Raw genomic sequence first — 43,773 nt, forward strand, 5'->3', positions numbered from 1 at the left:
ACGCGAAACCGTTCGTCTGGACCGCGACCCCCAGCGAGATCCTGGCCAAGGTCCGCTGGGTCCACACCGAGGTCCGCAAACTCCTCACCAACAACGACAAGTAAACGATCTCAATTACGCGACACTACGTCCTTCGCGGACTCATGCTCTGCGGACTGTGCGGACGCAAGATGCAGAGCCACCAGGCACATGAGGCCGCTTACTATCGGTGCCGGTACCCCAACGAGTACGCCCTCGCCAACCACGTCCAGCACCCCCGCAACGTCTATGTCGCGGAACGAGACATCGTCCCCGCCCTCGACAACTGGCTCCTCAAGGCGTTCGCCCCGCACCGGCTGACCGATACGCTCCGCCGGCTCCACGCCGCCCAACCCGAGGCCGGACCCGGCGCCGGCGTCGCGCCGGAGATCGCCGCCGTGAACAAGATCATCGCTGCGTGCGACGCCAAACTCGTCCAGTACCGGGCCATCGCGGACGCCGGAGGCGATCCCGCCACCGTCGCCGCCTGGATGGCCGAGGTCAACGCCCAACGCGCAGCCGCCCTCGCCCGACGCGACAAAGCAGCACGAGAACCGGCTCCCCGTCGCCTCGCCGAGGACGACATCCGACGCCTCGTCGGCAGCTTCGAGGACATCCGCAACACCCTGCGAGACGCCGACAGTAAAGACAAAAGCAATGTCTACCGCGAGCTACGGCTCGCCCTCACCTACGACCCCGGTAAAAACAAAATCAGCGTCGAGGCGAAGCCCGACGCTGATTACTGTGGGGTAACTGTACGTGTCCGAGGGGGGACTTGAACCCCCACGCCCTATACGGGCACTAGCACCTCAAGCTAGCGCGTCTGCCATTCCGCCACCCGGACTTGCTCCGCAACCCTACCTGATCGACCGGTTGATGATCTCACCCGGTCGGCGCCTGCAGGGCCGCACGGGGGACTACTGTACACGGCTCCCTGGGATCGCGCACGGCGGCCACCGCCGGGCGCGTGGCATGCCGTCGGGGCGGCGCGGCAGGCGCCGCCGGACTCACGCGGACGTGGCGACCGGGGCCGTCCGGCGGATACCGACTCCCGGGCGGGAAGCCCGTCGCCGGATGTCCGTCGGACGGGTCGTCGCCGCCGGAGAACCGTGCAGGGGGCGGATGTTAATAGGTGGTTGACTGACCGTTCTGTTATTCCTACGGGCGTGCCGCGACATATCCGTGACCGCCGCTACGGAGGACGGTTCTTCCGGGTCGCCGGCGCGCTCAACGTGCCCGGTCGCCGCAGGGGCATCCGCTGCTGGTCCAGGCCGGCTCGTCGGAGGACGGCAAGGAACTCGCCGCCCGCTACGCCGAAGCGGTCTTCACCGCCCAGCAGACCCTGGTCGAGGCGCAGGCGTTCTACACCGACCTGAAGGCCCGGACCGCGGCGGTCGGCCGGGACCCGGACGGGATCAAGATCCTGCCCGGGGTCGTGCCGGTGCTCGGCGCGACCGAGGCGCAGGCCCGGGCGCTCGAGGACGAGCTGGAACGGCTGATCAGACCGGAGTACGCCCTCCGTCAGCTCGCCACCACCCTCGGCGTGCCGCCGGACGTCCTGCAGCTCGATCGGGAACTGCCGGCGGAGCTGCCCGACGAGGACCAGATCGAGGTGGCGAAGAGCCGGCGCACCCTGATCGTCGACCTGGCCCGCCGGGAGCGGCTGACCGTCCGTCAGCTGATGGGCCGGCTCGGTGGCGGGCGCGGACACCGTACCTTCGCCGGCACCCCGGAACCGGTGGCCGACGCCATCGAGGAGTGGTGGAACCTGGGTGCCGCCGACGGGTTCAACATCATGCCGCCGGTGCTGCCCTCCGGGTTGGTCGCGTTCGTCGACCACGTGGTGCCGATTCTGCAGCCCCGCGGCCTGTTCTGCACCGAATACACCGGTACGACCCTGCGCGACCACTACGGCCTGCCCCGGCCGGCCAACCAGTCCAGGTCCACCGCCGCCGTGCCGGCCGTCCACTAGGGAGACGACATGACCGACCTCCGACCGTTCGGTCGTACCGGGGTCCTGCTCAGTCCGCTGACCCTGGGTGCGATGAACTTCGGCCGGCGGGGCAACCCGGACCACGAGGACTGTCTCCGGATCATCCACCGCGCCCTCGACGAGGGCGTCACCGCGATCGACACCGCCGACGTCTACTCCCAGGGCGAGTCGGAGGAGATCGTCGGCAAGGCCCTCGACGGCGGCCGGCGCGACGAGGTGTTCCTGGCCACCAAGTTCCATGGCCAGATCGGGGACAGCCCGCATCACCGGGGCAACTCGCGCCGCTGGATCGTCCGGGAGGTGGAGCAGAGCCTGCGCCGGCTGCGCACTGACTGGATCGACCTCTACCAGGTGCACCGGCCGGAGCCGGAAACCGACTTCGACGAGACCCTCGGCGCCCTCAGCGACCTGGTGCACCAGGGCAAGATCCGCTATATCGGCACCTCCACCTTCGAGCCGTCGGCGATCGTGGAGGGGCAGTGGATCGCCGAGCGTCGGGGCAGGGAGCGGGTGGTCAGCGAGCAGCCGCCGTACTCGATCCTGGCCCGGGGGATCGAGCGGGAGGTGCTGCCGGTGGCCCAGCGTCACGGCCTGGCGGTCATCCCGTGGAGTCCGCTGGCCGGCGGCTGGCTGGCCGGCGGCTACCACCGGGACCTGGCCGGACCGATCTCCCGGCGGGCGGAACGCTTCCCGGCCCGGTTCGACCCCCGGCTGCCGGAGAACCGGCGCAAGCTCGAGGCGGTGCAGGAACTGGCCACGCTCGTCGCCGACGCCGGGCTGTCGCTGATCCACCTGGCCATCGCCTTTGTCCTGGAACATCCGGCGGTCACCTCGGCGATCATCGGTCCCCGCACGGTGGAACAGTTGGAGTCCCAGCTCGGTGCGGTCAAGGTCAGGCTGTCCCGGGACGTGCTGGACCGGATCGACCAGATCGTGCCGCCCGGCACCACCCTCAACCCGGCGGACGCGGGATACCAGCCACCCTCGCTGACTGACCCGGCGCGGCGGCGGAGGACGGCCCGGTGACCACCCGTCGGAGTACCGGCGAGGCGCCCGAGCCGTCGGAGTACCGGCGGCGTGGGAGCCCGGACACCGTCACCCGGGCGGAGGCAACGTGGGCGGAGAAGGCGGGGAGCTGACAATGAGCGGGGTCGTGGTTCTCTCCGGCAACCCGCGGGCCGGGTCGCGGACCCGTACCCTGGCCGTCCGGGTGGGCGCGGACATCGCCCACCGGGACGGCGCCGCGCCGCCGACCGTGGTCGACCTCGCGGAGTACGGGGCGCAACTGCTCGTCCACGACGACGTTCGGGTGGCCGGCGGGTTGGCGACTGTCCGGTCCGCCCGGGTGCTGGTGGTCGGCACGCCGACCTACAAGGGCAGCTACACCGGTGTGTTGAAGGTGTTCGTGGACCGGTTGCCGCACCAGGGTCTCGCCGGGGTGGTCGGCGTCCCGGTCACCGTGGGGGCCACCGCGCAGCAGGCCGCGCAGTCGGAACGGCACCTGCGGGGGCTGCTCGCCGAACTCGGCGCCGAGGTGCGTCCGGGGCTGGCGGTGACCGAGCCGTCGGCCGGTGACCCGGAGGTCTCCGTCGGCTACGTGGCCGCCCTGGCCGGCCGCGTCTGAACGAGGTCCTTCGGGCTGGGGACGGCGCTGGAGCCGCCCCGGCCCGGGGACGTACGCCGCACTGGCCGGCAGCCACACCGAGGTTGCCGACCCCGGGCACCACCGGCGGGATCCCGTTCGAGGTCGATCCCGGTCCGGCACCCACCGGACAGGTCCTCAGTTCGGCGGCATCGCGAGTTCGACGGTGACGACGGCCAGCAGTACGACCACCACCACACCGGTCACCGCCAGCGCCGGCAGCGAGACCAGCGCGGGGCCGGCGGCGACCAGCAGGCCGGCGCCGATCAGTCGCGGTTGGGTGACCCGGGCGAAGGCCCGTCGGCCCAGGATGGCGTGCCCGACCAGGAAGAGCGCCGGTCCGCCGACGATGACCGTGACCCAGGCTGCCGGCGCCGGACGGGTCGGATCTTTGATCATCAGTTCGTTCGCCACGGTGATCATGACGACTCCGGCCACCATCACCAGGTGGGCGAAGCCGGCCGGCCTGGTTTCGCCGGACGGCCGGCCGGAGAAGGGGGGACCGAGGCGTTCCCGGGTGCGGTGGAAGTAGATCCAGTACAGCAGCACGCTCGTCACGAACGCCACCGTGAAGGCGACACCCCGGACCGGACTCAGGTCGCTCTCGTGGAACGTCCGGCCGGTCGCGGCGATCGTCTCACCGAGGGCGATGATGGTGAACTGCCGGTACCGTTCCGCGATGTGCCGGCCGGCCAGGTTCCACTCCACGGACCTGGCGCGACCGAGCCCGGGTACCGGCCAACCGGCGAAGGCGGCGACGTAGTCGACCAGGATCGCCACCCCCCAGAGCACCAGTCGCGCATCCTCCTCGACCAGCATCCCCGCCAGCCAGAACACCGCCGAGAAGGCGAACCAGAGGAAGCCACGCAGCGGACGACGGCCCAACGGCTGCCTCCGTAGCGCGATGGCGCCGGAACCGCTGCGGAGCAGGTTGATCGCGACGTAGGTGACCGCGAACATGTGCGCCCGGTCCTCGAACGCCTCGGGTATCGCCGTCGACAGCAGCAACGCGGCGAACGTCGAGGCCATGACCAGGAACTGCAGCGGCAGTCGCTGCGAGTCCATGGTGTCGGTGAGCAGGTTGGTGTACGCCCACACCCACCAGACGGCCAGCAGCAGGATCAGCGCCTGGTACGCCCCGAGCCAGGTGAGGTCGTCGGCGAGGCTACGGGCCAGCCGGAAGAAGATGAAGATGTAGACCAGGTCGAAGAAGAGTTCGACGTATGTGGTCCGCCTCAGCCGCTTCGAACCGGCGACCGGGACGTCATCGTCGACCACCATCCGCCCGTCCCGTTCGCCGGCCCACACTCCCCGGCTCAGTCGTACCACCGGGGTGACGGCGGGAGCGGCTGTTTCGACGATCCCGGGACCGGGACCGTCGGCTCAGCGCAGCGATACCACCAGGTGCTGGCCGCGGTGGTCGGAGGCGCCCCGGGTGCTCTCACCGAACCGGTAGGAGTGCACCCGTACCCCGGACGAGACCAGCGCCCAGTCGAGCCGCCACCAGCGCGGCCAGCCCGGCGTGTCGGACCAGGTCGCCGGGGTGAGCGAGCGTGACGCGTAGCCGGCGTCGCGCAGCCCGTCGGGCAGCTTCGCCAGGTCACCCATGGCCGGGCTGGTGTTCAGGTCACCGGCGACCAGCACCGGGTGCGGGTTCGTCGGCACGTCCCGGGCCAGCGCCCGCCACTGCGGCTCCCGTTGGGCGTGCTGCTCCCGGATGACCCGGTAGAACTCCGCACCGAACGGGCTGTGGTCGGGGGAGAGCTGCACCGGCAGGTGCAGGTTGTACGTCGACAGCACCCGACCCGCCCCCACGTCCAGGTCGGTCCGGAGCACCTTGTACCGCCACTGCTCACCCGCCCCGGCCACGACCGGCGGCAGGTCCGACGCCTCCAGCGGCAGCCGGCGCAGTATCGGGAAGCGGGAGAGGGTGACCAGTTCACCGACGACCACGAGGTGGAAGTCGGGAAACTCGGCACGCAACCGGTCCAGGGCGGCCGCGGTCGGTCCCGGCGTCTGGGCGTACCAGTACTCCTGCAGCAGGTAGACGTCCGCGTCCGCGTCGCGCAGCACCCGGTACATCGACTCGGTCTGCCCGCCCTCGTCCCAGTAGCCGGTGTTCCAGGTGAAAACCCGGACCGCGTCCGGCGGCGCCGGACCGTCCCCGCCGGCGAACGCCCGGACGTTGACCCCGGAGCGGTCCGCGCCGAGCAGCAGCGCGGCCACCGCGAGCAGCGCGACCGGCCACCGCGACCGCCGGCAGGGCGCGGCGCCGACCGCCAGCGTCACCGGCACCGCCAGGAAGGCGAGGGGTGGGATCGCGTCGACCGCCAGCCAGAGCCACCACTGCCCGCTGAGCGCCAGGTGCGCGACGGTGAAGCCGAGCCAGAGTGCGGCGGCGCCGACCAGGGCGGTGTAGAGCCACCACCGCCAGCCGCGCCGCCTCGCCCCGCCCCGCCCGCCGGCCCGCCGGGGCCCGCCGTCCGGCCCGCCGGCACCCCGGCGCCAACGCCGCCGTCCGGCTCCGCGCGCCTTGAGGGCCCCGGTGTCCGGGGGTGCCGGGGCGCCGGTGACGGACGGGGGGAAGACGGTCACGCCGTCCCCCGCAGCGGCGGGTGGTCGACCGGGAAGGAGGCGTCGTAGAGCCGGCGGAAGGTGCCCGAGGCGAGCCACTGCAGGGCGCCGGTGGCCACCCCGGCGGTGATCGTCACGTTGACCAGGAAGTGCAGGCCGGCGAAGAAGACCAGGAACGGTACGCCGTGCCGGCGGCGGACGAACGCGTACATGCCGGCGTCACACGCCAGGGAGACGCCGAGCAGGGCGGCCGGCAGCAGCACCCCCCACGGGCCGAGCAGCAGCGGCGCGGCCAGCGCCGGCAGTACCCCGAACGCGGCGAGGCTGCCCCAGGCCCGGGACGCGGTCTCGAAGCCCTGCCCGAACCGGCGGGCTCGGGCGTAGAGCGGGATTCGCAGCCGCCCCCGGTGGAACAGTTTGCGCAGCAGGCCGCGCAGCTCGTGGTCGTGGTCGTGCCGGCCGCGTACCCGGGAGGTGAGCACCAGCCGGTAGCGCCGGGTCAACCGGTAGCCGTAGTCGACCTCCTCGGTGTGCCGCAGCGCCGGGTTGAACGGGCCGACCTCCTCGAAGACGGTCCGCCGGATCAGGCACACGGCGGGGAAGAGGAACGACACGTCGCCCTCCGCGCTGATCGACCAGTAGTGGTACTGCAGGCCACGGTACCGGGCCACCGCCGTGTCGTGCAGCAGCGGCTCGGGGTCCTCGATCCCGCAGACCGCGCCGATGGCCGGGTCGCCGACCAGCAGCTCCACCGCGTTGGCGACCGCGTCGGGGGCGAGCACCAGATCGGAGTCGACGTAGCAGAGCAGCTCCCCGGCGCTGCGCGCGGCACCGATGTTGCGGGCCCGTCCGCAGCCGCCGTTGACACCGGTGCTCACCACCCGTACGCCGAGGGCCTCGGCGACCGCGACCGACCCGTCGGTGCTGCAGTCGTCCACCAGCAGGATCTCGAGGTTCGGGTACGTCTGGTCGAGGATCGAGCGCAGGCACAGGTCCAGCGACTCGGCGTAGTTGTAGTTCGGCACGATCACGGAGACGAGCGGCCGACCGGGGTCCGGGGTCATCGGGTCGCCACCTCGGTCCGGTCGTAGAGGCCACGAAACCGCCGGGAGGTCAGCCAGGCGAACACCCCGCAGAGCGCCGCGACGGCGATCACCAGGTTCAGGAAGAGGTGCATGGCGGCGAAGTAGCCGAGGAAGAACGGCCCCCGTTCCCGGGCCACGAACCGGTACATCGGCAGGTCGCCGAGGAGGAACGCGACCAGGGCGGCGAGCGGCACCAGCAGCAGGGCCGCCCCGAACAGCACCGGCAGGGCCAGGGTCAGGACGGCCAGCAGGGCGGCGACACTGACCCAGGCCCGGGAACCGCTGCGCAGTCCGCCGGGGAACTCCGGCTTGTTGGCGTACATCGGGATGTGCAGCGCGGTCCGGGTGAAGACCTTGCGGACCAGCACGGTGAGCTCGTGGTCGTGGTCGTGCACGCCGCGGACCCGGGGCGAGAGCCAGATCTGGTAACGCTGGGCGAGCCGCAGCCCGTAGTCGGCGTTCTCGGTCTCCCGCAGCTTCGGGTTGAACGGCCCGATCTCGGTGAAGACCCGGGCCGGGACGGCGAGCAGCGCCGTGTAGAGGGTCATGATCCGCCCCTCGTCCGCCATCAGCCAGTACGACTGCTGCAGGCAGCGGTACTCCTCCAGCAGGCTGTCCCGGACCAGTGGCACCGGGTCGTAGTTGCCGCAGACCGCGCCGATCGCCGGGTCGGCGGTGAGCAGTTCCACCGCGTTGGCGACCGCGTCCGGCTTCGCGGCCACGTCCGAGTCGACGAAGAACAGGATCTCCCCGCCGGCGTGCGCCGCGCCGAGGTTGCGGGCCGCCGCCGGTCCGGAGTTGACCGGGGTACGCAGCACCCGCGCGCCGTACGACTCGGCGACCGTGACCGAGTTGTCGGTGCTGCAGTCGTCCACCACCAGAAGCTCCAGGTTCGGGTACGTCTGCCGGCGGATCGACTCCAGGCAGAGGCCGAGTGCCCGGCCGTAGTTGTAGTTCGGCACGATGACCGACACGAGTGGTGAGTTCATCTGTCCATCCAGGTCATCAGGTTCGGATACCGGGCCCCGACCTGGGCCACGGTCAGGGCGGCCCCGCAGAGGACCGCACTGGTCACGATCATGCGGTCGCGCAGGACGGCCCGGATCGGGTCGCCGCCCGCCCCGCCGACCAGCACGGTCTGCAGGTAGCGGAACGCGGCGAGCAGCCCGAGCGGCACCACGACCGCCAGCGCGGCCGGACGGTGCACCCCGAGTGGGGCGTCGGTGTGCAGGTAGAGCAGGAAACTGATGCTGGCCAGCGCGGCGGTCATGCTGAGCAGGTGGTCGGCCAACTGCACGGTGTACCCGGCCAGCGCGGGCCGGTGCGGGACGCCGGCCAGGGTCAGCTCGTGTCGCCGCTTGCCCAGGATCAGCACCAGGCAGCCGCTGAAGACGGCGGTCAGCAGCAGGCCGGAGGCGGTCGCCCCGGTGGCCGCGTAGCCCTGCAGCACCCGGAGCACAAAACCGGCGGCGATCACACAGATGTCCAGCAGCGGAAGGTGTTTGAGCCACCGGCTGTACGCGACACAGAGTCCGAGGTAGCCGGCGAGTGGCCACCAGTCGAGGTCGGGCGCGGCGAGCAGCACGGTCAGCAGCGCACCGGCCAATCCGGCGGCGAACAGTGCGGCGACCGGGACGCTGATTAGCCCGGCGGCGATCGGGCGACGACGTTTTTCCGGGTGTGCCCGGTCGAGCCGCCGGTCCACGATGTCGTTGAGCACGTAGATCATCGAGGCGCCGAGGGTGAAGGCCAGCACCGCCCAACCGGTCCGCGTCACCGCGGCGGCCGTCCACTGCGGGGTGTCGGCCAGCGCCAGCGGCACCGCCAGCAGGTTCTTGACCGCGTGTCCGGGGCGCGCCAGCGCGGCCAGGTGACGGGCCAGTCGGACCGCGCGTCGGACCGGGCCGGCGCGCCGACGCCCCGGCCCGTCGATCCGGCCGGTCATGGCCGGTACGGTCCGGTCGACCGTGCTCTCCACGGCGGTCACCATCGGCCTCCGCTCAGAAGAAGATTTTGGCGAGCGAGAGCACGCCCTGCCGCCACGGGTCCCGACTGGTCCGCCCGCCGGTGGGCCCGCCGCGGGTGCCGGTGGTCGACGCCGCGGTCCGTTCGGCCCGCCACCACTCGTACGTGCGCAGGATCGCGTCCTGGTTGGAGAACTTCGGGGTGAACCCGAGCCGTTCCCGGGCCTTGTCCACGCTGACGTACGAGTCGTGCCGCAGCTTGTGCAGCAGCCGGCCGTAGACCGGTGAGAGCCGGGCCTTCTCGGCCAGGCTGAGTACCGCCAGTGCCGGGCCGGCGGGCAGCCCGACCACCCGTCTGCCGTGCCCGGCGGCGTCCAGCACCGCCTGGAAGTCCTCGCGCAGCGTGCCGAACCGTTCCGCGCCGAGGTTGTAGGTGTCGAGCGCCACCTCGTCCGGGGCGGCCAGCACGGTCAGCACCGCGTCCACCAGGTCGTCGACGGCGAACATCTGGATCCGGACGTCGCCGGCGCCGAGCACCGGGAAGTGCCGGCCCTCCTCGGCCCACTCGAAGAGCATGGCGAACAGCCCCATCCGACCGGGGCCGAGGAAGGTCTTGGGGCGCAGCACCGCCACCGGCAGTCCGTCGGCCCGGTGCCGTTCGACGAGTTCCTCGGCGGCGGCCTTGGCCGCGCTGTAGGTGTCGACCGGTTCCCGGGGGTGTTCCTCCGGGGTCGGTACCTGCCGGGGCAGCCCGTAGACCGCGGTCGAGGAGATGTGCACCACCCGGCCCACCCGGGCCCGCCGGGCGGCGGCGAGCACGGTGCGGGTGCCGTCCACGATGATCGACCGGATCTCAGCGGCGGGATAGCTGGGCAGCGCCGCCGCGCAGTGCAGCAGCACGTCCGCCCCGTCGGTGGCCCGGGCCATCACCTCCGGGTCGCGGATGTCGCCGACCTCGGTGACTCCCGGCTCGGCCCGCAGGTCGACCCCGCGTACCTCGTGCCCGTCGGCGCGGAGCCGGTCGGCCAGCCGGGAGCCGAGCATGCCGGCGGTGCCGGTCACGGTGATCACCACAGCGAGCCCACCTTCTGCGCGACGAACCGGGTGACTAGCCGGGTGAGGCCGTGGCCGAGCACCTCGCCGAGCGCGTCGGTGGCCCGCTGCACGTCCGCCGGGTCGGTGACCAGGGACGGGCCGATGATCAGCGGGTTGCGGCCGTTGAGGGTGTAGTACGTGTAGATGTCGTGGTCCTGGTAGAGCGCGTTGATCACCGCGCAGGTCACCAGCTTCGCCTTGAACCTCGGGTCCCGGGCCATCCCGGCTGGGGCGAGCCGGGCCACCAGGTCGAGGATCCGGGGCCCGCCGTCGATCTGCACGCCCCAGAGCGCGCCGGCCCCGGCGACCCGGCCCACCGCGTCCGGGAACTCCTTGGCCAGCCGTTCCAGCGCCGGTTGCAGCACCCGTTCCAGTTCCCGGGCCCGGCCCGGGTAGTCGTCCTCCACCACGATGTTGATCGCCTCGAGCGCGGTGACACACTCCTCGCCCATCCCGTAGTACGTGGTGCTGGTGCTCTGCAGCAGCGCGTCGGTCAGGTTGTCGTACGCCTTGCGGAACACCCGTTCCCGGGCGACGAATGCAGAAATCGATGACTTTCCGCCCCCGAAGGACTTGGATGTGGTAAGGACGTCCGGCACCAGGCCCGGATAGCGCATGAAGTAGAACAGGCTGCCGGTCTTACCCCAGCCCGTGTAGATCTCGTCGAAGATGAGCACGATGTCGTGCCGGTCGCACAACTCGCGTACGCCCCGGAGAAAACCTTCGTCGCACCACTGAATGGTGGAGGCGCTGAACGGTTCGACGATGAGCGCGTACACGTCGTCCGGGTGTGCCGCGATCGCCGCCTCGACGGAATCCAGATCGCCGTAGGTGAACGGGACGATGCCGGGAATGGTAGGAAATTCGAACTGGGGTTGTCCGGTCAGGCCACCCGAGCCCAGGAGTTTCCCGTGGAATCCGCGGTCCGCCCGGAGGATGGTCCGCCGGCGTCCACCGTGGTACTTGAAGGCCAGCTTCACCGCCCCCTCGACCGCCTCGGCACCCGAGTTGGGCAGGAAGGACATCGACAGGTCGGCGGGGAGCAGTTGGGCCAGGTTGTGACCGAGCGCCGCCAGATAGGGCGAGAAGTACGTCTTGTGCACCTCCATCCGGCGCTGTCGCGCGAACCGCTCCCGGACGGCGAGGATGCGGGGATGGTTGTGGCCGTGGTTGAGGACGCCGACCCCGCCGGTGAGGTCGAGGATTCGACGGCCGTCGCGCAACACCAGGTAAGCGCCTTCCGCGTGGTCGACCAATTCCCGGCCGAAGCCGAACGAGGTCATGAGGGCGACCTGGCTCGCGTTGACGTAACGGCGATAGAGGTCGTGCACCTCCCGGGCGGTGAGGCGCTCGCAATCCTCCAGACTGACCAGATTGGGCATGCCGTGGACGCTATCGATTGGTACGGGATGTTCTCTGGATCGACGCTGTACGCAACCTTGACTACGTAAGGCAACGCTTGCCAGTGGACAACGGGGTGGATAACTTGGGTCGCATCAGAGCTGGATCTCCATGCGTCAATGCCTGAGTTGGCGCCGAATTTTCTTCTTGGGGTGCTCAACATGTCACCGACGGTGTCGGTCATCATCCCGGTGCACAACGGTGCCAGAACACTGCGGGCCTGCCTGGAGGCCGTCTACGCGCAGCGACACCCGGTCACCGAGGTGATCGTCGTCGACGACGCCAGCACCGACGGGACCCGGGAGATCGCCGCCGAGTTCCCCTGCCGACTGCTGGTCACCGACCACAACACCGGGCCGGCCGCCACCCGCAACCGGGGAATCCGGGCCAGCGGCGGCGACCTGCTGTTCTTCCTCGACTCCGACTGCGCGCCCGAGCCGGACGCGCTCGGCAACGCCGTCGCCGTCCTGCGTCAGCACGCCGACGTCGCCTGCGTGCACGGGATCTACTCGCTGCGGCCGCTCTTCGACGACGGCCCGGTCGAGGCGTACCGGCTGCTGCACGGCCACCACTGGCGGCTGCGTAACGTCGGCCGGGTCCGGACCACCCTCTTCGCGATCTGTCTCATCCGCCGCGAGGTCTTCGACCGGGTCGGTCTCTTCGACGAGAACCTGCGCGCCTCCGAGGACGTCGAGCTCGGCGACCGGATGGGGGACCGGTACGCGACCGTACTGACCGACACGGTGGTCTGCCGGCACGACGACGACGATCGGCTCGGGCCACTGCTGCGCAAACAGTTCAGCCGCTCCCAGTTGCTGATTCCGGTGGCCCTGGCGGAACGCGGCCCGGCCGGGTTGCGGGCCAACAGTCCCCTGGGACTGCTCGCCGCCGCACTGCTGCCGGCGACCCTGCCGCTGGTCCTGCTCACCCCCGGGCTGCTGCTGGTGCCACTCGGCCTGCTCGGGCTCTTCGTGCTCGCCGACCCGGGCCTGCTGCGGTTCGTGGCCCGGCACCGGGGAGCGGGCTTCGTACCCTTCTTCTACGGGTTGCACCTGCTGGTGCAGTGGGCGGTGGTGGCTGGCGCGGTCGTCGGCGGGGTACGCCACCTGACCGACCGGAACTTCGGCCCGACCCGCCCGGTCGACACCCCGGCGAAGTCATGAACGGCGCACCCGACCCGGACCACACCCCCTGGTCGTACCTCTCCGCCCAACTCCTGCACCACCTCCTCTTCGCGGTACGCGGCCAGCAGTTCCTCCGCAGCCAGGCCGGGCTCGGCGGTCGACGGTGGCCGGTCTTCGGCGTACCCGGGCACAGTGTGGCGCTGACCGTGGACGACGGACCGGATCCGCAGTGGACTCCCCGGGTCCTGGACCTGCTCGGCCGACACCGGATCACGGCCACCTTCTTTCTGATCGGCGCCCGGGTCCGGGAACATCCCGACCTGGCCCGGCGGATCCGGGCCGAGGGGCACCGGCTGGGCAACCACTCGATGTGGCATCCGCAGCCGTTCGCCGCGCTCTCCCCGGCCCGGGTACGCGCCGAGATCGTCGAGACCCAGCGGACCGTCGAGGAGGTGACCGGGGTGGTACCCCGGCTGTTCCGCGCCCCGGGCGGCAACTGGTCGCCGAAGGTGCTCCGGGCGACCGGCGACCTCGGCCTGCTGCCGGTCGACTGGACGGTCAACCCCAGCGACTGGCGCAGCCCCGGAACCGACCGGATCACCCGACGGCTGTCCCGCAGCCGAGCGGGTCACGTACTGCTCTGCCACGACGGCGGCGGTGACCGCTCGCAGACCGTCGCCGCCCTGGCGACGGTGCTTCCCCGGCTGCTGGACCGGGGCCTGCGGTTCGTCGTCCCCGGCGGCGACGGCGACTGAGCGGATGACGGGGTCAGCTGTGGAAGGTACGCGAAGCCGGGCAACGCCGCCCGAATGTTCTGGGGGGAAGCGCTATGGCGAACGATGACCTGAAGATCCTGCTGCTCGGCCCGATCCGGGCCACCCGTGGTGACACCGCCCTCTATCTGGGCACGCCGCGGCAACGTGAGGTGCTCGCGGTGCTGGCCCTGCGCAGCGGGCTGGTGTTGTCGGTGCCGCAGATCGTGGACGCGATCTGGAGCGGCCGTCGCCCGGACTCGGTGGAGAACATGGTGCACACCTACATCGGCCGACTGCGCCGGGCCCTCGAACGGCCGCCCGCAGCGCCCGCGCACCCACGCCGGTCCCGACCGCCGGCCCTGCCCCGGGTGCTGCGGTCGACCCGCCCCGGCTACACCCTGGACATTCCGGCCGAGGCGGTCGACAGCATGCTGTTCGAGCGGGACGTGCGGGTGGCCCGGGCCGCCCGCGCCCAGGGTGACCTGCCGCGCGCACTGCACTTCTTCCAGCAGGGGCTGGCCCGCTGGTCCGGTCTGGCCCTGCAGGAGGCGGCCGGCCCGCTGGCCGAGGCGGAACGGATCCGTCTGGCCGAGCTGCGGCAGGACGTGGTCGAGGAGACCACCGGGGTACGACTGCTGCTCGGCGACGTGGAGAACCTGGTCGCCGAACTGCGCTGGATGCTCGCCGCCCAGCCGATGCGGGAACGGCTCTGGGAGCTGCTGCTGATCGTCCTCGGCCAGACCTCCCGCCGGGCCGAGGCGCTCACCGCCTTCGAGGACGCTCGGATGACCCTGACCGAGCGGCTCGGGGTCGAGCCGGGGCACCGGTTGCAGGACCTGCACCGCCGGCTGCTGCGCAGCGAACCGGTCACCGTCTGCCCGTGGTGGGAACGTCGGGTTCCGGTCTGACCGCGCTCGGGACCGGCCCGGTCAGGACGAAGAACGCGCCGGCCGGGCCGTCGTCGAGCCGGACCGGCAGCTCCGCGACGAGCGGCAGCCCACAGTCGCGGATGACCTCGACGAAGGCGGCGGCCCGGGCCACGTCGTAGATCTGCACCACGATCCGGCCCCGGTCGGTGAGCATCGTCGGCAGTCGACGCAGCAGCGCCGCCGACTCGGCCGGGGACAGGTAGTAGATGACCTCGCGGAGCAGGATCGCGTCGTACCGCCGCGCGCTCCGGTAGCTGCGGATGTCGGCGACCTCGAACGAGGTGTTCGGCCGGCCGAGGGCCCGGGCGGTCTCGATCGCCCGCTGGCTGAGGTCGACGCCGTGGTAGTGCCGGTAGCGGCCGGCGTCCAGCGGCAGGTTGGCGCTGGTACCGCAGCCCAGGTCGAGGATCGCCGGCTGCCGGGCCCAGGTCTCGATCAGGGACAGCGGCATCGCGCCGTCGGACATCTCGTCCAGGTACCGCCAGAGCCCGAGGGCGTACTGCACGTTCCACAGGGCCGCGTGCAGCCGGCGGTGGGGACGGATCAGCACCCGGACCGGAAAGCTGGTCAGCCGGGCCACCGTACGGAAGAGCGTGTTCGCCATGACGTCACCGACCTCCTCTGGTCGATCGTGGTTTCACCCGGCCGGGGCCGGGTCGGTTCCGGGACGGCGGGACCGGCGCCGGTGCAGGTACTGCGCCACGGCCAGCCCACCCGCACCGACCAGGACCTCACTGAGCGCGCAGACCAGCCGGCTGGCCAGCACCACCGGGGTGGCGACCGAGGCCGGTAGCACGGTGGCCAGCCCGACCAGCAGCACCGCCTCCCGTACCCCGAGGCCGTCCGGGGCGACCACGACCAGCAGCCCGGCGACGGTGGCGGCGGCGAAGCCGGCGACACAGACCAGGTAGGAGCGGGCCGGCGGCGCCCCGGCGGTGACCGCGAGCAGCCACAGGTGGTGCCCGCTGACCAGCCAGGAGAGCGACTGGGTGGTGATCGCCCGGCGGATCCCGACCCGCGACGCGGTGACCGACGGCGGTGACCGCCGCAGCAGCCGGGCAAGTCCGGCGAGCAGCCGGTTGAGCAACTCGGGTCGGGTGAAGAGGACGACCAGCGGCACCACGGCCAGCCCCAGCCAGCCGGTGGCGCCGCCGAGCAGCGCCGGACCGGCCGCCAGCGCGACAGTCATCCCGGTGAGCGCGACGACCGCCCAGCTGAGCAGGAAGACACCGGCCAGCCGGACCGGCCCGACCTCGATCTCCCGACCCATCCGAAGCAGCACCGGCAGGGCGACGAACCGGCCCGGGACGAACTTGGCCAGGAACCCGACGAAGAAGAGCCGGGCGGCGGTCCACCGGCCGACCGGCGCACCGAGATCGACGAACAGGGCGTACCAGGAGACGACGCCGAGCAGCAGCCCGGTCGCGTTGATCAGCAGGGCGCCGACCAGCACCACGGCGACGTGCGGCGGATCCAGCCGGGCGGTCAGGTCGCGGACCGGCGTCCAGTCCTGGCCCCGGACGAACAGCACCAGCCCGACCGCCAACGCGACCACGAAGACGACCGCGATGACCTGGTTGACCAGCCGCCACCAGTCCCGCCGCGCCGGCCCGGCGGCCGGGACAGGTTCGGCCGACGCTGCCGGCCCGGCGGCCGGGACCGGTTCGGCGGCCGCCCGGGTCGGGCCGGTCACCGGTGGTCTCCCGGGGACGCCGGCTGGGCCTCGGCCGACCGGAGCCGGACGGTCGCCGCCCGAGCCACCCCGACCAGCAGCCCGACGAACTCGGTCAGGTGGGTGAGCCAGCGCAGCACCGTCGCGTACAGCAGGAAGAGCGGCCCCCGGCGACGCAGCGCGAACCACAGCAGCGTCCGGTCGGCGACCAGGAAGACGGCGAACAGGCCGAGCGGCACCGACCACAGCCAACGACCCGCCACGACCAGCGGCAGGGCGCCCACCGCCAGCACGCTGCCGGCCATCCCGACCAGGGACTCCACGTCGATCCGGTGCGGCGGGCGTCGCTCCGCCGCCGGCCGCGGGTTGGCCGGCGGCGCCCACCGGGCCAGCACCACCGCGCCGGCGTAGGTCCGGGCCCGCCGGAACAGTTCCGACAGGTACGGCCACAGCCGGTCCACGTCGTCGTGCCGCCCGACCATCTCGGCGCTCGTCCGGATCGTGTACGACGCCGGCAGGCGGGTGCCGAACTCGACGTCCTCGGCGTCCCGCAGGCCCTCGTCGAAACCGCCGACGGTGTCGAAGACGGCCCGGGGGACCGCGGTCAGCGCGAACATCGTCGTCGAGGTCTCCCCGGCGGCGCGCCGCCGCCAGAAGTGCTCGAAGAGCGTCTTGTACGCCTCGACCGGGCCGTCCGGAAACAACGGGTGCAGGTCGTAGATGCCCTGCACCACCCCGCAGTCGGGATGCTCCCGCAACACCCGCAGCGCGTTGGCGAGGGCGTCCGGGGCCAGCGCGATGTCCGAGTCGACGAAGAACAGCACCTCGCCGGTGGCCCGCGCCGCACCGGCGTTGCGGGCCGCGGAGACTCCCCGGTTGGTGTCGAACGGCACCAGGAGGCAGGGAAATCCGGCCACGATCTCCCGGGACCGGTCGGTGCTGGCGTCGTCGACCACGATCACCTCGACCGGCGTCACGGTCTGCGCGTGGACGGCGGCCAGACACGCGGCCAGCGTCTTCTCCTTGTTGTAGTTCGGCACGATCACCGACACGGGTACGACGGGTACCTCCGGAACCGGCGCGGCGGCGGAACGGGAATCGGTTCTCGGTGGCATCGGTGTCTCCCCGACGGGTCGGTTCGGCGGCCCGGGACGGGCCGTCCCGGGTGGCGGCGGTGCGCCGCGCGCCGCTCGTCGGCGCAGCCGCAGCGGAAGGCCGCCGAGCAGGGCCAGGCCAAGCAGGACGTAGAGGTTGGTGTACCCGAGGTCCCAGACCGGACCCGGCGGGTCGTGCCCGACGGCCCAGCCGGTGCTCAGCACCAGACCGGACCAGAGCAGGCCGGCCAGCACGTACCCCCGCCGGTCGCCGGAGCGCCACGCGCCGACGACGACCAGCACCAGCACCGGCACCCACCAGACCCAGTGGTGGTGCCAGGAGACCGGGGAGACCAGCAGGCCGGTCGTCGCGCAGGCCAGGACACCGAGCAGCTCCTCGCCGGCCCGGGCGCACCGGACGGCCACCGCGATACCCGCCACCGCGACCAGCAGGACCGGCAGCCAGCCGTACCACGGGTCGGTGGAGCCGGAGAGCCGGACCAGGGCGCCGGTGAGCGACTGGTTGAGTACCGTCCGGGGATCCTCGGTGACCCGGGAGGCGTCGAGCAGGGTGCCGCCCCAGAACCGTACCGAGTCCGCCGGCCGCCAGAGAAAACCGAGCGCGACGGTGCCGAGGAAGCCGCCCACCGCCGTCCCGGCCATCCGGAGCCGGCCGGTGGCGACCAGGTACACCACGAAGATGAGCGGGGTCAGCTTGATTCCGGCGGCGACCCCGACCGCCAGCCCCGCCGTGCGTCGACGCGGGCCACCGGTCAGGTCGAACAGCACCGCCACCATCAGGAACAGGCCCACCTGCCCGACCTGCAGATGCCCGGCGACCGGGAACGTCGGCAGCGCGGCGATCCCGGCCAGCAGCGTCGGCACGGTACGTCGCCGTGCCGGCACCCCGGCCGCCCGTAGTGTCACCGCGATCGTGGCGAGCAGGGCGAGCACCGAGCCGAGGGTCCACACCGCCACCGCGACCGGCAGGTCGACGTACCGCAGGGGTTGGAACAGCAGTGCGGCGAACGGTGGATAGGTGAACCCGAGCGCGACCCCGTCGACGCCCCGGAAGGTCACGTCGTACAGCCCGCCGTGCCCGGCCGCCGCGGCGGCCGCCCCGGTCCGGTAGACCGCGAGATCACCCCAGAACCGGCCGGTGACCAGGTGTACGACCAGCGCGGCGGCGGCGACCGACAGGGCGAGGGCGAGGACACCGGTACTCCCGGCCAACCGACCGAACCGGGGTGTTGTCGGAACCGTCACCGTAACCGGCGGCGCCATCACCGGCCTCCCTCCCGTCGCCAGGCGGGCAGACCGTAGCAATCGACCTACCGCTATTTTCTGGACGACGGCTGGATCACCCAGCGTCGCCGACCAGCACCCCCCGGACCTGTTCGGCGATCTCCCGTTCCTCGTCGGTCGGCACCACGGAGACCGTGACCGGGGCGTCGGGCGGGGAGATGACCGGCGCGGAGCCGCGGTTGCGTTCCGGGTCGACGGTGATGCCCAACCCGGTCAGCCCGGCCAGCGCGCCGGCCCGGACGTCGGGGGAGTGCTCACCGACCCCGCCGGTGAAGGTGATCGCGTCGAGCCGGCCGAGCACCGCCAGGTAGGCGCCGACGTACTCGGTGATCCGCCGGCAGTAGACGTCGAAGGCGAGGCCCGCCGCCGGGTCGCCGGCCGCACGGCGGCGCAGTACGGCCCGCATGTCGTTGTCGCCGGCCAACCCGCGCAGCCCACTCCGCTGGTTGAGCAGCTCGTCGATCTCGTCCACCGACAGCCCACCGACCCGGTGCAGGTGGAACAGCACCGCCGGGTCCAGGTCGCCGCTGCGGGTCCCCATCACCAGTCCGGCGAGTGGGGAGAGGCCCATCGAGGTTGCCACGCTGCGCCCACCGGAAACGGCGCAGGCGCTCGCCCCGTTTCCCAGGTGCAGGGTGATCAGGTTCAGCCGTTCCGGCGGCCGGTCCAGCAACTCCGCCGTCCGCCGCGAGACGTACGCGTGCGAGGTGCCGTGGAAGCCGTACCGACGGATCCCCAGCCGGGCCGCCAGCTCGGCGTCGAGCGCGTACGCGCGGGCGGCCGGCGGCATCGTGGCGTGGAACGCGGTGTCGAAGACCGCGACCTGCGGCACGTCCGGCAGCAGTTGCCGGGCCACCGCGATCCCGGTCAGGTTGGCGGGATTGTGCAGCGGCGCCAGCGGTACCAGCCGGTGGATGGCGGCGACCACGGTGTCGTCGAGCAGCGTCGGCGCGGTGAACTCGGTGCCGCCGTGCACCACCCGGTGGCCGACCGCGGCCAGCCCGGTCAGGTCGACCCGGCCGAGGACGTGCCGCAGCGCCGCCGCGTGGTCCGGGGCGTCGCCGCCGGGCTCGCCGATCCGTTCCACCAGCCCCTGGTCCAGCGTTTCGGGGGCGTCGCCGACCCGGGCGAAGAGCCGGTACTTCAGCGACGAGGAACCGCTGTTCAACACGAGAATCCTCACCGGATGACGTCCTCTCCGACGGCCGGCGCCGGCACCCCGCTGGCCTCCGGCAGTACCCCGGCGGGCCCGTCCGGGTCCGGGGCGGCGGCCGCCTGGACCGCGGTGATGGCGATGGTGTTCACGATGTCCTTCACGGTGGCCCCCCGGGACAGGTCGTTGACCGGCCGGCGCAGCCCCTGCATGATCGGGCCGACCGCCACCGCCCCGGCCGACCGCTGCACCGCCTTGTACGTGTTGTTGCCGGTGTTCAGGTCCGGGAAGACCAGCACCGTGGCGTGCCCGGCGACCGGACTGTCCGGCAGTTTGGTGGCCGCGACCGTCGGGTCGACCGCGGCGTCGTACTGGATCGGACCCTCGACCGGCAGCTCTGGCCGGCGGGCCCGGACCAACGCGGTCGCCTCGGCGACCTTGTCCACGTCCGCGCCGGTGCCGGAGGTGCCGGTGGCGTACGACAGCATCGCCACCCGGGGTTCGATGCCGAACCGGGCGGCGGTGTCGGCGCTGGAGAGCGCGATGTCGGCGAGCTGGGCCGCGTCCGGGTCGGGATTGACCGCGCAGTCGCCGTACGCCAGCACCCGGTCGGCGAGCAGCATGAAGAAGACGCTGGACGCCACCGACACCCCGGGCACGGTCTTGATGATCTCGAACGCCGGCCGGATCGTGGCGGCGGTGGTGTGGGTGGAGCCGGAGACCATGCCGTCGGCGAGCCCGGCGTCCACCATCAGGGTCCCGAAGTAGTTCACGTCCCGGACCAGGTCGTACGCCAGCTCCGGGGTCATCCCCCGGTGCCGGCGGAGCTGGGTGTAGCGGGCCGCGAACCCGTCACGCCAGTCGCTGTGCTCCGGATCGACCAGCCGGGCCCGGCCGAGGTCCACCCCCAGCTCGTGGGCCCGGCGGGTGATCTCCGCGGGGTCGCCGAGCAGGGTCAGGTCGGCGACCCCGCGGCGCAGCACGGTCTCCGCCGCCCGCAGGATCCGGCGTTCCGCCCCCTCCGGCAGTACCAGGTGCCGGCGCCGGGTCCGGGCCCGGTCGATCAGGTCGTTCTCGAACATCAGCGGAGTGACCCGGTGCGACCGGGTCACCTCCAGCCGACGGGAGAGTTCGGCGCCGTCGACGTGCGCCTCGAACGCGCCGAGCGCGGCGTCGACCTTGCGTGGGGTGGTGACCGAGAGTCGGCCCTCGATCCGGCCGACCGCGTTGACCGTGTGGTAACTGTCGGTCTTGGTCACCAGCACGGCCAGCCCGGTACCGAGCCGTTCGATGACCCGTACCGCCCGGGGGTCGGGATGCTCGCCGAGGGTGAGGACCAGCCCGGCGACGTTCACCACCCCGGCGGCGTGCGCCGCGCTCGCCGCGACCAGCAGGTCGGCCCGGTCGCCCGGTGTGATCATCAGACAGCCTTCGGTGAGGTGGTCGAGCAGCACCGGCACGTGGGCGGCGCCCACCACCACGTCCAGCACGTCCCGGTCCAGCGCGGCCGGCCCGCCGGAGAGCACCGTCGCGTCCAGTGCGGCGGCCACCTCCGCCACCGTCGGCGCGGAGACCACCGGCACCTCCGGGATCGCGTACGCCGGCACCGGCAGCCCGGTCGGGGCCGGGGTGCCGGCCGGCACCCGGTTCGCGATCACGGTCAGCACCGTGCCGCCCGCCTCCACGACGTCGTGGTACGCGGTCCGGGCGTCGGCGGCGACCACCTCCGGGCTCCGGTCCAGCCCGTCCACCACCGGCACCACCACACTGCCGAACTCGGTGGCGAGCCGGGCGTGGAAGGCGAGCAGCCGGTCCGGCCCGGTCGACGATCCGTCGGCACCGGCGCTGACGTCCCCGCCGACCACCACCACGGCGGCGCACCGGCGTTCCAGTTCGCGGTAGCGGGCGACGATCCGGCCGATCAGCTCCTCCTGTCGTCCCTCGGCGGCCAGCCCGGCCGCCTCGACGCTGGTCACCCCGTACGAGTCGGGATAGCCGGCGGCGACCGGATACCGGGCGGTGAGCAGGGCCAGCACCGGGTCCTCCCGAGCCTCCGGCACGATCGGCCGGAACATCCCGAGCGGGGCGACCCGCCGGGAGAGCAGCTCGGCCAGGCCGAGTGCGACCGTCGCCTTACCGGCGCCGGGTCCAAGTCCGGCGACGTACACGCTGGGAGCCACGGCTCACCTGACCTTTCGGCTGCACCGGCCGCCACCGGCCGGTCCTCCTATTGTCGGCCCATTCGATCTCCGCCCGCCGAGGTGCCGGCAGGGTCGCCCGCCCGGGTCGGACCGTAAGGGAACGGTAAGGCGCGCCGGGCAGGCTGGACCCACGCAGCCAGCGCACTGTCGAAGGGACCTACCGATGACCGACACCAGCATCGACGACTACCTCCGCACCCTCTCGCCGGAGCACCAGGAGATTGTGGCGGTGCTCCGGGATCTGATGGCGGAGTCCGCTCCCGAGGCACGGGAGGTGATCAGCAGTGGCTCGCTCGCCTGGCGGGGAAACCGGATCGTGGCGATCATCAGCCGGAGCAAGACCCACCTCACCTTCGCCTTTTCCCGAGGGGCCGAGTTCATCGACGGACACGGCCTGCTGGAGGGTGTCGGCAAGACCACCCGGCATGTCAAGATCCGGCGGCGGGAGGCGGTGCGGCCGGAGGCGCTGCGCGAGTACGTCGAGCAGGCGCTGACCCTGGACCGTTCCTGAGCACGACACGCCGGGTCGGGTGGCCGACCCGGCGACGAGGACCGAGGCGGAGATGGCATGTCAGGTGAGGCGGAGATGACATACCGGGTGGAACCGGTCGGCCGGGTCGTCGGCGGCCGGGCCGAGGCGTACGAGGACAACTGGCACGACGAGCAGGCGGTGATCCGGATCGCCGACCACCTGCCCGACGACGCCACCCTCGGCCTGACGGACTTCTCCCACCTCGAGGTGGTGTTCCTCTTCGACCGGATCGATCCGGCCCGGGTCAACCCGGCCGCCCGGCACGTCCGGGGCGAATCCCGCTACCCGGTGGTCGGCATCTTCGCCTCCCGGGGCCCGAACCGGCCCAACCGGCTCGGCGTCTCCCGCTGCCGCCTGCTCAGGGTGGACGGCCGGGACCTGCACGTGGCCGACCTCGACGCCCTGGACGGCACCCCGGTGCTGGACATCAAGCCGTACCTGCGGGAGTTCGCCCCGCGTGTCCCGGTCGCCCAGCCCGCCTGGGCCGACGAGTTGATGCGGCAGTACTACTGAACGACGGCGGGCGGTCAGGTCGCCACCAGTCCGTGCTCCCGGAACCGGTCCCGGACCCGCTCCACCTGCTCCGGCGTCGGCGGCTCCGTGTCGGCGAGCGGGAACGGGATGCCGAGTTCGCGGTACTTGCCGGCGCCGAGCCGGTGGAACGGCAGCACGTCGACCCGATCCACCGTGGACAGGCCCGCGACGAGGTCGGCCACTCCGGCCACGTTGGCCGGGTCGTCGGTCAGGCCGGGCACGAGGCACGTACCGGATCCACATCCGGGTGCCGCGGGCCGCCAGCCGGCGGGCGAACCGCACCGTCGGCCCCACGTCGCCGGTCCGGGTCACCCGGCGGTACGTCGCCGGATCCCACGACTTGACGTCCAGCAGCACCAGGTCGGTCGCGTCGAGCAGGTCGTCGCCGGTCGTCGAGGCCGGCCTTGATCGCCTTCCGCTCCTCGATCAGCCGGTCCACGCCGTAGAGCGCCACCCGCCGGTAGTCGCCGATGATCCGGCCCCGGCCGTACGCGTCGGGCAGCCCCGTGATCACGTGCGAGCGCCGCGCGGCGAGCACGTCCGTCGGATAGGCGTCGAAGACGGCGGCGTTGTGGGTCTTGCGGTAGCTGGTGAAGATCCGCTGCACCTCGGGGCCCAGCGGATAGCCGTACGCGGCGAGCCCGTTCTCCACCATCCGCAGCCCGCCGGCCGGCATGATCGCCCGGCGCAGCGGCGCGTCGGTCTGCAGGCCCACGATGAGTTCCCGGTCCCGGTCGATCCAGCCCGGGGGGTGTGAGGTGATCGTCGACGGGGTGTGCGGGTCGACGTCGTAGATGCCGAGCCGTCGCTCCTCGACCATCATCTCCCGCAGCCGTTCCCAGATCGCCAGGGTCCGGGGCGTCGGGCCGGTCAGGAAGGCGGCGTCCCCGTGGTACGGCGTGACGTTGTCCCGCACGAACGTCGCCACGTCGATCCTGTTCCGCCAGGCGGTGCCGTGGAACCCACGCCATTCGGGCCGGCTTGTCGTCGTGCCGGTGGTTGGCGCCATGGCTCCTCCTTCGGTCGCGTTTCCAGCCTCCCGCCGGCGGGAGGCTCGGGGCAGGGCCGAAGGACCCGGCCGCGGGTGCCGTTCGGCGAGGCGGTCGCGGCGTCGCCGACGTGGGCGGCCGTCACCGACACCACGGCCGGGCCGCGCCGGGTCGAGCCGGCGAGCCGGCGGGCGACGGTGACGGCGACCGATTCCGGCGCGGGGCCGACGCCCGGATCGCCGCCGACCACCACCAGGTCGGCGAGGGCACCCGCGTGGCACAACGCGGCGACCGGGTCGCCGAGGACGATCTCCCTGGCGACGACGCGTATCCGGACCGGTCCGGCGGTGGCGGCCTCGATCGCGGTGCGTTGCATCCGGTCCAGTCGTTCCCGGGCCCGGGCCAGGTGGCCGGTGGCCCGGTCCCGGTCCCGGGCGGCGTCCGGCCAGGCGGTCACCACCAGCAGCCCGGCGCCGTGCCGGGCCGCGACCCGGGCCGCCCAGGCGAGGGCGGCCCGCGCCGACGCCGAACCGTCCAGTCCGACCGCGATCCGCTGCCGGGCCATCGTTCCTCCACAAGGTCGGGCGGGTACGTCCGGTACGGCGTCGCCGTGCCGGACGTACCCGGTGGTTCAGTGGCGATCCAGCCGGGCCAGTTGGCCGCGGAGCCGGTCCTGCATCAGGTCCACCGCCTCCACCAGCGTCGGCGCCTCGGCCCGGGCGTGTACGTCTGTGCCGTTGACGTCGACGTGCACCCGGGCGCTCGCGGTGTGTGGTGCGCTGCGCGGTGCCGACCGGACCGGGTCAGCCGACCTGCGCCGGATCGGTGTCCGACGGCATCTCCCGGACGACCGCGACGGGGCAGCGGCTGTGGTGCAGCACCTGCTGGCTGACCGAGCCGAGCAGCAGGCCCCGGAAACCGCCACGTCCCCGGGAACCGACGACCACCAGGTCCGCGGCGCGGCTGGCGTTGACCAGGGCCCGGCTGGGCGCGTCGGCGACCACCTCGGCGACCACCTCCACCTGGGGGTACTTCTGTCGCCAGTCGACCAGCAGGTCGTCGAGGGCGGCCCGTTCGGCGGCGGTGATCTCGGCCGGGTTGTAGTTGAACGGGATGTACTGCGGCGGTGGCGGGGTCCAGGCGCGGATCACCCGGAGTCGGACGTCCCGCTCGACGGCCCGGTCGAAGGCGTAGCCGAGAGCCAGCAGCGAACAGGGCGAGCCGTCGATTCCGACCACCACGTCGGTCCGGGGATCCGCCGGATCCGTCATCGCCTCGCGGACCACCACCACCGGGCAGTGGGCGTGCGCCGAGACGGCGACGCTGGTCGAGCCGAGCAGCAGGTCGGTGAAACCGCCGTGGCCACGGTTGCCGAGCACCAGCAGGGCGGCCTGGCGGGAGCGTTCGGTGAGCGCGACGGACGCCGGCCCGTCGAGCAGCACCCCGGTGACGATCACTCCGGGGTGGGCCTCCGCCGCCTCCACCGCCGCGGTCTGGACCAGCACCTCGGCGTCCCGTCGGGCGGTCGGGTCAGGCCAGGTGGCGACCTCGGGGGACACCGCCGCGGCGACCGCGAACCATTCGAAGGCGTACGCCAGCAGCAGCGGACGCCGGGTACGGGCGGCCTCGTCGAGTGCCCAGTCGAGTGCGGTCCGGGCGGACGGCGAGCCGTCGTAGCCGACGACGATCGGTCGGGTGGTCATCAGAGTCTCCTTCGCGCGTCGGGCTTCGGACGCCTCCAGGTAACGCCTGACCCGGCCTGTCCGGACAGGGCCTTCCGGCCCGGAGGCTCGCGCCACAGGTCCTCCGACCCGGGTGCCGACCGGCCCTGCCGCCGGGACCGGCGTCGGCCATACCGTCGGACCAGGGGCGCGACGAGGACCTGCTGCACAAGGTGGAGTTGCTCGGCCAGCCCGGCGAGCAGCACCCGTTCCGGCGACTGGCCCGGCGTACCGGCCGGCGTAAGGGTGCGGCGGGCGCGGCGGCGGAGCTGATGACAGCGCCGGCGGTGGCCACCACCTCGGGCACCACCCTGGCCGCCGCCGAACTGATGGAGCGTGAGCAGGTCAGGCGATTGCCGGTGGTCGACGGACTCGGCCGGGTCGTCGGCATCGTGACCCGTGGCGACCTGCTGAAGGTCTTTCTGCGCCCGGACGCCGACATCCGGCACGACGTGGTGCACGGGGTGCTGCGCCGCGTGCTCGCGGTGGAGCCGGCCCAGGTCGGGGTCGAGGTACGCGACGGTGTGGTCACCCTGACCGGCCGGTTGGATCGGCGCAGTTCGGTAGAGATCGCCGGGCGGCTGGCCGCCCGGGTCGGCGGCGTCGTCGAGGTGCACAACGACCTGGGCTACGACTTCGACGACCAGGACCTGCCCGACGCCCGGCCGTGGCCGAGCCAGCCGATCGGCGTGGCCTGAAACGGCGTGTCGGATGCGCGGGGCGCGCCGGCCGCAGGCCCGGGCGGGAGGGCCCCGGCCGGCGCGGCTTCCGGCGGCGACAGCCCGGCCGGCACGTGACCTCCGGTGCCGTTTCACCGTTTGACCCATGACTCCCGCGCACGTCACCCACCGACCGGAGGGCCGATCATGACCAGCACGTCACCCCCCGGCGTTGTCGTCGGGGTCGACGGCTCGGCGGAGAGTCTGCGTGCCCTGGACTGGGCCGCCGAGGAGGCCCGGCTGCGCGGCCGGCCGCTACGGGTCGTGCACGCGTTCATCTGGCCGATGCTGCACGTCCCGTTGGGTCCGGCGCCGATGGCCCCGCCCGACGCCGGCCTGCGTCAGCAGGCCGAGCGGATTCTCGACGGTGCCGCCGACCGGGCCCGTCGGGTCGCGCCCGGCCTGGCGGTCTCCACCGAACTGCCGGAAGGCGCGCCGGCGCCGGCGCTGATCGAGGCGTCCCACGGCGCCGAACTCGTGGTCGTCGGCAGTCGTGGCCTCGGCGGCTTCGCCGGCCTGCTGCTCGGTTCGGTCGGTGTCCAGGTCACCGCCCACGCCGCCGGCCCGGTTGTGGTCGTCCGGGGTGAGGCCCACGAGTCGTCCGCCGCCGTCGTCGTCCCCGGCGAGGTGCTGGTCGGCGTGGACGGCTCCGAGCTGTCGGCGCTCGCGGTCGGGTTCGCCTTCGAGTACGCCCACCGGCACGCGCTCGGCGTCGCGGCGGTGCATGTCGCCCGCCCGGGACGGCCGGGTGGCGGGAACGGCCGGGCCGCGTCCGGCCCGGCCGGCGGCGATCCGGCCGCGTCCGAGGCCCGGCTGTTGACCGACGCGCTCGCCGGATGGGGCGAGAAGTATCCGAACGTGTTGACCCGCAGTGCGACCGTCTCGGGACGACCGGCCGAGGTACTGGTCCAGCAGGCGGCCGGCGCCGAACTCGTGGTGGTCGGCGCCCGAGGCCGGGGTGGCTTCGCCGGCCTGCTGCTGGGCTCGGTCAGCCAGGCCGTCCTGCAGCACGCGCCGACTCCGGTCGCCGTCGTCCGGGCGTCGTGAGCCCTCGCGCCGGCGGACACACACCCGGCCGAGGTCGGCTACCGTAAATGCGGGCCAGTGCTCTGCCCTTCAGGGCGGGAGTGGAGGCCCGCGCGGGAGGGCCGCCCAAGAGGATGTCAAGGCAGGGGTGGCCAGGCGTTCGCCAGCAGCTGCCGGAGGTGCGCCGGGAACCACTGTCCGGACGGCGGGGCGTTGCCGAGCGCGCCGGTGCGGACGTACGGCGCGGCGGACGGCCGGTACCACGGGTCGCACATCGGCTCGTACGGCCGGTTGGCGCCGAGCACGTCGCTGGCACCGTCGGACTCACCGGGCGGCTTCGCCCAGACGTACGCGTCGATGCCGGCGGCCGGGGCGGCGACCGGGCGGGCCCCGATTCCGGCGCCGGTCTGGTTGCACCAGTTGCCGTCCCAGCCGCGCCGGTCGGTCCGGCTGGTCTCGACGTACTCCTCGACGGTGGTCCGGGGGCCGGGGCCGGTGGGTCGGCCGGCGCCGCCCCAGCCGTTGCGGGAGGTGTCGACCAGGAAGCCGATGCCGTTCGGGAACCCGGCGCCGACCAGGTACGGGCGCAGTTGCTGCGCGTACGGCAGTTCGTCGACGAAGGCCTTGCCGTCGACCCACCGCGTCCCGGTCACCGGTTCCCCGTTGACCACGTCGCCGACCTGGAAGAACGGCTCGGTCAGCGGCGCGTAGCCGGCGGTGTTGACGACGAAGCCGTGCACGTTCGCGAGGGTGCCGCCGCCGGCGCGGGCGGCGGCGGAGTAGAGCGGGGCGATCGGGGCCAGGTCGGCCGGTCGACCGAGCTTCCCGTGCTCCCCGAGGTCGAGGTACGGGTAGACGTTGGCGATCGGGCCGAGCCGGGCCAGGGCGTACCCGATCCCGTTCAGGTAGCTGCCGGCGGCCCGGACTTCGTCGCAACCGGCGGTCGCGGCGGGCCGGGGCGAGGTGTGGGTGATCAGGTTGGGCAGCGAGTTCGGTTCGACGACAACCACGATCCGCAGGCCTGCGTAGGCCGGGTCGGCGAGGATCTCGGCGATCGGGTCGACGAATTCGGTCCGGTACCGGTCGAGTTCGGCCACGGTCAGCTCGCCCTGGCTGACCCGGCGGTCGCAGTCCCGGCCGGGCAGGTTGTAGAGGACGAGTTGGACGAGGTCGGCATCCTGCCCGAGGGCCGCACCGAGGTGGGCCCGTAGTCCCATGGTCGCGCCGGTGCCGTCGATCGCGGTGATCCGGTCCAGCCAGACCGCGGTGGGCTGGTGTGCGACCGCGGCGCCGAGCGGCTCGGTGGCGGCGCGTGCCGACCACTCCGGGTTCACGTACACCCTGGCTCCGAGGTAGGGGTTGTCCAGCCGGACCGACGTCGGGGCGGCGGCCCGGGCGGGCCCGGCGACCGTGGTGGTGACGAGTGCCAGGACCGCCAGGGCGGTCAGCGGGCGGCGCGGCCGGAACCGCCGGAACAGTCGCGGCGGCCGGGGGCGGGGCAGTGGCGGGGCCATCGGGACACCTCCGTGCAGCACATCAACGATTGTCGATGTTCCATGCTACCTTCGCCGCGCCCCCGGACGCCGGCCCGATGTCACTGGTCCCGGCTGTCCTCCCGGTCCCGGCGTACCGTCGCCCGGCGGCCCTTGATGGTGCTCTGCCGCAGCTTCGCGATCACCTCGGCCGCGGCCGCGTTCGGAACCTCGACCAGGGAGAACCGGTCCGCGATCTCGATCGCCCCGATCTCCCGGCCACTGACCTGGGTCTCGCCGGTGATCGCGCCGACCAGGTCCTGCGGTCGGATCCCGGCCCGTCGGCCCACCCCGATGAAGAGACAGGTCATGCCGCCGGGCCGGGGACGGCCGCCACGCCGGTCGTCCCGCCCGCCGTCGCGTCCGCCGTCCCGGCGGCCCCGGCCGTCCCGCTCGACACGGAATCCGACCTGCGGGATGTCCTCCTCGTCGACGCTGCCGCCGGTGGTCTCGTGGGCCAGTTTCACCGCCGCGAGCGCCACCTCCATCACGTCGAACTCGTCGGTGAGGGTCTCCACGATCACCCGGTACGGGTCGAGGTCGTCCTCCAACAGGCTCTCGTGCAGCGCGGCCCGGGTCATCTCCAGCCGGCGGGTCCGCAGGTCCGCCACGGTCGGGACCTTGTCGATCGAGATGCGTTGCCCGGTGGTCCGCTCGATGGTCTTCAGCATCCGGTGTTCCCGGGGTTCGGCCAGGGTGATCGCCACCCCCTGCCGGCCGGCCCGGCCGACCCGGCCGATTCGGTGCACGTACGACTCCGGTGCCGACGGCACGTCGTAGTTGACCACGTGGGTGAGTTGCTCGATGTCCAGCCCCCGGGCGGCCACGTCGGTCGCCACCAGCAGGTCCGCCGTACCGGCCCGCAGCCGCCCCATCACCCGGTCCCGCTGCTCCTGCGTCATGCCACCGTGCAGCGCCTCGGCCCGGTAGCCGCGACCGTTCATCGTCTCGGTGAGCCGGTCGACCTCCTCCCGGCTGCGACAGAAGACGATCGCCGCGGTCGGTGACTCGACGTCGAGGACCCGGCCGAGTGCGGCCGCCTTGTGGGCGCGGGCGACGACGTACGCGATCTGCCGGACCAGCGGGCCGGCGCCGGACGGGGCCGGCTGCCGGGCGATCTCGATCCGCACCGGCTCGCGCAGGTGCTGTCGGGCCAGCCCGTCGATCCGGCTGGGCATGGTGGCCGAGAAGAGCACCGTCTGCCGCTGCTCCGGTACGTGCTGCAGGATCGCCTCGATGTCCTCGGCGAAGCCCATGTCGAGCATCTCGTCCGCCTCGTCCAGCACCACGGTGGCGAGCCGGCCGAGTCGCAACGTGCCCCGGGCGATGTGGTCCAGCGCCCGGCCCGGGGTCGCCACCACCACGTCGACCCCGCCGTCGAGGACCCGCAGTTGCCGGGCGATCGGCTGCCCACCGTAGATCGGCAGCACCCGGATCCCCAGGTCCCGGCCGTAGCGGTGGATCGCCTCGGAAACCTGTACGGCCAGTTCGCGGGTCGGCACCAGGATCAGCGCCACCGGATCTCCGGAGCGGTCCGCCGGCATCCGCTGCAGTAGCGGCAGCGCGAACGCGGCCGTCTTGCCGGTTCCGGTGGCCGCCTGCCCGAGCAGGTCGCGCCCGGCGAGCAGCGGTGGGATCGCCTCCCGCTGGATCGCCGTCGGCTCCTCGTAGCCCAGCGCGCTCAGCGCCTCCAGCAGTTCGGTCCGCAGGCCGAGGTCGGCGAAGGTGACGGGGCCGTCGTCGGCGTCGTTCGGGCTCGGGTCGACCGGTGGGGCGGCTGGTGCGTTGTCGGAACTCATGCCCTCAAGCTTTTCACCACACCGGACCGGCGCATGCGGCGACCGGCGACCGGAGGCGGATGACCGTTCTGGGGCGGCAGGATGTTGACTTACCACAGAAACGGGCGTAAACAGAAGGCAAGCAAAAACGATCGGGCAGGAGAACGCAGATGTACGCCGAGGAACGTCAGCAGGAGATCCTGCGCCGGGCCCGGGAGGCGGGCCGGGTCGACGTCATGGCGCTGGCCGACAGCCTCCACGTCACCGCGGAGACGATCCGCCGCGACCTGACCGTGCTGGAACGGGCCGGCGTGCTGCGCCGGGTGCACGGCGGCGCGATCCCGGTGGAACGGATCGGGTTCGAGCCGGCGCTCGCCGCCCGGGACGCCGTACTCGTCGACGAGAAGGAACGGATCGCCAAGGCGGCCCTGGCCGAACTGCCGGCGGAGGGAGCGGTCATCCTCGACGCCGGCACCACCACCGCCCGGCTCGCCCAGCTGCTGCCCGCCGACCGGGAACTGACCGTGGTGGTCAACTCCCCGGTCCTCGCCGCCGGGCTGGGGCTCAAGCCCAACCTCACCGTGCTGCTCCTCGGCGGCCGGGTACGCGGCAAGACCCTGGCCACCGTGGACGACTGGGCACTGCGCCCCCTCGCCGGGCTCTACGTCGACGTCGCCTTCATGGGCACCAACGGGTGCTCGATCGAGCGCGGGATGACCACCCCGGACCCGGCCGAGGCGGCGGTCAAACGGGCGATGATCGGGGCGGCCCGCCGGGTGGTGCTGCTCGCCGACCACACGAAGATCGGCAACGACTACCTGGCCCGGTTCGGTTCCCTCGACGACCTCGACCTGCTGATCACCGACAGCGGCCTGGACCAGGAACTCGCCGAGGACGTCGAGGCGACCGGCGTACGGGTGGTCCGCGCATGATCCTCACCGTCACCCTCAACCCCAGCCTCGACCGGGCGATGGAGATCGGGGCGCTGACCCGGGGTGCGGTCATCCGGGCCACCTCCACCCACCTCGACCCGGGCGGCAAGGGCGTCAACGTCTCCCGGGCACTGCTGGCCAACGGCGTACCGTCCCGCGCCGTGCTGCCCGTCGGCGGTGCCGAGGGCGCCCAGCTCGTCCACCTGCTGCGGGCCGAGGACGTTGACCTGATCGGGGTGCCGATCGCCGGTCGTACCCGGTCGAACATCACCCTCGCCGAGCCGGACGGCACGGTGACCAAGGTCAACGAGTCGGGTCCGGTGCTCACCGGGGCCGAGTTCGCCGCGGTCACCAAGGCGGTACTGGCCGTGGCCGACTCGGCCGACTGGGTGGTGGCCTGCGGCAGCGTGCCACCGGGCCTGCCGGTGTCGGCGTTCGGCGCACTCTGCGCCCGCCTCGTCGCCGCCGGGGTACGGCTCGCCGTCGACACCAGCGGGCCGGCCCTGCGGGCCGCCGCCGAGGCGGGCGTGGCACTGGTCAAACCCAACCGGGAGGAACTCGCGGAGGCGGTCGGCACCCCGCTGGACTCGCTCGGCGACGTGGTCGACGCCGCCGCCCGACTGCGGGACTGGGGCGCCGGCGCGGTGCTGGCCAGCCTCGGCGCCGACGGCGCGGTGCTGGTCGACGCCGACGGCGTGGTGGTCGGCGAGTCGCCGGTCGCCCAGCCGAAGAGCACCGTGGGAGCCGGCGACGCCCTGCTGGCCGGCTTCCTGGCCGCCGGCGCCCGGGGAGCTGCCGCCCTCGCCGAGGGTCTCGCCTGGGGCGCGGCGGCGGTCAGCCTCCCCGGCAGTCGGATGCCCGGGCCGGCCGACCTGGACCGAGACACCGTCCGACTGCACCCCCGACCGGACCTGGTCCGACCGCTGCTGCCGCAGGGCTGACCGGCCATGTCCGCCACCGATTCCCGTCCCACTCCCACGTTCGAGAGCGCCGCCGCGACGCACGGACAGACCGACGACCCCCACCGCGTTCGGTAACGCGGGTCATCCCTCGCGAAGGAGTCCCCCCATGGCCGTGTCATACACACCGGAGGTCCAGGGCGCCGGCTTCAAGGCCCAGGTCCAGCGGATCGGCGGGCACCTGGCCGGAATGGTCATGCCCAACATCGGCGCGTTCATCGCCTGGGGCCTGATCACCGCGCTGTTCATCCCCACCGGCTGGCTGCCGAACAAGCACCTGGCCGCACTCGTCGACCCGATGATCTTCAGCCTGCTGCCGATCCTGATCGGCTACACCGGCGGCCGGATCGTGCACGGCCAGCGCGGCGCCGTCGTCGGCGCGGTGGCCACGGTCGGCATCATCGTCGGCGCCGACATCCCGATGTTCCTCGGCGCCATGGCCATCGGCCCACTGACGGCGTACCTGCTCAAACTCTTCGACAACCTGGTCCAGGACCGGATCCGACCCGGCTTCGAGATGCTTGTCGACAACTTCTCCGCCGGGATCATCGGCGGTGGCATGGCCCTGGTCGGCGTCTGGGTGGTCGGCCCGGTGGTCGGCCGGCTCAGCGACTGGGCGGGCAGCGGGGTGGACTGGCTGATCGGGCACAACCTGCTGCCGGTCGCCTCGGTGCTGGTCGAGCCGGCCAAGGTGCTGTTCCTGAACAACGCGATCAACCACGGCGTACTGTCGCCGCTGGCGGTCGCCCAGGCGCAGGAGACCGGCCGGTCCGTCCTGTTCATGATCGAGTCGAATCCGGGACCTGGCCTCGGCCTGCTGCTCGCGTTCCTCCTCTTCGGACCACGGTCGCTGCGGCCGAGTGTGCCGGCCGCCGGCGTCATCCACTTCCTCGGCGGCATCCACGAGATCTACTTCCCGTACGTGCTGATGAAGCCGCGGCTGATCCTGGCGATGATCGCCGGCGGCGCCGCCGGCGTCGGCACCTTCATGGTCACCGGGGCCGGACTGGTCGCCACCCCGTCGCCCGGCAGCATCTTCGCCTACGCGGCGGTCACCCCGAGAGGTGGCTGGTTCGGCATGGCGCTCGGGATCCTGATCGCCACCGGGGTGTCGTTCGTGGTCGCCGCCGCGCTGCTCGGCTTCGGCCGGCGCAACGGCGACCGGGCCGAAGCCGTCGTCGCGGCCGGGTCGACGGACAGCCCGGACGGCACGGCCATTGTCGCCCACGCCCCGTCGGCGGACGGCGTCCCGGCGGCCCCGGCCGCAGCGGAGCCGGACGCGTCAGCCGGTGCCGGACCACGCTCCGGCACGTCGGCCGGGGTCGATCGCTGACCGGCCGACCAGTCCACCCGACCAACCAGAAAGGGACCACCATGGGCAGCATCAACGGTAGGGACATCCACAAGGTCGTGGTCGCCTGCGACGCCGGAATGGGCAGCAGTGTCATGCTCGCCAGCCAACTCCGCCGGCAGCTCAAGAAGTTCTCGGTCACCGTGGAACACACCCCGGTCAACTCCATCCCGGCCGACGCCGACGTAGTGATCACCCACAGCGGACTCGCCGAACGGGCCAGGGCCTCTGCGCCGGACAAGGTCGTCGTACCGTTCCAGGTCTTCCTCGGCGACCCGGCGGTGACCGCGGTGGTCCGGGCGATCGAGAAGGGCGACGAGGTCCGTGGTTGACGCCGACCTGCTCGACCGGCGGGCGATCCGACTGACCGAGACCGCCGCCGACCGGGACACCGCCATCCGACGCTGCGGAGAGGTGCTGGCCGAGACCGGCGCGGTCGACCCGGCGTACGTCGCCGCGATGCTCGCCCGGGAGCGTTCCGTCTCGACGTACGTCGGCGAGGGGGTGGCCATCCCACACGGCACCCTCGCCGGCAAGGAGCTGGTGCACCGGGACGCGCTCGCGGTGCTCCGGTTTCCCGCCCCGGTGGACTGGGGCGGCCAGCCCGTCACCGTCTGCGTGGCGATCGCGGCCCGGGGCGACGGACACGTCGAACTGCTGGCCGCCCTCGCCGAGATCCTGCTCGACCCCGACCGGGCCCGCGCGCTGCGCGAGGCCACCGACCCCGACGAGGTGCTGACGCTGCTCGCGTCGGCGCGGGAGGACAGCACAGCATGAAGGCCGTTCGATTCCACGCCCCCGCCGACGTCCGCATCGAGGACGTCCCGGAGCCGACCCCGGGCCCGGGTGACGTCAAGATCCGGGTACGCAACTGCTCGACCTGCGGCACCGACGTCAAGATCTCCAAGTTCGGGCACCACCACATCCGGCCGCCCCGGGTGATGGGCCACGAGATTGCCGGCGAGGTGGTGCAGACCGGCGCCGAGGTGACCGGCTGGGCACCGGGAGACCGGGTGCAGGTGATCGCCGCGATCCCGTGCGGCACCTGCGCCGAGTGCACGCGTGGCCGGCTGACCGTCTGCCCCAACCAGGAGTCGATGGGTTACCACTACGAGGGCGGGTTCGCGCAGTACCTGGTCGTACCGGCGAAGGTGCTGGCGGTCGACGGACTGAACCGGATCCCGGACGGCGTCGGGTACGCCGAGGCGTCGGTGGCCGAGCCGCTCGCCTGTGTCCTCAACGGGCAGGAACTGGCCCGGGTCGGCACCGGCGACGACGTCGTGGTGGTCGGCTCCGGACCGATCGGCTGCCTGCACGTCCGGCTGGCCCGGGCCCGCGGCGCCGCGCGGGTCTTCCTGGTCGAACTGAACCGGGAACGGCTGGAGATGGCCGCCGCGCTGGTGCACCCGGACGCGGCGATCTGCGCCGCCGAGGTCGACCCGGTCGACGAGATCCTCAAGCTCACCGACGGACGCGGCGCCGACGTGATCATCACGGCGGCGGCCTCGGGAGCGGCCCAGGAGCAGGCCGTGCAGATGGCCGCCCGGCAGGGCCGGATCAGCTTCTTCGGCGGGCTGCCGAAGGACAACCCGGTCGTCTCCGTCGACTCGAACCTGGTGCACTACCGCGAACTGACCATCGTCGGCGCCAACGGCTCCAGCCCCGCGCACAACGCCGAGGCGCTCCGGCTGGTCGCCACCGGCGCGGTGCCGGTCGCCGACCTGATCACCCACCGGCTTCCGCTGGACCAGGCGATCGACGCCTTCGGCGTGGTCGCCCGGGGCGAGGCCATCAAGGTCACCATCGAGCCCTGAAAGGGGGCACCATGGCTACCCGTACGGTCACCATCGGTTCCGCCAGCGGTCTGCACGCCCGGCCGGCGGCGCTGTTCGTCGCGGCCGCCGCCGCGGCCCCGGTCCCGGTGACCATCCGGACCGGCGACAAGCGACCGGTGCCGGCGCACAGCATGCTCTCGGTCCTCTCCCTCGGCGCCCGGCGGGGCACCGAGGTGGTCATCGAGGCCGAGGGCCAGGGCGCCGAGGTCGCCCTGGACACCCTCGCCGACCTGCTGGCCCGAGACCTGGACGCCGAGGAGCCCGCCGATGCCTGACCCGGCCGCGCCGCCCCTGAGCCCGGCCGAGCCGGCCATCGATCCGGCCGCGCCGCCCCTGGCCGAGCCGGCCATCGATCCGACCATCGATCCGGCCATCGGTCCGGCCGGTCCGGTATCCGATCCGGCGGTCCCGGGATCGTTGCGGGGGATCGGGGTCAGTCCGGGGTTGGCCGGCGGCCCGGTGCTCCGGGTCGCCGAGGTGCCGGCGCTGCCCGAACCGACGCCGGTGACCGAGCCGGCCGTCGAGGCCGACCGGGCGGTGGCGGCCCTGGCCGAGGTGGTCGCCGAGCTGACCCGCCGGGCCGACCGGGCCACCGAGCGAACCCTGGTCGACGTGCTCCGGGCCCAGGCCATGATGGCCGACGACCCGGTGCTCCGGGACACCGTCCGGGACCAGGTCGGTGCCGGGCTGGACGCCCCGCACGCCGTCGACGCGGCCTTCGCCGGCCACCGTACGGCGTTCGAGGCGGCCGGCGGCTATCTGGCCGAGCGGGTCGCCGACCTCGACGACCTGCGCAACCGGGCGGTCGCGGTCTGCCTCGGCCGACCGATGCCCGGGGTACCGTCCCCCGGACACCGGTACGTACTCACTGCCCGGGACCTGGCTCCGGCCGACACCGTCGACCTCGACCCGGAGCAGGTCGCCGCACTGGTGACCGAGGAGGGCGGGCCGACCAGCCACACCGCGATCCTGGCCCGGGCGCTCGGGCTGCCGGCGGTGGTCGCCTGTCCGGCCGTACGGGAGCTGTCGGAGGGGACGGTCGTGCTGGTCGACGGCGGCACCGGCGTGGTCCGGGTCGGCGTCGACCCGGCCGAGGTGACCGCCGCCGAAACGGCCGACCGGGCGCGTCTCGCCGAGGCGGTCGAGGTCACCGGCCCGGGGCGTACCGCGGACGGGCGTCCGGTCGCCCTGCTCGGCAACATCGGCTCGGCCCGGGACCTGGCCGCCGTCGCCGGGGCGGAGGGGATCGGGCTGTTCCGCACCGAACTGCTCTTCCTCGACCGGAGCCGGGAACCGGGGCTGGCTGAGCAGGCCGAGGCGTACCGGCGGGTCTTCGCCGAGCTGCCCGGGCGGCGGGTGGTGATCCGTACCCTCGACGCGGGCGCGGACAAGCCGCTGTCGTTCCTGAACCAGCCGGACGAGCCCAATCCGGCGCTCGGCGTACGCGGGTTGCGGCTGGCCCGGCAACGGCCCGAACTGCTGCGTACCCAGCTGGCCGCGATCGCCGAGGCGGCGCGGCGGACCGGGGCGGAGGTCTCGGTGATGGCGCCGATGGTCGCCACCCGGGCCGAGGCGGCCGAGTTCGCCGCCGCGGTGTACGCCGCCGGGCTGCCCCGGGCCGGGGTGATGATCGAGGTGCCGGCCGCCGCGCTACGCGCCGGGCAGCTGTTGGAGGAGGTCGACTTCCTCAGCATCGGCACCAACGACCTGAGCCAGTACACCTTCGCGGCGGACCGGCAGAGCGGGGTCCTGGCCGACCTGCTCGATCCGTGGCAGCCGGCGCTGCTCCGGCTGATCGCCGAGGTCGGCGCGGCCGGCCGGGCGGCGGGCAAGCCGGTCGGGGTCTGCGGTGAGGCAGCGGCCGACCCGCTGCTGGCTCCGGTGCTGGTCGGGCTCGGGGTCACCAGCCTGTCGATGTCGGGTCGGGCACTGCCCCGGGTCCGGGCCGCGCTCGCGCAGCGGTCGTACCCGGACTGCGAACGGCTGGCCCGGCTGGCGTTGTACGCCGACGACCCGGTACGGGCCCGCGAGGCGGTCGCCTGAGCTGTCCGGGCGGTTGTGCGCCGGTCCGGGCGGTGGTGCAGCCCGGACCGGCGGCCGAGTACGCCGTCCGTGACCTGCTCGCCGACTGATCCGCGACCGGGTCGTCCGTGCTCCGGTCAGCCGGCTGACGGTCACGCGTCCTGCTCGCCGGCCGACGGGTGCATCCGGCCGGCGTCACCGGCCGTTTGTCCGGGGCAGACCTCGGGTACCGGCGGGAAATGAACTCTTTCGACGATATGCCCCGACCGTCACCTCAGGAGCAGCCGTATCCGGGCGAGTCGGACGAGATGGCGCCGAGTCCCCGGGACCGGATGGCCGACTACACCGGCCGCGACCTGCTGCGTGGTCGCCGCGCGCTGGTGACCGGCGGCGACTCCGGGATCGGCCGGGCGGTGGCGGTCGCGTTCGCCAAGGAGGGCGCCGACGTGGCGATCGCCTACCTCACCGAACACGAGGACGCCCGGGAGACCGCGAAGCTGGTGGAGGCGGCCGGTCGTCGCTGCGTACTGCTTCCCGGCGACCTGGCCCGGGCGGAGCACTGCCGGGAGGTCGTGACGCAGACCGTGGCGGAGCTGGGTGGCCTGGACCTGCTGGTGAACAACGTCGCCTACCAGCGGACCGCGGACTCGCTGACCGAGATCTCCGAGGAGCAGTGGCAGCACACCTTCGCGGTGAACATCCACAGCTACTACCGGGTGACCAGGGCCGCCCTCGACCACCTGCCGGAGAACTCGGCGATCATCAACACCGCCTCGATAAACGGGCTCAAGGGCAACGACCACCTGATCGACTACTCGGCGACCAAGGGCGCGATCATCGCGTTCACCTACTCGATGGCACAGTCGCTGATCAAGAAGCGGATCCGGGTGAACTGCGTGGCGCCGGGCCCGGTCTGGACTCCACTGATCCCGGCCACCTTCCCCGCCGACAAGGTGCAGGAGTTCGGCCAGCAGGTGCCGATGGGGCGGGCGGCACAGCCGGACGAGATCGCGCCGTCGTACGTCTTCTTCGCCAGTGACCAGCTCTCGTCGTACTACACCGGCGAGGTGCTGGCGCCGATCGGCGGTCTGACCCTGCCCGGCTGACCCCGAGGGCCCGGCGTTGACATGCAACCAGTTGGCTGCCTATTCTGCCCGACAGGCAGCCAACTGGTTGCATGTTTGCGTCAGGGCGGACCGAGGGGGCACGGGTGCACACCGGAAACGAGAGCATGGACGCGGTCTTCCGGGCACTCGGCGACGCCACCCGACGGCAACTGCTCGACGACCTCAACGCCCGTAACGGGCAGAGCCTGCGTGAACTCTGCGCCGGCAGGGCGTCGACCCGGCAGTCCGTGAGCAAGCACCTGGCCGTGTTGGAGGCGGCGAACCTGATCACCACGCGGTGGCGTGGCCGGGAGAAGTTGCACTACCTCAACGCGGAGCCGATCAACGCCATCGCCGACCGCTGGATCCAGCGGTACGAGCGCGGGCGGGTCACCGCCCTCGCCGACCTCAAACGAGCATTGGAGCAGACGCCCATGGACACCCGCGAATTCGTCCACACGAGCTTCATCCGGACCACCCCGGAACGCCTCTGGCAGGCGTTGACCGATCCCGCGTTCACCACGCGGTACTGGGGGGTGACCTTCGAATCCGACTGGCAGGTCGGTTCACCGGTGGTCTGGGTGCTGCCGAACGGCGCGCGGATCGCCGACCCGGCCCAGGTGGTCCTCGAGTCCGAACCGCACCGGCTGCTCTCCTACACCTGGCACAGCTTCACGCCCGAGTTCGCCGCGGCGTACGAGATGGATCCGGCCGAGGTCGCCAAACTGGCCGAGGAGCCGCGGACCCGGATCCGGTTCGAGATCGAGCCGCGTGGCGAGGTGGTCCGGCTGACCGTCGTACACGAGGGCTTCGCGCCCGACAGCGCGTTGCTCGACAGCGTCGGCGGCGGTTGGTCCGAACTGCTCTCCAGCCTGAAGACGCTGCTCGAGACCGGCGAGCCGCTGCCGGCCGCCGAGCCCGAGCCGCAGCCGGCCGGACAGGGCGGCTGAGACAGCGCAGCGGCGGTGACGCGGAAGCAGGCGCCACCGCCGCTGCGGTCGGCGGGTCAGCGGCGGTCCAGGATCCGCTTGTCCGCGTCGAGGCCACGGTCCAACCTCAGCACGATGAACTCGTTGTTGTCCGCCACGCCCGGCGTACGACCGGCCGAGGATGGGAAGTTGTTGTCGTTGAGCACCGCGATGGTGCGGTCGTCGAGGACGACCACGTCCTCGATGGTCTGGAACGGGAACGTGAACCGCCGCTCGAAGCCGCCGATCCGCTTCGGGTTGCTGATGTCCATCAGGTCGGCCACCAGGGTCTTGTCCAGTTGGCCGTCCCGGTTCCGGTCCCGCCGGTCGGCGAGGTAGATCTTCTTCGTCACCGCCGTGGCGCCCTCGCCGTTGTCCCGCTCGATGACCAGGAAACGGTCCCGGTCGACGGCGATGGCGTCACCGATCGCGTTGCCCGGCGCGTCCAACTGGTACGTCCAGCGCCGACCCGTGTACGCCCCCCTGGTCAGGTCGAACTCGTTGAACCGCAACGCACCGGCCGGGTCACCGGCGACCGTCCCTTCCAGCAGCGGGTAGAGGAAGCGGCCGTCGGGGGACTGCGCCATGCCCTCGAAGCCCTTGCTGCTGTTCAGGTTGGCCGGCGTCGTACCCCGGTCCGGGTTCTCCGGTGCGAACACCCCGGGCAGCGGCACCGGTGCGTCCAGCAGCCGGCCGGCCCGGTCGAAGTGCAGCAGGTACGGGCCGAACTCGTCACCGATCCAGTACGTCCCGTCCGCCGTACGCGTGATCGACTCGACGTCGAAGTCGGCGCCGGTCAGCACCCGGTCCGGCCGGGTCAGCGGGAACGGTACGCGGCCGTTCGGGTCGGTGAGGTTGAGCCCGCCCACCACGTCGATCCGGCCGGTACCGAAGTCCGGCGCGACCCGCTGGATACGTAGCAGGAAGTCCGCGCTGTTCGCCTTGTTGCCGAACCCGTTGTCGGAGAGCACGTCGAACGTGCCGTCGCTGTTGCGCAGGACGCCGCTGAAGCCCTGGACCGGCTGGTCGGCGAAGGGGGCGGCGATCCCGTTGACCGGCGCGGTGCCGAGCAGCGACCCGGCCGGTTCGCTCCCCGGCACGTAGGTCTCGGCCGGCAGCACGGCGAACTTCACCAGTTCGGCGCGCCCCCAGTCACCCCGGTTCGCGGCCGACGCCGCGGCCGGCAGGGTGACCGCCAGGGCGGCGACCGCGGCGCCGACACCGACCCGCTTGAAAACTCCCATCGTTCCTCATCTCGTCAGGGTGGAGAATCGATCGGACGGTAGAGGTCGGGGATGAATGCGGGTTGGCCGGTAGAAGTGGATCACCCGAATCTTTCCGCCCTGGGCCGCGTGGTCGTCCGGCCGGTACCCTTTGTCCCAGCTCAGCCCGCCCACCGGGGGCGGCGGGGAACGGGGGAGCGGCATCGTGAGCGCGGAGAACGCGGCAACCGCCGGGTGCGGCGAAACCGGCGTCCCGGTCAACCTGCGCCTGGGCCGGAGCGGTGACCAGCCCGACCAGCCCGACCCGGCCGACGGTCGGGCCGGGCTGCGGGCCGACTGCGCCCGCTGCGCCGGGCTCTGCTGCGTGGTGCCCGCCTTCGCCGCCTCGGCCGACTTCGCCATCGACAAGCCCGCTGGCCGGGCCTGCCCCAATCTCGGCGACGACTTCGGGTGCGGCATCCACACGCAGCTGCGGGACCGGGGTTTCGCCGGATGTACCGTCTTCGACTGCCTCGGAGCCGGGCAGCAGGTCACCCAGGTGACCTTCGGCGGACGCAACTGGCGGGACGAGCCGGCGCTCGCCGGACCGATGTTCGCGGTCTTCCCGGTCATGCGGCACCTGCACGAGTTGCTCTACTACCTGACCGAGGCGCTGGCCCTGACCGGGGCGCTGCCGCCCGGTGACGGCCTGGCGGACGAACTCGGGAGGGCCCGGGACCAGATCGTGGCCCTCACCCGGGGCGGGCCGGACCTCCTGGTCGCCGTCGACGTCGACGACCACCGCCGGTACGTCAACCCCCTGCTGGTCCGGACCAGTGAACTCGTCCGCGGCGGCGCTGGTCGGTCCGGCCCCGACCGACGGGGCGCCGACCTGATCGGAGCCGACCTGCGCCGGGTCGACCTGCGCGGCGGCAACCTGCGTGGGGCGTACCTGATCGGGGCGGACCTGCGCGGCGCGAACCTGCACCTGGCCGACCTGACCGGGGCGGACCTGCGCGGCGCCGACCTGCGCGGCGCCGACCTGACCGGAAGCATCTTCCTGAGCCAGTCCCAGCTCGACGCGGCCCGGGGCGATGCCCGCACCGGCCTGCCGCCGGCGCTGACCCGCCCGACACACTGGTCGGCCGCTGCCGCGCAGGCGTCAACCCGGTCCGCCGCGACCCGGTCCGGTACGGCGTCACGGACGCGCGGTGGGAAACCGGCCAGCCACGGCACCCCGGGCCGGAAGCGTCGTCACCGGTAGCGGCACGGTGGCCAGCGGTGTCGCGGGGCAGATGGTGGATCCGGTGCTCAGGAGGCCAACCGCTGCGCCGGGTTGTGGCCCGACGCGGCGAAGTCGACCCGGCCCTCCGGTCGGTTGATCTCCGACCACACCGCGTCGAGGGAGAGGCCGAGGACGTCGGCGATCGCCGCGATGGTCGGGAAGGCCGGGGTGGCGACCCGACCGGACTCGATCTTCCGAAGGGTCTCCGGTGAGACGCCCGCGGCCAGCGCGGTGCCGAGCATCGAACGCTCCCCCCGGGCGCGGCGCAGGAGGGCGCCGAGGCGCTGCCCGCGCTCGACCTCGGCGGCGGTGAGCGGCAACCTGACCATGACGCCGATTGTAGTACCGGGATAATATGGCCGGGATATTTATTGGCCGACCGAGTGGGCGTCGCATGATCGAGATCCTGAACCCGAGCGAACTACCCCGAGCCAGGGCGGCGGGCGCCCTGGTCGCCGACATCCTGCAGACGCTGAGGACCCGCTGCGGGGTGGGCACCAACCTCCTGGACATCGACCGTTGGGCCCAGTCGATGATCATCAAGGCCGGGGCGCAGTCCTGTTACGTCGACTACGAGCCGTCCTTCGGACGTGGGCCGTTCGGCCACTACATCTGCACCTCGGTCAACGACGCCGTACTCCACGGCCGGCCCCACGACTACGCACTCGCCGACGGCGACCTGCTGACGCTCGACCTCGCCGTCGCCAAGGGTGGCGTTGTCGCCGACTCCGCCGTCAGCTTCATCGTGGGCGACGCGCGCCCGGCGGAGAGCGTCGCGCTGATCAACGCGACCGAGCGCGCGTTGCGGGCCGGGATCGCCGCGGCCGGGCCGGGGGCCCGGACCGGCGACATCTCCCACGCCATCGGCACGGTCCTCCGCGAGGCGGGATATTCGGTCAACACCGAGTTCGGCGGTCACGGCGTCGGATCGACGATGCACCAGGACCCGCACATCTCGAACACCGGTCAGCCCGGTCGCGGCTACCGGCTGCGCCCCGGGTTGCTGCTGGCGCTGGAGCCGTGGGTCATGGCGGACACCGCCAAGCTCGTCACCGACGCCGACGGCTGGACCCTGCGGAGCGCGACCGGCTGCCGGACCGCGCACAGTGAGCACACGATCGCCATCACCGACGAGGGAGCCGAGATCCTCACCGTGCCGACAGCGGCGTGACCAGGGGGCGGCGGAATCGCCGCCCCCTGCGGTTCACCGCCCGACGCCGCCGGGGACGGGCGGCCGCGCGGCACCGTCCCGGCACCGGACACCGCCGGGACGGTGC

Annotated in this window: 42 protein-coding genes, 1 tRNA gene and 2 pseudogenes; 23 read left to right on the top strand and 22 right to left on the bottom strand. The window is 72.7% G+C overall.

Annotated features, from left to right (window positions below; all coding sequences use genetic code 11):
• The first annotated feature begins 170 nt into the window (after positions 1 to 170).
• A complete protein-coding gene (locus tag ABGB05_RS33350; protein ID WP_347657946.1) occupies positions 171 to 797 on the top strand; it encodes a hypothetical protein in 627 nt (208 codons plus the stop codon).
• On the opposite strand, the gene ABGB05_RS33355 is transcribed toward ABGB05_RS33350, so the two are convergent.
• Positions 779 to 862: transfer RNA gene (locus tag ABGB05_RS33355), tRNA-Leu, on the bottom strand. The two genes, ABGB05_RS33350 and ABGB05_RS33355, sit on opposite strands and share 19 nt — an antisense overlap.
• A 417-nt stretch (positions 863 to 1,279) precedes the next feature.
• On the opposite strand from ABGB05_RS33355, the gene ABGB05_RS33360 reads away from it, so the two are divergent.
• The 3 genes from ABGB05_RS33360 to ABGB05_RS33370 all read left to right on the top strand — a co-directional run bounded on the left by ABGB05_RS33360 (position 1,280) and on the right by ABGB05_RS33370 (position 3,635).
• Complete coding sequence (locus ABGB05_RS33360; RefSeq protein WP_347657985.1) at positions 1,280 to 1,990, top strand: LLM class flavin-dependent oxidoreductase; 711 nt, start codon at positions 1,280 to 1,282, stop codon at positions 1,988 to 1,990.
• Positions 1,991 to 1,999: 9 nt separating this feature from the next.
• Positions 2,000 to 3,037 (top strand): aldo/keto reductase, encoded by a 1,038-nt coding sequence (locus ABGB05_RS33365; RefSeq protein ID WP_347657947.1) that lies wholly within the window; start codon positions 2,000 to 2,002, stop codon positions 3,035 to 3,037.
• Positions 3,038 to 3,152: 115 nt separating this feature from the next.
• Entirely contained in the window at positions 3,153 to 3,635 is a 483-nt protein-coding gene (locus tag ABGB05_RS33370) for an NAD(P)H-dependent oxidoreductase (protein WP_347657948.1), read from the top strand.
• 156 nt (positions 3,636 to 3,791) lie between these two features.
• On the opposite strand, the gene ABGB05_RS33375 is transcribed toward ABGB05_RS33370, so the two are convergent.
• Genes ABGB05_RS33375 through ABGB05_RS33405 form a run of 7 tightly spaced genes read right to left on the bottom strand, consistent with a single transcriptional unit; the run spans position 3,792 to position 11,654 of the window.
• Entirely contained in the window at positions 3,792 to 4,982 is a 1,191-nt protein-coding gene (locus ABGB05_RS33375; RefSeq protein ID WP_347657949.1) for a low temperature requirement protein A, read from the bottom strand.
• A 54-nt stretch (positions 4,983 to 5,036) separates the two neighbouring features.
• Entirely contained in the window at positions 5,037 to 6,248 is a 1,212-nt protein-coding gene (locus ABGB05_RS33380; RefSeq protein ID WP_347657950.1) for an endonuclease/exonuclease/phosphatase family protein, read from the bottom strand.
• Positions 6,245 to 7,291: a glycosyltransferase family A protein gene (locus ABGB05_RS33385; RefSeq protein ID WP_347657951.1), complete on the bottom strand. Its 1,047-nt coding sequence runs from the start codon at positions 7,289 to 7,291 to the stop codon at positions 6,245 to 6,247. Before ABGB05_RS33385 ends, ABGB05_RS33380 begins: the two co-directional genes overlap by 4 nt.
• Complete coding sequence (locus tag ABGB05_RS33390) at positions 7,288 to 8,301, bottom strand: glycosyltransferase (protein ID WP_347657952.1); 1,014 nt, start codon at positions 8,299 to 8,301, stop codon at positions 7,288 to 7,290. Before ABGB05_RS33390 ends, ABGB05_RS33385 begins: the two co-directional genes overlap by 4 nt.
• Positions 8,298 to 9,302: a UbiA prenyltransferase family protein gene (locus tag ABGB05_RS33395; RefSeq protein ID WP_347657953.1), complete on the bottom strand. Its 1,005-nt coding sequence runs from the start codon at positions 9,300 to 9,302 to the stop codon at positions 8,298 to 8,300. Before ABGB05_RS33395 ends, ABGB05_RS33390 begins: the two co-directional genes overlap by 4 nt.
• A 10-nt stretch (positions 9,303 to 9,312) precedes the next feature.
• Positions 9,313 to 10,350 (bottom strand): NAD-dependent epimerase/dehydratase family protein, encoded by a 1,038-nt coding sequence (locus ABGB05_RS33400; protein WP_347657954.1) that lies wholly within the window; start codon positions 10,348 to 10,350, stop codon positions 9,313 to 9,315.
• Positions 10,344 to 11,654, bottom strand: coding sequence for an aspartate aminotransferase family protein (locus tag ABGB05_RS33405; RefSeq protein ID WP_347657986.1), 1,311 nt, complete (start codon positions 11,652 to 11,654; stop codon positions 10,344 to 10,346). The genes ABGB05_RS33400 and ABGB05_RS33405 overlap by 7 nt, the downstream gene beginning before the upstream one ends.
• Before the next feature lie 279 nt (positions 11,655 to 11,933).
• Here ABGB05_RS33405 and ABGB05_RS33410 point away from each other — a divergent pair, with 279 nt between their 5' ends.
• From ABGB05_RS33410 to ABGB05_RS33420, 3 genes are all read left to right on the top strand, one after another.
• On the top strand, positions 11,934 to 12,935 hold the full coding sequence (locus ABGB05_RS33410; RefSeq protein ID WP_347657955.1) for a glycosyltransferase: 1,002 nt from the start codon (positions 11,934 to 11,936) through the stop codon (positions 12,933 to 12,935).
• A complete protein-coding gene (locus ABGB05_RS33415; protein WP_347657956.1) occupies positions 12,932 to 13,651 on the top strand; it encodes a polysaccharide deacetylase family protein in 720 nt (239 codons plus the stop codon). The genes ABGB05_RS33410 and ABGB05_RS33415 overlap by 4 nt, the downstream gene beginning before the upstream one ends.
• 74 nt (positions 13,652 to 13,725) lie before the next feature.
• A complete protein-coding gene (locus tag ABGB05_RS33420; protein ID WP_347657957.1) occupies positions 13,726 to 14,559 on the top strand; it encodes an AfsR/SARP family transcriptional regulator in 834 nt (277 codons plus the stop codon).
• Here ABGB05_RS33420 and ABGB05_RS33425 read toward each other — a convergent pair.
• The 5 genes and pseudogenes from ABGB05_RS33425 to pta all read right to left on the bottom strand — a co-directional run.
• A complete protein-coding gene (locus tag ABGB05_RS33425) occupies positions 14,519 to 15,184 on the bottom strand; it encodes a class I SAM-dependent methyltransferase (protein ID WP_347657958.1) in 666 nt (221 codons plus the stop codon). The genes ABGB05_RS33420 and ABGB05_RS33425 overlap by 41 nt on opposite strands.
• Positions 15,185 to 15,217: 33 nt before the next feature.
• Positions 15,218 to 16,273, bottom strand: coding sequence for a lysylphosphatidylglycerol synthase domain-containing protein (locus tag ABGB05_RS33430; protein WP_347657959.1), 1,056 nt, complete (start codon positions 16,271 to 16,273; stop codon positions 15,218 to 15,220).
• Positions 16,270 to 18,630 (bottom strand): glycosyltransferase 87 family protein, encoded by a 2,361-nt coding sequence (locus ABGB05_RS33435; RefSeq protein WP_347657960.1) that lies wholly within the window; start codon positions 18,628 to 18,630, stop codon positions 16,270 to 16,272. The genes ABGB05_RS33430 and ABGB05_RS33435 overlap by 4 nt, the downstream gene beginning before the upstream one ends.
• Positions 18,631 to 18,706: 76 nt before the next feature.
• Entirely contained in the window at positions 18,707 to 19,834 is a 1,128-nt protein-coding gene (locus ABGB05_RS33440) for an acetate kinase (RefSeq protein WP_347657961.1), read from the bottom strand.
• Positions 19,835 to 19,923: 89 nt separating this feature from the next.
• Positions 19,924 to 21,984, bottom strand: a pseudogene (pta, locus tag ABGB05_RS33445) (phosphate acetyltransferase); the annotation flags it as partial.
• 184 nt (positions 21,985 to 22,168) lie between these two features.
• Between pta and ABGB05_RS33450 the strand changes: the two are divergent.
• Positions 22,169 to 22,516: a DUF1801 domain-containing protein gene (locus ABGB05_RS33450; RefSeq protein WP_347657962.1), complete on the top strand. Its 348-nt coding sequence runs from the start codon at positions 22,169 to 22,171 to the stop codon at positions 22,514 to 22,516.
• Positions 22,517 to 22,591: 75 nt separating this feature from the next.
• A complete protein-coding gene (locus ABGB05_RS33455) occupies positions 22,592 to 23,050 on the top strand; it encodes an SAM-dependent methyltransferase (RefSeq protein ID WP_347657963.1) in 459 nt (152 codons plus the stop codon).
• Positions 23,051 to 23,064: 14 nt separating this feature from the next.
• Here ABGB05_RS33455 and ABGB05_RS33460 read toward each other — a convergent pair whose 3' ends face one another.
• The 5 genes and pseudogenes from ABGB05_RS33460 to ABGB05_RS33480 form a co-directional block, all read right to left on the bottom strand.
• On the bottom strand, positions 23,065 to 23,292 hold the full coding sequence (locus ABGB05_RS33460; protein WP_347657964.1) for a hypothetical protein: 228 nt from the start codon (positions 23,290 to 23,292) through the stop codon (positions 23,065 to 23,067).
• 191 nt (positions 23,293 to 23,483) lie between these two features.
• Positions 23,484 to 23,999, bottom strand: a pseudogene (locus ABGB05_RS33465) (pyruvate formate lyase family protein); the annotation flags it as partial.
• On the bottom strand, positions 23,942 to 24,625 hold the full coding sequence (locus ABGB05_RS33470) for a universal stress protein (RefSeq protein WP_347657965.1): 684 nt from the start codon (positions 24,623 to 24,625) through the stop codon (positions 23,942 to 23,944). The pseudogene ABGB05_RS33465 and the gene ABGB05_RS33470, both read right to left, overlap by 58 nt.
• Before the next feature lie 66 nt (positions 24,626 to 24,691).
• The gene (locus ABGB05_RS33475; protein ID WP_347657966.1) at positions 24,692 to 24,814 is read right to left on the bottom strand and encodes a hypothetical protein; all 123 of its coding nucleotides are present in this window, start codon (positions 24,812 to 24,814) and stop codon (positions 24,692 to 24,694) included.
• Between the two features lie 49 nt (positions 24,815 to 24,863).
• The gene (locus ABGB05_RS33480; protein ID WP_347657967.1) at positions 24,864 to 25,763 is read right to left on the bottom strand and encodes a universal stress protein; all 900 of its coding nucleotides are present in this window, start codon (positions 25,761 to 25,763) and stop codon (positions 24,864 to 24,866) included.
• A 191-nt stretch (positions 25,764 to 25,954) separates the two neighbouring features.
• Here ABGB05_RS33480 and ABGB05_RS33485 point away from each other — a divergent pair, with 191 nt between their 5' ends.
• Together ABGB05_RS33485 and ABGB05_RS33490 are read left to right on the top strand one after the other, a co-directional pair.
• Positions 25,955 to 26,479, top strand: a complete 525-nt coding sequence (locus ABGB05_RS33485) for a CBS domain-containing protein (protein WP_347657968.1) — start codon at positions 25,955 to 25,957, stop codon at positions 26,477 to 26,479.
• 168 nt (positions 26,480 to 26,647) lie between these two features.
• Positions 26,648 to 27,547 carry a universal stress protein gene (locus ABGB05_RS33490; RefSeq protein ID WP_347657969.1) on the top strand — a complete coding sequence of 300 codons (900 nt, stop codon included), beginning with the start codon at positions 26,648 to 26,650 and terminating at the stop codon, positions 27,545 to 27,547.
• 116 nt (positions 27,548 to 27,663) lie between these two features.
• On the opposite strand, the gene ABGB05_RS33495 is transcribed toward ABGB05_RS33490, so the two are convergent.
• Both ABGB05_RS33495 and ABGB05_RS33500 read right to left on the bottom strand, forming a co-directional pair.
• The gene (locus ABGB05_RS33495; RefSeq protein WP_347657970.1) at positions 27,664 to 29,040 is read right to left on the bottom strand and encodes a glycoside hydrolase family 6 protein; all 1,377 of its coding nucleotides are present in this window, start codon (positions 29,038 to 29,040) and stop codon (positions 27,664 to 27,666) included.
• 80 nt (positions 29,041 to 29,120) lie between these two features.
• Positions 29,121 to 30,857, bottom strand: coding sequence for a DEAD/DEAH box helicase (locus ABGB05_RS33500; RefSeq protein WP_347657971.1), 1,737 nt, complete (start codon positions 30,855 to 30,857; stop codon positions 29,121 to 29,123).
• A gap of 149 nt (positions 30,858 to 31,006) precedes the next feature.
• Here ABGB05_RS33500 and ABGB05_RS33505 point away from each other — a divergent pair, with 149 nt between their 5' ends.
• The 10 genes from ABGB05_RS33505 (at position 31,007) to ABGB05_RS33550 (ending at position 39,991) form a co-directional block, all read left to right on the top strand.
• Entirely contained in the window at positions 31,007 to 31,768 is a 762-nt protein-coding gene (locus tag ABGB05_RS33505) for a DeoR/GlpR family DNA-binding transcription regulator (protein WP_347657972.1), read from the top strand.
• The gene (gene pfkB, locus ABGB05_RS33510) at positions 31,765 to 32,709 is read left to right on the top strand and encodes a 1-phosphofructokinase (protein ID WP_347657973.1); all 945 of its coding nucleotides are present in this window, start codon (positions 31,765 to 31,767) and stop codon (positions 32,707 to 32,709) included. The genes ABGB05_RS33505 and pfkB overlap by 4 nt, the downstream gene beginning before the upstream one ends.
• Positions 32,710 to 32,836: 127 nt before the next feature.
• Positions 32,837 to 34,060 carry a PTS mannitol transporter subunit IICB gene (locus ABGB05_RS33515; RefSeq protein ID WP_347657974.1) on the top strand — a complete coding sequence of 408 codons (1,224 nt, stop codon included), beginning with the start codon at positions 32,837 to 32,839 and terminating at the stop codon, positions 34,058 to 34,060.
• A gap of 41 nt (positions 34,061 to 34,101) precedes the next feature.
• Entirely contained in the window at positions 34,102 to 34,410 is a 309-nt protein-coding gene (locus ABGB05_RS33520; protein ID WP_347657975.1) for a PTS lactose transporter subunit IIB, read from the top strand.
• Positions 34,403 to 34,855 (top strand): PTS sugar transporter subunit IIA, encoded by a 453-nt coding sequence (locus tag ABGB05_RS33525; protein WP_347657976.1) that lies wholly within the window; start codon positions 34,403 to 34,405, stop codon positions 34,853 to 34,855. The genes ABGB05_RS33520 and ABGB05_RS33525 overlap by 8 nt, the downstream gene beginning before the upstream one ends.
• Positions 34,852 to 35,892, top strand: coding sequence for a zinc-dependent dehydrogenase (locus tag ABGB05_RS33530; protein WP_347657977.1), 1,041 nt, complete (start codon positions 34,852 to 34,854; stop codon positions 35,890 to 35,892). Before ABGB05_RS33525 ends, ABGB05_RS33530 begins: the two co-directional genes overlap by 4 nt.
• Before the next feature lie 11 nt (positions 35,893 to 35,903).
• Entirely contained in the window at positions 35,904 to 36,188 is a 285-nt protein-coding gene (locus tag ABGB05_RS33535) for an HPr family phosphocarrier protein (protein WP_347657978.1), read from the top strand.
• Positions 36,181 to 37,956, top strand: a complete 1,776-nt coding sequence (gene ptsP / locus ABGB05_RS33540) for a phosphoenolpyruvate--protein phosphotransferase (protein WP_347657979.1) — start codon at positions 36,181 to 36,183, stop codon at positions 37,954 to 37,956. The genes ABGB05_RS33535 and ptsP overlap by 8 nt, the downstream gene beginning before the upstream one ends.
• A gap of 218 nt (positions 37,957 to 38,174) precedes the next feature.
• A complete protein-coding gene (locus ABGB05_RS33545; RefSeq protein WP_347657980.1) occupies positions 38,175 to 39,041 on the top strand; it encodes an SDR family oxidoreductase in 867 nt (288 codons plus the stop codon).
• A gap of 104 nt (positions 39,042 to 39,145) precedes the next feature.
• Positions 39,146 to 39,991: an SRPBCC domain-containing protein gene (locus tag ABGB05_RS33550; protein ID WP_347657981.1), complete on the top strand. Its 846-nt coding sequence runs from the start codon at positions 39,146 to 39,148 to the stop codon at positions 39,989 to 39,991.
• A gap of 56 nt (positions 39,992 to 40,047) precedes the next feature.
• On the opposite strand, the gene ABGB05_RS33555 is transcribed toward ABGB05_RS33550, so the two are convergent.
• Positions 40,048 to 41,253, bottom strand: coding sequence for an esterase-like activity of phytase family protein (locus tag ABGB05_RS33555; RefSeq protein WP_347657982.1), 1,206 nt, complete (start codon positions 41,251 to 41,253; stop codon positions 40,048 to 40,050).
• A 304-nt stretch (positions 41,254 to 41,557) separates the two neighbouring features.
• Between ABGB05_RS33555 and ABGB05_RS33560 the strand changes: the two genes are divergently transcribed.
• Entirely contained in the window at positions 41,558 to 42,475 is a 918-nt protein-coding gene (locus tag ABGB05_RS33560; protein ID WP_347657987.1) for a pentapeptide repeat-containing protein, read from the top strand.
• A gap of 47 nt (positions 42,476 to 42,522) precedes the next feature.
• Here ABGB05_RS33560 and ABGB05_RS33565 read toward each other — a convergent pair whose 3' ends face one another.
• A complete protein-coding gene (locus ABGB05_RS33565; protein WP_347657983.1) occupies positions 42,523 to 42,825 on the bottom strand; it encodes a helix-turn-helix transcriptional regulator in 303 nt (100 codons plus the stop codon).
• Positions 42,826 to 42,890: 65 nt separating this feature from the next.
• Between ABGB05_RS33565 and map the strand changes: the two genes are divergently transcribed.
• The gene (map, locus tag ABGB05_RS33570; RefSeq protein WP_347657984.1) at positions 42,891 to 43,667 is read left to right on the top strand and encodes a type I methionyl aminopeptidase; all 777 of its coding nucleotides are present in this window, start codon (positions 42,891 to 42,893) and stop codon (positions 43,665 to 43,667) included.
• The last annotated feature ends 106 nt before the right edge of the window (positions 43,668 to 43,773 follow it).

This window comes from Plantactinospora sp. B5E13 (assembly GCF_039871775.1).
Lineage (GTDB): Bacteria > Actinomycetota > Actinomycetes > Mycobacteriales > Micromonosporaceae > Plantactinospora.

What these genes read in the sequence shown, in the direction of transcription:
- ABGB05_RS33515 (WP_347657974.1), top strand. Translation starts at nt 32,837, where the DNA reads ATGGCCGTGTCATACACACCGGAGGTCCAGGGCGCCGGCTTCAAGGCC.
- ABGB05_RS33535 (WP_347657978.1), top strand. Translation starts at nt 35,904, where the DNA reads ATGGCTACCCGTACGGTCACCATCGGTTCCGCCAGCGGTCTGCACGCC.
- ABGB05_RS33350 (WP_347657946.1), top strand. Translation starts at nt 171, where the DNA reads ATGCAGAGCCACCAGGCACATGAGGCCGCTTACTATCGGTGCCGGTAC.
- ABGB05_RS33415 (WP_347657956.1), top strand. Translation starts at nt 12,932, where the DNA reads ATGAACGGCGCACCCGACCCGGACCACACCCCCTGGTCGTACCTCTCC.
- ABGB05_RS33385 (WP_347657951.1), bottom strand. Translation starts at nt 7,291, where the DNA reads ATGACCCCGGACCCCGGTCGGCCGCTCGTCTCCGTGATCGTGCCGAAC.
- ABGB05_RS33435 (WP_347657960.1), bottom strand. Translation starts at nt 18,630, where the DNA reads ATGGCGCCGCCGGTTACGGTGACGGTTCCGACAACACCCCGGTTCGGT.
- ABGB05_RS33530 (WP_347657977.1), top strand. Translation starts at nt 34,852, where the DNA reads ATGAAGGCCGTTCGATTCCACGCCCCCGCCGACGTCCGCATCGAGGAC.
- ABGB05_RS33425 (WP_347657958.1), bottom strand. Translation starts at nt 15,184, where the DNA reads ATGGCGAACACGCTCTTCCGTACGGTGGCCCGGCTGACCAGCTTTCCG.
- ABGB05_RS33490 (WP_347657969.1), top strand. Translation starts at nt 26,648, where the DNA reads ATGACCAGCACGTCACCCCCCGGCGTTGTCGTCGGGGTCGACGGCTCG.
- pfkB (WP_347657973.1), top strand. Translation starts at nt 31,765, where the DNA reads ATGATCCTCACCGTCACCCTCAACCCCAGCCTCGACCGGGCGATGGAG.
- ABGB05_RS33365 (WP_347657947.1), top strand. Translation starts at nt 2,000, where the DNA reads ATGACCGACCTCCGACCGTTCGGTCGTACCGGGGTCCTGCTCAGTCCG.
- ABGB05_RS33410 (WP_347657955.1), top strand. Translation starts at nt 11,934, where the DNA reads ATGTCACCGACGGTGTCGGTCATCATCCCGGTGCACAACGGTGCCAGA.
- ABGB05_RS33500 (WP_347657971.1), bottom strand. Translation starts at nt 30,857, where the DNA reads ATGAGTTCCGACAACGCACCAGCCGCCCCACCGGTCGACCCGAGCCCG.
- ABGB05_RS33495 (WP_347657970.1), bottom strand. Translation starts at nt 29,040, where the DNA reads ATGGCCCCGCCACTGCCCCGCCCCCGGCCGCCGCGACTGTTCCGGCGG.
- ABGB05_RS33480 (WP_347657967.1), bottom strand. Translation starts at nt 25,763, where the DNA reads ATGACCACCCGACCGATCGTCGTCGGCTACGACGGCTCGCCGTCCGCC.
- ABGB05_RS33420 (WP_347657957.1), top strand. Translation starts at nt 13,726, where the DNA reads ATGGCGAACGATGACCTGAAGATCCTGCTGCTCGGCCCGATCCGGGCC.
- ABGB05_RS33505 (WP_347657972.1), top strand. Translation starts at nt 31,007, where the DNA reads ATGTACGCCGAGGAACGTCAGCAGGAGATCCTGCGCCGGGCCCGGGAG.
- map (WP_347657984.1), top strand. Translation starts at nt 42,891, where the DNA reads ATGATCGAGATCCTGAACCCGAGCGAACTACCCCGAGCCAGGGCGGCG.
- ptsP (WP_347657979.1), top strand. Translation starts at nt 36,181, where the DNA reads ATGCCTGACCCGGCCGCGCCGCCCCTGAGCCCGGCCGAGCCGGCCATC.
- ABGB05_RS33395 (WP_347657953.1), bottom strand. Translation starts at nt 9,302, where the DNA reads ATGGTGACCGCCGTGGAGAGCACGGTCGACCGGACCGTACCGGCCATG.
- ABGB05_RS33520 (WP_347657975.1), top strand. Translation starts at nt 34,102, where the DNA reads ATGGGCAGCATCAACGGTAGGGACATCCACAAGGTCGTGGTCGCCTGC.
- ABGB05_RS33555 (WP_347657982.1), bottom strand. Translation starts at nt 41,253, where the DNA reads ATGGGAGTTTTCAAGCGGGTCGGTGTCGGCGCCGCGGTCGCCGCCCTG.
- ABGB05_RS33565 (WP_347657983.1), bottom strand. Translation starts at nt 42,825, where the DNA reads ATGGTCAGGTTGCCGCTCACCGCCGCCGAGGTCGAGCGCGGGCAGCGC.
- ABGB05_RS33390 (WP_347657952.1), bottom strand. Translation starts at nt 8,301, where the DNA reads ATGAACTCACCACTCGTGTCGGTCATCGTGCCGAACTACAACTACGGC.
- ABGB05_RS33545 (WP_347657980.1), top strand. Translation starts at nt 38,175, where the DNA reads ATGAACTCTTTCGACGATATGCCCCGACCGTCACCTCAGGAGCAGCCG.
- ABGB05_RS33450 (WP_347657962.1), top strand. Translation starts at nt 22,169, where the DNA reads ATGACCGACACCAGCATCGACGACTACCTCCGCACCCTCTCGCCGGAG.
- ABGB05_RS33470 (WP_347657965.1), bottom strand. Translation starts at nt 24,625, where the DNA reads ATGGCCCGGCAGCGGATCGCGGTCGGACTGGACGGTTCGGCGTCGGCG.
- ABGB05_RS33370 (WP_347657948.1), top strand. Translation starts at nt 3,153, where the DNA reads ATGAGCGGGGTCGTGGTTCTCTCCGGCAACCCGCGGGCCGGGTCGCGG.
- ABGB05_RS33455 (WP_347657963.1), top strand. Translation starts at nt 22,592, where the DNA reads ATGACATACCGGGTGGAACCGGTCGGCCGGGTCGTCGGCGGCCGGGCC.
- ABGB05_RS33405 (WP_347657986.1), bottom strand. Translation starts at nt 11,654, where the DNA reads ATGACCTCGTTCGGCTTCGGCCGGGAATTGGTCGACCACGCGGAAGGC.